Annotated in this window: 57 protein-coding genes (2 of these 57 cut by a window edge); 27 read left to right on the top strand and 30 right to left on the bottom strand. The window is 68.8% G+C overall.

Annotation, left to right across the window (positions count from 1 at the left end):
- The 3 genes from AB4070_RS13345 to AB4070_RS13335 all read left to right on the top strand — a co-directional run.
- Positions 1-2,005: the 3' portion of a hypothetical protein gene (locus tag AB4070_RS13345; protein ID WP_441980514.1), read on the top strand. Its footprint begins 131 nt before the window's first position; the window shows 2,005 of its 2,136 coding nt (coding positions 132-2,136); its start codon lies off the left edge, out of view; it ends in the stop codon at positions 2,003-2,005.
- 81 nt (positions 2,006-2,086) lie between these two features.
- The gene (locus AB4070_RS13340) at positions 2,087-3,265 is read left to right on the top strand and encodes a DUF4185 domain-containing protein (RefSeq protein WP_441980513.1); all 1,179 of its coding nucleotides are present in this window, start codon (positions 2,087-2,089) and stop codon (positions 3,263-3,265) included.
- On the top strand, positions 3,262-3,987 hold the full coding sequence (locus AB4070_RS13335) for an SGNH/GDSL hydrolase family protein (RefSeq protein ID WP_441980512.1): 726 nt from the start codon (positions 3,262-3,264) through the stop codon (positions 3,985-3,987). Before AB4070_RS13340 ends, AB4070_RS13335 begins: the two co-directional genes overlap by 4 nt.
- Before the next feature lie 209 nt (positions 3,988-4,196).
- Here AB4070_RS13335 and AB4070_RS13330 read toward each other — a convergent pair whose 3' ends face one another.
- Positions 4,197-4,655 (bottom strand): VOC family protein, encoded by a 459-nt coding sequence (locus AB4070_RS13330; protein ID WP_441980511.1) that lies wholly within the window; start codon positions 4,653-4,655, stop codon positions 4,197-4,199.
- Positions 4,656-4,832: 177 nt separating this feature from the next.
- Here AB4070_RS13330 and AB4070_RS13325 point away from each other — a divergent pair, with 177 nt between their 5' ends.
- The 7 genes from AB4070_RS13325 (at position 4,833) to AB4070_RS13295 (ending at position 11,396) form a co-directional block, all read left to right on the top strand.
- Positions 4,833-6,182, top strand: coding sequence for an AAA family ATPase (locus AB4070_RS13325; protein ID WP_441980510.1), 1,350 nt, complete (start codon positions 4,833-4,835; stop codon positions 6,180-6,182).
- 323 nt (positions 6,183-6,505) lie between these two features.
- Positions 6,506-6,997, top strand: coding sequence for a hypothetical protein (locus AB4070_RS13320; protein WP_441980509.1), 492 nt, complete (start codon positions 6,506-6,508; stop codon positions 6,995-6,997).
- A gap of 60 nt (positions 6,998-7,057) precedes the next feature.
- Positions 7,058-8,002: a helix-turn-helix transcriptional regulator gene (locus AB4070_RS13315; protein ID WP_441980508.1), complete on the top strand. Its 945-nt coding sequence runs from the start codon at positions 7,058-7,060 to the stop codon at positions 8,000-8,002.
- Positions 8,003-8,141: 139 nt separating this feature from the next.
- Entirely contained in the window at positions 8,142-8,384 is a 243-nt protein-coding gene (locus AB4070_RS13310) for a ribbon-helix-helix domain-containing protein (protein ID WP_441980507.1), read from the top strand.
- On the top strand, positions 8,381-8,842 hold the full coding sequence (locus AB4070_RS13305) for a type II toxin-antitoxin system RelE/ParE family toxin (protein ID WP_441980506.1): 462 nt from the start codon (positions 8,381-8,383) through the stop codon (positions 8,840-8,842). The genes AB4070_RS13310 and AB4070_RS13305 overlap by 4 nt, the downstream gene beginning before the upstream one ends.
- 80 nt (positions 8,843-8,922) lie before the next feature.
- Positions 8,923-11,256, top strand: coding sequence for a phosphoribosylformylglycinamidine synthase subunit PurL (purL, locus tag AB4070_RS13300; protein ID WP_441980505.1), 2,334 nt, complete (start codon positions 8,923-8,925; stop codon positions 11,254-11,256).
- A complete protein-coding gene (locus tag AB4070_RS13295) occupies positions 11,253-11,396 on the top strand; it encodes a hypothetical protein (protein ID WP_441980504.1) in 144 nt (47 codons plus the stop codon). The genes purL and AB4070_RS13295 overlap by 4 nt, the downstream gene beginning before the upstream one ends.
- A gap of 36 nt (positions 11,397-11,432) precedes the next feature.
- Here the strand turns inward: AB4070_RS13295 and AB4070_RS13290 are convergent, their stop codons facing one another.
- Positions 11,433-11,858 carry a DUF6389 family protein gene (locus AB4070_RS13290; RefSeq protein WP_441980503.1) on the bottom strand — a complete coding sequence of 142 codons (426 nt, stop codon included), beginning with the start codon at positions 11,856-11,858 and terminating at the stop codon, positions 11,433-11,435.
- A 66-nt stretch (positions 11,859-11,924) separates the two neighbouring features.
- Positions 11,925-12,497, bottom strand: a complete 573-nt coding sequence (locus AB4070_RS13285; RefSeq protein ID WP_046748162.1) for a TetR/AcrR family transcriptional regulator — start codon at positions 12,495-12,497, stop codon at positions 11,925-11,927.
- 69 nt (positions 12,498-12,566) lie between these two features.
- Between AB4070_RS13285 and AB4070_RS13280 the strand changes: the two genes are divergently transcribed.
- The 3 genes from AB4070_RS13280 to AB4070_RS13270 all read left to right on the top strand — a co-directional run bounded on the left by AB4070_RS13280 (position 12,567) and on the right by AB4070_RS13270 (position 16,049).
- Entirely contained in the window at positions 12,567-15,113 is a 2,547-nt protein-coding gene (locus AB4070_RS13280; RefSeq protein ID WP_441980502.1) for an MMPL family transporter, read from the top strand.
- A gap of 109 nt (positions 15,114-15,222) precedes the next feature.
- Positions 15,223-15,573, top strand: a complete 351-nt coding sequence (locus AB4070_RS13275; RefSeq protein ID WP_441980501.1) for a TraR/DksA family transcriptional regulator — start codon at positions 15,223-15,225, stop codon at positions 15,571-15,573.
- A gap of 38 nt (positions 15,574-15,611) precedes the next feature.
- Complete coding sequence (locus tag AB4070_RS13270; protein ID WP_378785366.1) at positions 15,612-16,049, top strand: VOC family protein; 438 nt, start codon at positions 15,612-15,614, stop codon at positions 16,047-16,049.
- Here the strand turns inward: AB4070_RS13270 and AB4070_RS13265 are convergent.
- Genes AB4070_RS13265 through phnD form a run of 5 tightly spaced genes read right to left on the bottom strand, consistent with a single transcriptional unit; the run spans position 16,036 to position 20,098 of the window.
- Positions 16,036-16,656, bottom strand: a complete 621-nt coding sequence (locus AB4070_RS13265) for a TetR/AcrR family transcriptional regulator C-terminal ligand-binding domain-containing protein (protein WP_441980500.1) — start codon at positions 16,654-16,656, stop codon at positions 16,036-16,038. The two genes, AB4070_RS13270 and AB4070_RS13265, sit on opposite strands and share 14 nt — an antisense overlap.
- A gap of 8 nt (positions 16,657-16,664) precedes the next feature.
- Entirely contained in the window at positions 16,665-17,432 is a 768-nt protein-coding gene (locus tag AB4070_RS13260) for a tyrosine-protein phosphatase (protein ID WP_441980499.1), read from the bottom strand.
- On the bottom strand, positions 17,429-18,271 hold the full coding sequence (gene phnE, locus AB4070_RS13255) for a phosphonate ABC transporter, permease protein PhnE (RefSeq protein ID WP_441980498.1): 843 nt from the start codon (positions 18,269-18,271) through the stop codon (positions 17,429-17,431). The genes AB4070_RS13260 and phnE overlap by 4 nt, the downstream gene beginning before the upstream one ends.
- Positions 18,255-19,199 carry a phosphonate ABC transporter ATP-binding protein gene (locus AB4070_RS13250; RefSeq protein ID WP_441980497.1) on the bottom strand — a complete coding sequence of 315 codons (945 nt, stop codon included), beginning with the start codon at positions 19,197-19,199 and terminating at the stop codon, positions 18,255-18,257. Before AB4070_RS13250 ends, phnE begins: the two co-directional genes overlap by 17 nt.
- On the bottom strand, positions 19,196-20,098 hold the full coding sequence (phnD, locus tag AB4070_RS13245) for a phosphate/phosphite/phosphonate ABC transporter substrate-binding protein (RefSeq protein ID WP_441980496.1): 903 nt from the start codon (positions 20,096-20,098) through the stop codon (positions 19,196-19,198). Before phnD ends, AB4070_RS13250 begins: the two co-directional genes overlap by 4 nt.
- Positions 20,099-20,326: 228 nt before the next feature.
- Between phnD and AB4070_RS13240 the strand changes: the two genes are divergently transcribed.
- Complete coding sequence (locus AB4070_RS13240) at positions 20,327-21,202, top strand: hypothetical protein (RefSeq protein WP_441980495.1); 876 nt, start codon at positions 20,327-20,329, stop codon at positions 21,200-21,202.
- Complete coding sequence (locus AB4070_RS13235) at positions 21,199-22,047, top strand: SMP-30/gluconolactonase/LRE family protein (RefSeq protein ID WP_441980494.1); 849 nt, start codon at positions 21,199-21,201, stop codon at positions 22,045-22,047. The genes AB4070_RS13240 and AB4070_RS13235 overlap by 4 nt, the downstream gene beginning before the upstream one ends.
- 131 nt (positions 22,048-22,178) lie before the next feature.
- Here the strand turns inward: AB4070_RS13235 and AB4070_RS13230 are convergent, their stop codons facing one another.
- Together AB4070_RS13230 and AB4070_RS13225 are read right to left on the bottom strand one after the other, a co-directional pair.
- Complete coding sequence (locus AB4070_RS13230) at positions 22,179-23,033, bottom strand: fumarylacetoacetate hydrolase family protein (RefSeq protein WP_441980493.1); 855 nt, start codon at positions 23,031-23,033, stop codon at positions 22,179-22,181.
- A 13-nt stretch (positions 23,034-23,046) separates the two neighbouring features.
- Positions 23,047-24,021 carry a C-terminal binding protein gene (locus tag AB4070_RS13225; RefSeq protein ID WP_441980492.1) on the bottom strand — a complete coding sequence of 325 codons (975 nt, stop codon included), beginning with the start codon at positions 24,019-24,021 and terminating at the stop codon, positions 23,047-23,049.
- Between the two features lie 360 nt (positions 24,022-24,381).
- Between AB4070_RS13225 and AB4070_RS13220 the strand changes: the two genes are divergently transcribed.
- The 3 genes from AB4070_RS13220 to AB4070_RS13210 are packed head-to-tail and all read left to right on the top strand — an operon-like array spanning position 24,382 to position 26,760.
- Positions 24,382-25,641: a sodium:proton exchanger gene (locus tag AB4070_RS13220; RefSeq protein ID WP_441980491.1), complete on the top strand. Its 1,260-nt coding sequence runs from the start codon at positions 24,382-24,384 to the stop codon at positions 25,639-25,641.
- A gap of 26 nt (positions 25,642-25,667) precedes the next feature.
- The gene (locus AB4070_RS13215; RefSeq protein ID WP_441980490.1) at positions 25,668-26,417 is read left to right on the top strand and encodes an SDR family NAD(P)-dependent oxidoreductase; all 750 of its coding nucleotides are present in this window, start codon (positions 25,668-25,670) and stop codon (positions 26,415-26,417) included.
- Entirely contained in the window at positions 26,410-26,760 is a 351-nt protein-coding gene (locus AB4070_RS13210; protein ID WP_441980489.1) for a nuclear transport factor 2 family protein, read from the top strand. Before AB4070_RS13215 ends, AB4070_RS13210 begins: the two co-directional genes overlap by 8 nt.
- A 31-nt stretch (positions 26,761-26,791) precedes the next feature.
- On the opposite strand, the gene AB4070_RS13205 is transcribed toward AB4070_RS13210, so the two are convergent.
- Entirely contained in the window at positions 26,792-27,100 is a 309-nt protein-coding gene (locus AB4070_RS13205; RefSeq protein WP_441980488.1) for a hypothetical protein, read from the bottom strand.
- Between the two features lie 81 nt (positions 27,101-27,181).
- Entirely contained in the window at positions 27,182-28,378 is a 1,197-nt protein-coding gene (gene dinB, locus AB4070_RS13200) for a DNA polymerase IV (protein WP_441980487.1), read from the bottom strand.
- 103 nt (positions 28,379-28,481) lie between these two features.
- Here dinB and AB4070_RS13195 point away from each other — a divergent pair, with 103 nt between their 5' ends.
- Positions 28,482-29,312 carry a zinc-ribbon domain-containing protein gene (locus AB4070_RS13195; protein ID WP_441980486.1) on the top strand — a complete coding sequence of 277 codons (831 nt, stop codon included), beginning with the start codon at positions 28,482-28,484 and terminating at the stop codon, positions 29,310-29,312.
- Here the strand turns inward: AB4070_RS13195 and AB4070_RS13190 are convergent.
- The 9 genes from AB4070_RS13190 to AB4070_RS13150 all read right to left on the bottom strand — a co-directional run bounded on the left by AB4070_RS13190 (position 29,304) and on the right by AB4070_RS13150 (position 38,734).
- Positions 29,304-29,648: a DUF427 domain-containing protein gene (locus AB4070_RS13190; RefSeq protein ID WP_441980485.1), complete on the bottom strand. Its 345-nt coding sequence runs from the start codon at positions 29,646-29,648 to the stop codon at positions 29,304-29,306. The genes AB4070_RS13195 and AB4070_RS13190 overlap by 9 nt on opposite strands.
- 5 nt (positions 29,649-29,653) lie before the next feature.
- The gene (locus AB4070_RS13185) at positions 29,654-30,442 is read right to left on the bottom strand and encodes a Crp/Fnr family transcriptional regulator (RefSeq protein WP_441980484.1); all 789 of its coding nucleotides are present in this window, start codon (positions 30,440-30,442) and stop codon (positions 29,654-29,656) included.
- Positions 30,439-30,897 (bottom strand): hypothetical protein, encoded by a 459-nt coding sequence (locus tag AB4070_RS13180; protein ID WP_441980483.1) that lies wholly within the window; start codon positions 30,895-30,897, stop codon positions 30,439-30,441. Before AB4070_RS13180 ends, AB4070_RS13185 begins: the two co-directional genes overlap by 4 nt.
- 139 nt (positions 30,898-31,036) lie before the next feature.
- The gene (locus AB4070_RS13175; protein WP_441980482.1) at positions 31,037-31,828 is read right to left on the bottom strand and encodes an SDR family NAD(P)-dependent oxidoreductase; all 792 of its coding nucleotides are present in this window, start codon (positions 31,826-31,828) and stop codon (positions 31,037-31,039) included.
- Between the two features lies 1 nt (position 31,829).
- Positions 31,830-32,906: a mandelate racemase/muconate lactonizing enzyme family protein gene (locus tag AB4070_RS13170; RefSeq protein WP_441980481.1), complete on the bottom strand. Its 1,077-nt coding sequence runs from the start codon at positions 32,904-32,906 to the stop codon at positions 31,830-31,832.
- A complete protein-coding gene (locus tag AB4070_RS13165) occupies positions 32,903-33,661 on the bottom strand; it encodes an SDR family NAD(P)-dependent oxidoreductase (protein WP_441980480.1) in 759 nt (252 codons plus the stop codon). The genes AB4070_RS13170 and AB4070_RS13165 overlap by 4 nt, the downstream gene beginning before the upstream one ends.
- A 105-nt stretch (positions 33,662-33,766) precedes the next feature.
- Positions 33,767-35,155: a hypothetical protein gene (locus AB4070_RS13160; RefSeq protein WP_441980479.1), complete on the bottom strand. Its 1,389-nt coding sequence runs from the start codon at positions 35,153-35,155 to the stop codon at positions 33,767-33,769.
- 34 nt (positions 35,156-35,189) lie between these two features.
- A complete protein-coding gene (locus AB4070_RS13155) occupies positions 35,190-37,382 on the bottom strand; it encodes a peptidase C14 (RefSeq protein ID WP_441980478.1) in 2,193 nt (730 codons plus the stop codon).
- Positions 37,379-38,734 carry an MFS transporter gene (locus AB4070_RS13150; protein WP_441980477.1) on the bottom strand — a complete coding sequence of 452 codons (1,356 nt, stop codon included), beginning with the start codon at positions 38,732-38,734 and terminating at the stop codon, positions 37,379-37,381. The genes AB4070_RS13155 and AB4070_RS13150 overlap by 4 nt, the downstream gene beginning before the upstream one ends.
- Before the next feature lie 150 nt (positions 38,735-38,884).
- Here AB4070_RS13150 and AB4070_RS13145 point away from each other — a divergent pair, with 150 nt between their 5' ends.
- Positions 38,885-39,541 (top strand): GntR family transcriptional regulator, encoded by a 657-nt coding sequence (locus AB4070_RS13145; protein ID WP_378876160.1) that lies wholly within the window; start codon positions 38,885-38,887, stop codon positions 39,539-39,541.
- Between the two features lie 8 nt (positions 39,542-39,549).
- Positions 39,550-40,392: an SDR family NAD(P)-dependent oxidoreductase gene (locus AB4070_RS13140; RefSeq protein WP_441980476.1), complete on the top strand. Its 843-nt coding sequence runs from the start codon at positions 39,550-39,552 to the stop codon at positions 40,390-40,392.
- 105 nt (positions 40,393-40,497) lie between these two features.
- Here the strand turns inward: AB4070_RS13140 and AB4070_RS13135 are convergent, their stop codons facing one another.
- The 9 genes from AB4070_RS13135 to AB4070_RS13095 form a co-directional block, all read right to left on the bottom strand.
- Positions 40,498-42,714: a peptidase C14 gene (locus AB4070_RS13135; protein WP_441980475.1), complete on the bottom strand. Its 2,217-nt coding sequence runs from the start codon at positions 42,712-42,714 to the stop codon at positions 40,498-40,500.
- A gap of 108 nt (positions 42,715-42,822) precedes the next feature.
- Positions 42,823-43,752 carry a GNAT family N-acetyltransferase gene (locus AB4070_RS13130; protein WP_441980474.1) on the bottom strand — a complete coding sequence of 310 codons (930 nt, stop codon included), beginning with the start codon at positions 43,750-43,752 and terminating at the stop codon, positions 42,823-42,825.
- Positions 43,749-44,720 carry a hypothetical protein gene (locus tag AB4070_RS13125; protein ID WP_441980473.1) on the bottom strand — a complete coding sequence of 324 codons (972 nt, stop codon included), beginning with the start codon at positions 44,718-44,720 and terminating at the stop codon, positions 43,749-43,751. Before AB4070_RS13125 ends, AB4070_RS13130 begins: the two co-directional genes overlap by 4 nt.
- Positions 44,717-45,730 (bottom strand): hydroxyacid dehydrogenase, encoded by a 1,014-nt coding sequence (locus AB4070_RS13120; RefSeq protein ID WP_441980472.1) that lies wholly within the window; start codon positions 45,728-45,730, stop codon positions 44,717-44,719. The genes AB4070_RS13125 and AB4070_RS13120 overlap by 4 nt, the downstream gene beginning before the upstream one ends.
- The gene (locus AB4070_RS13115; protein ID WP_441980471.1) at positions 45,727-46,812 is read right to left on the bottom strand and encodes a dihydrodipicolinate synthase family protein; all 1,086 of its coding nucleotides are present in this window, start codon (positions 46,810-46,812) and stop codon (positions 45,727-45,729) included. The genes AB4070_RS13120 and AB4070_RS13115 overlap by 4 nt, the downstream gene beginning before the upstream one ends.
- Positions 46,812-47,846 carry an NAD-dependent epimerase/dehydratase family protein gene (locus AB4070_RS13110; RefSeq protein WP_441980470.1) on the bottom strand — a complete coding sequence of 345 codons (1,035 nt, stop codon included), beginning with the start codon at positions 47,844-47,846 and terminating at the stop codon, positions 46,812-46,814. The genes AB4070_RS13115 and AB4070_RS13110 overlap by 1 nt, the downstream gene beginning before the upstream one ends.
- A gap of 19 nt (positions 47,847-47,865) precedes the next feature.
- Positions 47,866-48,783 (bottom strand): carbohydrate ABC transporter permease, encoded by a 918-nt coding sequence (locus AB4070_RS13105; RefSeq protein WP_441980469.1) that lies wholly within the window; start codon positions 48,781-48,783, stop codon positions 47,866-47,868.
- Positions 48,780-49,685, bottom strand: a complete 906-nt coding sequence (locus AB4070_RS13100; RefSeq protein ID WP_045263004.1) for a carbohydrate ABC transporter permease — start codon at positions 49,683-49,685, stop codon at positions 48,780-48,782. The genes AB4070_RS13105 and AB4070_RS13100 overlap by 4 nt, the downstream gene beginning before the upstream one ends.
- 90 nt (positions 49,686-49,775) lie before the next feature.
- Entirely contained in the window at positions 49,776-51,017 is a 1,242-nt protein-coding gene (locus tag AB4070_RS13095; protein ID WP_441980468.1) for an ABC transporter substrate-binding protein, read from the bottom strand.
- 201 nt (positions 51,018-51,218) lie between these two features.
- On the opposite strand from AB4070_RS13095, the gene AB4070_RS13090 reads away from it, so the two are divergent.
- The 6 genes from AB4070_RS13090 to AB4070_RS13065 form a co-directional block, all read left to right on the top strand.
- Positions 51,219-52,403, top strand: coding sequence for an ROK family protein (locus AB4070_RS13090; RefSeq protein ID WP_441980467.1), 1,185 nt, complete (start codon positions 51,219-51,221; stop codon positions 52,401-52,403).
- Entirely contained in the window at positions 52,400-53,425 is a 1,026-nt protein-coding gene (locus AB4070_RS13085; protein ID WP_441980466.1) for a Gfo/Idh/MocA family protein, read from the top strand. The genes AB4070_RS13090 and AB4070_RS13085 overlap by 4 nt, the downstream gene beginning before the upstream one ends.
- Entirely contained in the window at positions 53,422-54,447 is a 1,026-nt protein-coding gene (locus tag AB4070_RS13080) for a Gfo/Idh/MocA family protein (RefSeq protein WP_441980465.1), read from the top strand. The genes AB4070_RS13085 and AB4070_RS13080 overlap by 4 nt, the downstream gene beginning before the upstream one ends.
- A 78-nt stretch (positions 54,448-54,525) precedes the next feature.
- Positions 54,526-54,702 carry a DUF202 domain-containing protein gene (locus AB4070_RS13075; protein WP_441980464.1) on the top strand — a complete coding sequence of 59 codons (177 nt, stop codon included), beginning with the start codon at positions 54,526-54,528 and terminating at the stop codon, positions 54,700-54,702.
- 10 nt (positions 54,703-54,712) lie between these two features.
- A complete protein-coding gene (locus AB4070_RS13070) occupies positions 54,713-55,369 on the top strand; it encodes a response regulator (protein WP_441980463.1) in 657 nt (218 codons plus the stop codon).
- A gap of 29 nt (positions 55,370-55,398) precedes the next feature.
- Positions 55,399-55,572: the 5' end (the start) of a sensor histidine kinase gene (locus tag AB4070_RS13065; RefSeq protein ID WP_441980462.1), read on the top strand. Its footprint extends 909 nt past the window's final position; the window shows 174 of its 1,083 coding nt (coding positions 1-174); the start codon lies at positions 55,399-55,401; its stop codon lies beyond the right edge, outside the window.

Genomic DNA, 55,572 nt, shown 5'->3' with positions numbered 1-55,572 from the left:
GCTCAGCGCCGTGCAGTTCCCGCCCGTGTCGCAGGGACTCACGCAGACCGCCGTGCTGTTCGTCGACGGCCGCCTGTTCGCCTCGTACGGTGTGCCCGTCACACACGAGTGGCGGCCCGACCGGGTGGTGCGGCGCGCGAGCGTGGGGGAGCTCGAGATCGAGACCACGACCGTGTGCGTGCCGGGGAAGACAGCGGTGGCGATCGATATCGCGGTGCGTAGCTCCGGTGCCGAGGAGCGTGAGGTGCGGATCGGCCTCTCGTCCGCGGCCCGCGTGACCCGGTCGACCGAGGCCTGGCTCGACGCGGAGTCTCCGTCGGAACGCGACACCGCGACCGTCGACGGCGGGTGCCTCGTGTTCGGTTCGACCGATGCCGCGGCCTGGAGCGTACAGGGGCTGGTCGGCGGAACCGCGGCCCTCAGCGGTGTGGCCGACCTGCCCGATGCATTCGACACCGATGCATTCGACACCGGGATCGGCGGCAACGGTCGCGGCGGCGAGCTCGCGACCACGCTGACCCTGCCCGCCGGCGGAACCGCGCGCACCGGCTTCGTGCAGGCGATCGGCCTCGACGAATCCGACGCGAAGGCCACCTGGGCCGACGTCGCCGCCGACATCCCCGCCGTCGTGGCCGCAGCCGAAGAGTTCTGGGACCGACAGCTCCGCGCCGCGTTCGACCCGAGCGACACCGAGTTCTCCGGCGCACTGCCCGTGCTCGACACCGCCTCCGCACCCCTGCGTCGCCTGTACTGGTGGGCGGCGCTGGGCGTGATCTGGTTCCGCCGCGACTTCGCCGGCAACGTGCTCGGGCGTTCGTACGACACGCTCATGCCCAACTACTGGGGCACCACCACGTTCATCTGGGACTACAGCCTCAGCTCGGTGAGCCACGCCCTGCTCGACCCCGACGAGATGCGCACCCAGGTGCGGCACTGGATCTCCCTCGACATCCACTCGCACTTCGGCACGTCGTCCCTCACCGGAGGCCCGGTCGGCCGCTGGTACTCCGTGAACGACTACGCCATGACGCGGCTCGTGCACGACTACGTGCGCTTCACGGGTGACGTCGCGTTCCTCGACGAGCTCGTCGGCGACCACACCGTGGCCGCGTCGGTGCGGCAGTGGGCGACCGCCTGGAAGGAACTCCGCCGCGATACGCCCCTGGCCGACTACGGCGAGATCGACAACCTGCTGGAGTGCGTGAGCTCGTACACGCACGAGGTGGCGAGCCTCAACGCCGCGAACGTGTGGAGCATGCGCACCGCCGCCGACCTGGCCGACCTGCGAGGCGACGAGACCGCGGCGAGCGCGCTGCGCGCCGAGGCCGAGGCGCTGCTCCCGGCCGTGATCGAGCGCTATCTCCCCGGCACCGGTGTCTTCGCGGCAGGACAGCCCGACGGCACGCAGCTGCCCGTGCGGCACTGCTACGACTTCAGCGTGGTCGGCACCACGATCGCCGACGACCTCGCCCCGGGAATCCGCGACGAGATGGTCGGGTTCTTCCAGCGCGAGCTGCAGACCGACAACTGGATGCGCGCACTCTCACCCTGGGACCCCGACGCCAGCTACAGCCCGCGGCCCGACCACCAGTGGAACGGCGCCTACCCTGCCTGGCCCGCCGACGCCGGACGTGCGCTCGCCGCACTCGGCGCCCCCGAAGTACTGACCAGCTGGATCGAAGGTCTCTCCCGCACGGCGAATCAAGGGCCGATGGGTCAGGCGCACTTCGTCGAGGAGGCCGTGCCCGGCATCAACGGCGGAGCCCGCAAAGCCCCACCGCAGCTGCCGTACATCATCGACTGGTCGTGTTCCTCGTCCGGGGCCTGGATCGAGCTCGTGATCGAAGCCCTGTTCGGCGTATCGGTCGCCGCCGACGGCACCGTGCGGGCGGCCGGATGCGTCGCCGCCCTCGACCCCGGTGCAACCTTGCGCGGCCTTCGCGTCGGCACCCGTACCTACGACATCGACTCCTCCGGAGGAATCACCCCCACCCCGGGCCGCTGACCTGCACGACAGAGGATCAACCGAACACGAGAGCGTCACCCGAACACGAGAGCACCACCCGAACACGAAGGAGTGATCGACATGAGAAGACGCACCATCGCGGCGACCCTCGCCGCGGCATCCCTCTGCGCCGGCGCGCTGTTCGCCGCCCCGGCCACCGCAGCTGTCCCGACCGGAGGGAACCACGGCGGCGGAGGACACGGACCCGGCCAATGCTCGCTGGTCGACAAGACGCTCACCGCCACGGCGAACGTGGATCAGGGCCTCACCGACCAGTTCACCACCTACGGGAACACCGGCGGCGCGTGGACCGGCGGCGACAGCACGTACTCCCTGCCACTCGGAAAGGGGAAGACAGGATGGTTCTTCTCTGACACGTTCCTCGGCACCGTGAACCCCGACGGCTCACGGCCCTCCGACTCCCCGTTCGTGAACAACTCCGTGGTGGTGCAGGACCGCCGCGGCGGCATGACGACCGTCACGGGAGGTACCCCGGAGGAGCCGGCCGCCATCATCCCGCCCGAAGCCGACGGGAAGTGGTACTGGATCGGCGACCCCACACCCGGACGCGACGGTACCGTGCAGGTGCCGCTGCTGCAGTTCGGGCGCACCGGCAGCGGCCAGTGGGACTTCGCATGGACCGCGAACCGCCTTGCCACCCTCGACGGCCAGACCCTGCAACTGGAGTCCATCACCGACCTGCCGTCGGCGACCGGGATCAACTGGGGTTCGTGGACGCTGGAGGAACGCGGCACCACGTACATCTACGGCATCGCCGATCCGGGTGGAGTGCGCTCGGCGTACCTCGCCCGCGCGCAGAACCGCGACGGCGTGAAAGGCGCGTGGACGTACTGGAACGGCACCGGATGGTCGGCTGCCGAGACCGACGCCGTCCCTGTCGTGCCCTACGTGGCGAACGAGTTCAGCGTCGCCCCCTTCCGCGACGGCTACCTGCTCGTCACGCAGGACACGTCGGAGCTGTTCAGCACCCGCATCGTCGCCCGCACCTCGTGCTCGCCCACCGGCCCGTTCACCGATCCGGTCGAGCTGTACCGCACACCCGAGACCGGGGCGCTGGGCAGCTACGGCGACCCCGATGTGTTCACCTACAACGCGCACGAGCACCCACAGCTGCGCCAGGGCAACCGCATTCTCGTCTCCTACAACGTCAACACCTTCGACAACGTGGGCGACGTGTACGACGACGCCTCGATCTACCGTCCGCGGTTCATCGACGTGCAGCTCAAGGTCACCGGGTGACCGACGACCGCGCGGCGCTCCGCGGGCTTCTCGCCTCCGGAGCGCCGCTCACCTGGGTGCTCACGGGCGACTCCATCACGCACGGCCTCATCCACACCCGCGGAGCCCGCAACTATGTCGATCACCTGCACGAGCTGATCCGCGGTGACCTCGGTCGGGTGCACGACACGGTGATCAACACCGCGATCACGGGGTGGCGCGCGGATCTGATCCTGGGGGACTTCGAGGGGCGCGTGGCCCGCTGGCGTCCCGACGTCGTGACGCTCCTGATCGGCACGAACGACTGCACCGCCGAGTGGCTCGATCCCGTGATCGAGGTGTCCGCCTTCGCCGATTCGGTCGCGGAGTTCGTCCGTCGGTCGCGAGAGCTCGGCGCGGTGCCGGTGCTGCAGACGCCGCCACCCGCCGACCTGTCCCACGCCCCCGACCGCGCGCGTCTCGGAGAGTTCGCGCAGGCGATCCGCGACGTGGCCGCGCGCGACGGCGTGGTGATCGTGGATCAACACGCCGCGTTCGCGGAGTTCTCGGCGGGAACCGGGCCGGGCAACGAGGGCATGCCGTGGGGCCTGCTCGACGACGCGTTCCACCCGAACGCCGCGGGGCATGCCCTGCTCGCGCTCGGGTGGGCTGCGGCGGTCGGGTTCGCCTCCGACTCACGCGTGCAGACCGATCTCGCCGCGCGGGTGGCGGTGGCGCGGCATCCGCAGTGGCCGCCCGCGTGACGGGCGGCGGGCGCCGGCGTGCATAACTCCTCAAGAACGTGCGTGTTCCGAGCCGGATGGCCGTCTACGGGCCGAGACGGCCGCGTTTCTGAGGAGTTGTGCACGGCGACCGCTGCGCACAACTCAGGAAAACCGCCAACCGAGTTGCGCAGACCGACCCGAAGCGGCCGTGACGGCTCGGTTCTCCTGAACTGCGCGCGGGCCATCGGTCAGCCGGCCTGCACGTCGAGCACCCAGGTCACGCCGAAACGATCGGTGAGCATGCCGAAGCCGGCCGACCAGGCCGAGGCTGCCAGCGGCTCGACGACCGTCGCGCCCTCGGCCAGACCGTCCCAGTACCCCCGCAGCTCGTCGAGCGAATCCGCCCGCAGCGACTGGAAGAACGTGCGGTCGGTGATCGTCGCGCCGTTCTCTCGGTGCGTCGACCCCGCGGTGGCTGCCGGGTCCGGGTCGTCTTGCCCCGGGATGTCGTACGCCATCAGCCGGATCCCCGTCGCGGCTTCGAGCTGTCCGAACACGATCTTGTCGAAGCCCGGCACTCCCTCCGGCATGCCGAACTGCCCGTAGGTCGCGGCGGTGATACCCCCGCCGAACACGGAACGATAGAACTCGAGTGCCTGCCGGGCCATGCCGCGGAAGTTCAGATGGGTCGTGGTGGTGATGGTCATGGGGTGCCTCCTGGTCACGCGGTCCGCCGTCCGGAACCGCCTGAAGGCAACGATCACAGGGGTAGCGGTCGGTTTCTGTCCGCTACCTACGCCACACTGGATCGCATGACCGAAAGCTCGTTACCGCTGCTGTCGCTGCTGCACTGCGGATTCGTCCTGAACAGATAGTCTGGCGCCATGAGCCTCAGCGCCGACTCTTTCGCCACCAGCAGCATGATGAAGAACCTACCTCGCGGCGTTAAGCGCATATGGGGTCGCCGGGTGCTCGGTGAGTTTGACTACGATATCGAGTTTGGGACGTCTGGCAGGTCGGAGTCTCGCCTGCGAGTGATTTACGCAGAGAATGGCATGGGGAAGACTAACTTCCTGCGGGCGCTGTACTATCTGCTCGACGTTCGCATCGAGCACTTCCAAGCCCTTGCCGAAATTCCCATTCAGGCCGTCGGTGCGGAATTACGGTCTGGGTGGACGATTGAGATGACTAATAGCGCCGAGAACGCCGTTTTTGGCCTGCTGTTCAGAATCACCCCGCCCCCAGGATCGTCAAATCAGGCTGTCGAAATCACGCTGGGCGCTGAAGAACTTGACGGAAGGTATGCTCTTCGAGCCTGGCAACGCCGACCCGCATATGCGGCTTTCCAAGAGTTGGTCGCCCAACTTAATCTGGCCACCCTATTCGTTGGCGACGACCGTTCAGTCCTATCGAGCCTGCAAGATCCTAAGCTGAGCGCAGAACCACCGACATTGCGCGAGCAGCGCGAGATCGCAGCAAGGTTGCATCGCCGCATGAGCGTGCAGGAGTCGCTCGACAACCTAGAGAAGGCCTTCACCCGCCTCGCGATCGCCGGCATCTCACGGGATCAGAGCGATGCGTCCCCTCAGGGCGTCTACCTCGACATCACCAACCGGGTGCTGGCCGGAACATCAAACCCGCCGCTCGCTGCCGCTGCGCGTGTGGACCTGATAGCCCGCTGTCACGATGTAATCGAGCGCGGCACAGCCTACGAGAAGTATGGACTCCTCTCGCTCCGTCAAGTCCACGGAATCCTGGACGCTTTGACACCGACTCGAACAAATGACACTCGCCTGCGACAATTGCACACCGTAATTGACCCATATCTCACCAGCGTGGACGATGAGATAACTCGCCTCGCGGCTGCGCAGAAGCTGATCGATACGTTTGTCCAATCCGTCAATAGCTTTCTTACTCGCAAGGAGCTTCGCTTCAGCGCTTTGCGTGGCATATCCCTCGTGGACAGCAGGCACCAAACACTGGACCCGGAGAGTCTTTCAAGCGGAGAGAAGCACCTACTACTCTTGATGAGTAACGCAACATTGGCTCGCTTCTCGGGTGCGCTCGTCATCATTGATGAACCAGAACTGTCGCTCGGTCTGAAATGGCAGCGCGCGCTACTCCATGAACTTCTGCGATGCACAGACGGAAGTGAGGTTCAATTTTTGGTGGCATCGCATTCGGTTCAGATCCTCGGCGACATTGACGACATTGCAAGCCCGACTCAATCGTGAATACAGTTCCACGCGCGAAGCTTCGAGAGATCGCCAAGGAAAGCGAGTTAACCGGACAACGCTTCTTGTTCGTGGAGGGGCCAACCGACCGCAGCTTTTACTCGCAGTGGATCTTGTCCACTTTCCCCAACCGCATTGCGGAGACAAGTATCCTCACCGCAGATGGTGTCGATGTGAGCTGGCAAGATCTGGACTCGGTCGGTCTGACCGAGGGGGCACGGCAGCGCATTATTTGGATATCGCTCCAATACGCTGGAGATCGATCCAGGGCCTGCTGTATCGCTGACCTCGATTGCGGTGACTATCAAGGTACTGTAAACGACATGTTGAAGTGGACGGACTTTCCTGCCGTTGAAAGTTACGGATACTCGGCTCCTGTGCTCGACGTATTGAACGAGAGCTTCCTTCGCGGCCACCTCCCACCGGGGGCGGTCGTAGTGGAAGATCTGCGCGAGGCGGTCGTCGACTTGTATCGAATCAGGCTTCATAATCCGGGCATCGACCACCCCTCTGCGCAGGCAGGTTTCCGACGGGGGACGTGGGACCCTTCGCGAACGGTCACAGCCGGCGTCGCCACCAACCTTGCCGCATTCTCCGCCCCCGATTTCGACGACGTCAGGCAATACGCATACGGCCACGATCTCGCCCTCTTGCTTCTCGGCAGATACGGAAACGAGATAAAGAACGGCAGCCAGATCCGAGACCCACGTCTACTCGAGGACATGCTCCGCGCTTGCATTCTGTTGAGCGGCACGTTCACGGACTCAAGGCTGGCAGCCGATCTGACCGAATGGCTGGGGCTCGAAACGCTTTAGCTCGTCTCAATTGGAGGTAGCGGTCGGTTTCTGTCCGCTACCTACGACACACTGAATCGCATGACCGGGAGTTCGTCACGGATGCTCGCGCTGCTGTCGCTGCTGCAGACGCCGCGCGACTGGCCCGGCCACGTGCTCGCCGAGCGACTGGAGGTCAGCCCGCGCACGGTGCGCCGCGATGTCGATCGTCTGCGCGAGCTGGGCTACCGGATCGCTGCGGTCAAGGGTCCGTACGGCGGCTACCGCCTCGAAGCCGGATCCGAGCTGCCGCCGCTGCTGTTCGACGATGACCAGGCGGTTGCGATCGCCGTGGCGCTGCAGACCGTCCCCTCCAGCGGCATCGACATCGAGGAGGGCGCGGCGCGGGCGCTCGCCACCGTGCGGCAGGTGATGCCCTCACGACTGCGGCACCGCATCGACGGCATCCGCTTCACGGGCACCGCTGCCGATGTGCGCGTCGACCCGGCCGTGCTCGAGGCGGCGAGCGCGGCCGTGCGCGACCGGCAGGTGCTGCGCTTCGACTACGGCTCCGACCGCGACCGCCCCGCCCGACGCACCGAGCCGCACGCGGTGGTCGCCCGCGAGGGCCGCTGGTACCTGCTCGGGTGGGATCTGGAAGTGGAGGGCTGGCGCACCTTTCGGCTGGATCGGATGCTGCCGCGCACCCCTACCGGACCCACGTTCAGCCCGCGTCCGCTACCGGCGGCGGATGCTGCGACGTATCTGGCGGCTCGGGCGAAGGGGTCGGCGGCCGAGGATCGCTGGCCGTGCGTGGGCGAGGTCGTGATCGCACTCCCTGCCCGCGAGGTCGCACCCTGGGTCGACGATGGCGAGCTGGAGGAGCTCGCCGACGGCACATGCCGCATCACGGTCGGCTCCTGGTCGTGGGTCGGGGTGCTCGCCGCGGTCGCCCGGTTCGATGCGCCGTTCACGGTGGTCGGTCCGGCGGCGTTGCGGGAGGCGGTGAACGCCCTGGCGGAGCGCTTCGCCGCGGCGTGCGACTAGTCCTCCTGAATCGTCGAGTTTCGCGACCTTTCCCCTTTTCCGGAACTAGGCCACGACCGGGGGGGGGGGGGACATCAGTGGCGAGAATCGGGTTTGCTGACCGAATGACAAACTTTGCCATCGGTATTAGCGTGGAGGTATGGCCACGATGAACATCTCTCTTCCGGACGCGCTGAAGGACTTCGTCGAAACGCAGGTGGCCGAGCGCGGCTACAGCAACAGCAGCGAGTTCATGCGTGAGTTGATCCGCCATGAGCAGGCCCGCGAGCAGCTGCGATCCCTGCTTGTCGACGGGATGACATCGGGGCCGGGTTCCGAAGTGGACCAGGCGTACTTCGATCGCCTCCGAGACCGCGTCCACGCAGACGCCGCCGACGCGTGACTGCGGGGCGAGTCGTCACCACCCGGCGGGCGGATGAGGACATCGACGGCGCGGTCACCCGCTACCTCGGCGAAGCAGGGCCGCCGGTCGCGATCGCGTTCATCGACGACCTCCAACATGCGATGAGCCGGCTCGCTGCGTATCCCTCGCTGGGATCGGCGCGCTTCGAGCTGGTGACCGAGATTCCCGACATCCGCGCCTTCCCTCTTCGAAACCACCCGTACCTCGTCATCTACACCGATGATGCCGACGCCGTGCGAGTCCATCGCGTGCTTCACACGAGGAGGGACATCGCTGCCGCCCTCACCGAGAGCGATCGTGATACCGCGTGGTCGCGACTCGTGCGCACCGGAAGGGTCACCCTTCCCACGAAGAAGGGCGCCCTGTCGCACCCACCGCAGCAACAGGACGAGACGTCCGCGAAGGTCCTCGACGAAATCCGTGCCGACCGGATCTGACTCCGCAGCCCGCGGGAGAGCCGCCCCACCCGCGCCGGTAGACTGAAGCTGCCCCGCCGGCCCCTTCCTTTGGAGTGCGCGTGACCACCGCCCCTGCACCTTCCCCCCAGCACGTCCCCGACTCCGTCGAGAACGCGATCGCGACCCCCGAGAAGGAGCAGCCGTACGGCGCCCTCGGGCTCAAGGACGACGAGTACGCGCGCATCAAGGAGATCCTCGGCCGCCGCCCCACCTCGGGCGAACTGGCGATGTACTCGGTGATGTGGTCGGAGCACTGCTCCTACAAGTCGAGCAAGAACTACCTGCGCCGCTTCGGCCAGAAGGTCTCCGACGAGATGAAGGAACGGCTCATGGTGGGCATGGGCCAGAACGCGGGCGTCGTCGACGTCGGCGAGGGCTGGGCCGTCACCTTCAAGGCCGAGTCGCACAACCACCCCTCCTTCATCGAGCCGTTCCAGGGCGCGGCCACCGGTGTCGGCGGCATCGTCCGCGACATCATCTCGATGGGCGCACGCCCGGTCGCGGTCATGGACGCCCTGCGCTTCGGTGCGATCGACCACCCCGACACCGCCCGCGTCGTGCACGGCGTGACCAGCGGCATCAGCTTCTACGGCAACTGCCTGGGCCTTCCGAACATCGGTGGCGAGACGGTCTTCGACTCCGTCTACCAGGCCAACCCGCTCGTGAACGCACTCGCCGTGGGCGTGCTGCGCCACGAAGACCTCAAGCTCGCGAACGCCACCGGCGTCGGCAACAAGGTGGTCCTGTTCGGTGCCCGCACGGGTGGCGACGGCATCGGCGGCGCGAGCATCCTGGCCTCCGACACGTTCGCCGACGGCGGCCCCACCAAGCGCCCCGCGGTGCAGGTGGGCGACCCCTTTGCCGAGAAGGTGCTCATCGAGTGCTGCCTGGAGCTGTACCGCGGCGAGCTCGTCGAGGCGATCCAGGACCTGGGCGCCGCCGGCATCTCGTGCGCGACCAGCGAGCTCGCGGCCAACGGCAACAGCGGAATGAAGGTCTCGCTCGACAACGTGCTGCTGCGCGACCCCACGCTCACGGCAGAGGAGATCCTCATGTCGGAGTCGCAGGAGCGCATGATGGCGATCGTCGCCCCCGAGAAGCTCGACGCCTTCCTGGCCGTCGTGAACAAGTGGGAGGTCGAGACCTCCGTGCTCGGGGAGGTCACCGGCGACGGACGCCTCATCATCGACTGGCAGGGCGAGCGCATCGTCGACGTCGATCCCTCGACCGTCGCGGTCGACGGTCCCGTCTACGACCGCCCGGTCGCCTACCCGACGTGGATCGACGCCCTGCAGGCCGACGCCGCCGAGAACCTGCCGCGCGCGAACGACCCCGAGACGCTGCGCGAGCAGTTCCTCGACCTCGTCGCCTCGCCGAACCTCGCCGACACGAGCTGGATCACGAACCAGTACGACTACTACGTGCTCGGCAACACGGCCCTGAGCTTCCCCGACGATGCCGGCATGATCCGCGTCGACGAGGAATCCGGCCTCGGCTTCGCGGTCTCGACCGACGCCAACGGCCGCTACTGCCAGCTCGACCCGTACGCGGGCGCGCAGCTCGCGCTCGCCGAGGCGTACCGCAACGTCGCCGTCACCGGTGCCGTGCCGACCGCCATCACCGACTGCCTGAACTTCGGCTCCCCCGAGAACCCCGAGGTCATGTGGCAGTTCGGCCAGACCGTCGACGGCCTCGCGGACGGCTGCTACGAGCTGGGCACCCCGGTCACCGGCGGCAACGTCTCGTTCTACAACCAGACCGGCGACGTGCCGATCCACCCGACCCCGCTCGTCGGCGTGCTCGGCATCATCGACGACGTCTCCCGCCGCATCCCGTCCGGCTGGCAGGACGAGGGGCAGAACATCTACCTGCTCGGCACCACCTCGACCGAGCTCTCCGGCTCCGCGTGGGCCGACGTCGTGCACCAGCACCTCGGCGGTCTGCCCCCGAAGGTCGACCTCGCGGGCGAGAAGCGCCTCGCCGGCCTGCTCGCCGCGGCCCGTGACGAGTGGCTGATCTCCTCGGCGCATGACCTCTCCGAGGGCGGGCTCGCACAGGCTCTGGCCGAAGGCGTCATGCGTTTCGGCGTCGGCGCCCGTGTCTGGCTGAACGAGATCATCGAGCGCGACGGTGTGGATGCCGCGACCGCCCTGTTCTCCGAGTCGACCGGCCGCGTGATCGTGACCGTTCCCCGCGAGGACGACGTGAAGTTCCGCGGACTCTGCGAGGGACGCAACTACCCGGTGATGCGCATCGGCGTGACCGACAGCGAGGGCGCGAAGCTCGAGGTGCAGGGCGTCTTCACGGTGACGGCCGCCGAACTGCGCGAGCGCTCGCAGGCCACGCTGCCGTCGTACTTCGGCCCGACCGTCACCGAGGCGGTCAGCGCATGAGCGGCGACGGTCTCAGCGAGGACTACGGCGACCTCGGCGAGAAGCGCAACCGGCGCATGCGCATCGTCGCATGGACCGTCATCATCGCGCTGATCCTCGGCGGCGGTGGCGCGACAGTGCTGACGCTGCTCCTCGGCTGATTCGAGCTGCCGCTGAGCGGCACTGCGCAAGCGTGGTCACCCCTGGGTGTGAAGTGGTCGCGGCTCCGACGCCCCGTCCACGGACGTCAGCTCCCAGACCAGGTCACCCGCGGGGAGGAGCGGCTCGATCCACTCCGCGACGGTCTCGAACACGGCCTTCTCCAGCTCGTCCCAGGTCCATCCCTGCGGGCGCGGTGGAACGTCGGGCTCCCACCCCAGTTCACCCCAGACGACGCCGAAGAGCTGCCGCTCGTCGTCGAACCGACGGTCGAGCGCGAAGGCATCGGGTCCCTCGAACCGCGCCCACACATCGAACGGCCCCTCGCCGTCCTGCTCGACGAAGAGATCGATCACGACCGCATCCGTGGCCGCGTCGCGGAAACGCCGGAGCTTCCCGGCGACGTTGTCGGATGACGAGGCCAGAATGCGCGCCAGTCGCGCACGGTATTCGCTGGTCTGCATGCCACCAGCGTAGACATCGATTCGTCGCCATGAACGACCACAAGGCCACCCCGAGGGACCGCACACTCAGCGCGTGAAGAGGTACCGGGCCAGGTCGATGATGCCGTCCGGGCCATGCGTCTCCCGCCCGAGCGACTCCACGATGATCGCGCCGAGGATCGCGCGTCCGATCTGTGCGACCGGTGCATCCTCGGGCAGCTGACCGTCGCGGATCCCCCCTCGCAGCCGCTCGGACAGATGCTGCTCGACGCCGAGGCTGCTCCCGAGATGCGCGCCGACCGCCGCGTCTTCGGCCGCAGCGGCGACCAGCGACTGCAGCAGCGCCTGCCCCTGGGCGGAGGCGAGGATCGAGAACACCGACTGCAGCCAGGTCTCGACGTCGGCGAACAGGTCGCCCGTGTCGGGCACGACGAAGTCGACGGGGATGAGCCGCCCGTCCACGAGACAGTCGGCGATCAGGGCCCCGCGCGACGACCACCAGCGGTAGATGGTCTGCTTGCCCACCCCGGCTTCCTTGGCGATGCCCTCGATCGTGAGCCGGTCATAGCCCTGCGCATGGAACAACCGAGAGGTCGCATCGAGGATCGCCTCGCGTGCCGCCGTGCTGCGCACGGGGCCGCTTCGATGCTCGTTCGCCATCCGTTCAGGATAGCCACAGATCGCTAGACGAGACGTGCCGTATGATCTTCGAGTCTGAAGGAGATCACTGTGGCATCACTGCTCTACCGTCTGGGTTCGTTCGCTGCGCGCAAGGCGTGGACGGTGATCGTCTCGTGGGTGCTGATCCTCGGCATCGGCATCGGTGCCTTCCTCACTTTGGGCGGCACGCTGAGCAACAGCTTCGACATCCCCGGAACGGCGTCCGGCGCGGTGACCGACGAGCTCGCAGACAAGCTTCCGGACACCGCCGGCGGCACCGGCACGGTCGTCTACAGCACGGAGGACGGATCGCCGTTCACCGACGAGCAGAAGCAGGCGATCTCCGATCTCGCCGTCAGCGCCGAAGACCTCGACGGTGTCGCGCGGGTGATCGATCCGTTCGACGCGCAGAAGCAGCAGGACGAGCAGGCGCAGAAGCTCACCGACGGCCAGACGCAGGTGACGGACGGTCGCGCACAGCTGGATGCCGCCCAGACGCAGCTCGACGACGGACGCGCGCAGCTCGAAGCCGGGCTCACGCAGCTCACGGCCGCCCGCACGCAGGCGGAGCAGGCCGGTGCCGGATCCGCACAGCTCGCCGCCCTCGACGCCCAGATCGCTGACGTGAACGCGCAGCTGGCTCAGGTCGCGGCCCAGAACGCACAGCTCGACCAGTCCCGCATCGCCCTCGACGACAACGCCGACCAGGTGCAGCTGGGCTCGACCCTGCTCGACCTGGCCGACGGCATCGGCGTGGTCTCCGACGACGGCTCGACCGCCATCGTCAACATCTCGTTCGTCGACCCGCGCCTCGAGCTCTCCGAAGAGGTGAAGCAGGGCGCGATCGACCACTTCGAGTCCTCACCCGTCGACGGCGTCGAGGTCGACTTCGGCACCGACATCGCGCAGGGCGTGCCGGAGATCTTCGGTGTCGGCGAGGCGGTCGGCCTCGCGTTCGCCGCGATCGTCCTCATCGTGATGCTCGGCTCCCTCATCGCCGCCGCCCTCCCGATCGTCACTGCCATCGTCGGCGTCGGCGTCGGCGTCACGGCCTCTCTCGCCTTCTCGGGCGTGGTGGACATGGCGTCGGTCACTCCCGTGCTGGGTGTCATGCTCGGTCTCGCCGTCGGCATCGACTACTCGCTGTTCATCGTCAACCGGCACCGCAAGCAGCTGCTCGCCGGGGTACCGGTGCGGGAATCCATCGGTCTCGCGACGGGCACCTCCGGCACGGCCGTGGTGTTCGCCGGCACGACCGTGATCGTCGCCCTCCTCGCCCTCAACGTGACCGGCGTGCCCTTCCTCGGCCTCATGGGCACGGTCGGCGCGGTGTGCGTCGCCGTGGCCGTGCTCGTCGCCATCACCCTCGCGCCCGCCATCCTCGGCCTCGTCGGCACACGCCTGCTCAGCCGTCGCGCCCGCACCACGATCGGCGAGGAGCACGCCGCGGGCAAGCCGGTGAAGCGCATGTCGACGCTCCGCGCCGTCGTCACCGCGCTCGTGAGCGTCGTCGCCCTGCTGATCATCGCGATCCCCGCCATGTCGATGCGACTCGGACTGCCCGACGGATCGAGCGAGCCGAGCGACTCGACCAGCTACCGTGCCTTCCAGACCGTCGACGAGCAGTTCGGCGAAGGCGCCAACGGCCCGCTGCTCGTGACCGCGACCCTCGACGAAGCGGTCAGCGACGACGACCTGCTCTCCACCCAGGTGACGATCGCGCAGGCCATCGCCGACCAGGACGACGTGGCTGCCGTCGCCCCGATCGCCACCTCCGCCGACAACACGCTGCTCGCGTTCCAGGTCGTGCCGGAGGAAGGCCCGAACAGCGCGTCGACCGAGAGGCTCGTGCAGGACCTCCGGTCCATGTCGCCTGTCGCGGAGGGGATCACCCTCGGCGTCGCGGGTCAGGCCGCGATCAACATCGACATCTCCGAGGCGCTGGCCGGAGTCCTGCCGCTGTACCTCGTGGTCGTGGTCGGACTGTCGCTGCTCATCATGATCGTGGTGTTCCGCTCGCTGCTCGTGCCGATCATCGCGACCGGCGGTTTCGTGCTGTCGCTGTTCGCGACCTACGGGCTGATCGTGGCGGTGTTCCAGTTCGGCTGGGGCGCCGAGATCATCGGGTTGCACAGCACCGGACCCATCCTGAGCTTCCTGCCCGTGATCCTCGTCGGCATTCTGTTCGGGCTCGCGATGGACTACCAGCTGTTCCTCGCCTCCGGCATGAGGGAGGCGTTCGTGCACGGCGCCTCGGCCCGCGATGCCGTCGCCCAGGGCTTCCGCGCCGGACGCTCGGTCGTGATCGCCGCAGCCCTCATCATGGTGTCGGTGTTCGGCGGGTTCATCTTCTCGGAATCGACGATCATCCGCTCGATCGGATTCGGTCTCGCGTTCGGCGTGCTGCTCGACGCGTTCGTGGTGCGGATGTTGCTGATGCCCGCACTCATGCACCTGCTCGGACGCTCGGCCTGGTGGCTGCCGCGCTGGCTCGACCGCATCCTGCCGAACGTCGACATGGAAGGGGCAGCGCTCGAGCGCGACCACCCCGGCATGAAGGCCGTGGCCGTGCCGACGACGACCGACTCTGTGCCGACGGCCCGCACCTCCGACTGACGGGCACTTTCCTCGACGTTCGAATCGCGTGAGTGTTTCCCGCTGGCCCCCAGATGGAACCGAATGCGCGATTCGAACGCACACGGGGCGAGGTGCCTAGAGTGGGCAGATGACCTCCGACGCCCGGGAACGCCTGCTCGCACTGCGCGCCCAGTCAGAGGCGCGCGTGCAGGCGACCGCGGCGATGCTCGACGAGCTCACCCACGACCGCGCGGGCTCGAACGACGACGACGAGCACGACCCCGAGGGCGTCACCCTGTCGTCGGAGTGGTCTCGGCTGACGGGTCTCGCCGACGCCGCCGCATCCGAGCTGCAGCAGGTCGACGACGCACTCGCCCGAGTGGACGCCGGCACCTACGGCATCTGCGCGAACTGCGGCCGCCCGATCCCCACCGGACGCCTGGAGGCACGGCCGTTCGCCGAATACTGCGTCGCCTGCGCCGAGAAGCTCGGTAGATAGCCCCTGACGGCGACGACGGTCACGAGTAGCATTCCCCCATGCCCATCACGCTCGAGAACGTCGGCATCGCGGTGCGCGACCTGGAAGCGACCATCTCCTTCTTCACCGACCTCGGCCTCACCGTGCTCGGTCGAGACGAGGTCAGCGGGGAGTGGGCGTCGACTGCCGTCGGCCTCGACGGCAACCACGCGAAGATCGCCGTGCTGCAGACACCAGACGGGCACGGACAGATCGAGCTGTTCGAGTACATCCATCCGGACGCGATCGAGACCGAGCCGACCCTGCCCAACGAGATCGGCATGCACCGCATCGCGTTCTCCGTCGACGACATCGACGAGTCGCTGGCGATCGCGGCCCGACACGGATACCACCCGTTGCGCGGGGTCGCGAACTACCAGGACGTGTACAAGCTCACCTATCTGCGCGGCCCGAGCGGCATCCTCGTGATGTTCGCGCAAGACCTCACGAAGAGCTGACCATCCCGCGCCAGATCACCTCGATCGCCGCACGCAGCCGCGCCACGACGACGGGGTCGCTGATCCTGTCACCGCGCACGACGAGCTGGTAGTAAGCGACACCCGCGATGGCGTCGAAGCACGCCTCGACATCGAGGTCGGCCCGCAGCTCGCCCCGCGCGATCCCGATGCGGAGCGCATTCTGCAGGGGCACCCGTCGCCGGGACACGTGCGACTCCCAGTACGTCTTCTGCAGGGCGCGATCTGCCATGACGAGGCGGATGCGCTGCCGGAACCGCTCCTCGGAGTAACCGGGCGCCGAGGGTGCGACGCCGTCCGCGCCGAGGCCGAGCCCTGCGAGCAGCACCTCGTGCAGGTCGGCATCCGCGGGATAGTCCGGTGGCACCTCGCGCCCGACGTCGAGCGCGGCGGCGATCAGCAGCGTGAGCGACGGCCAGCGCCGATACAGAGCCGCGCGGCTCACTCCGCTGCGCGCGACGACGCGCGACACCGTGACCTCCTCGCCCGCATCGATGATCCCCAGCGTCGCATCGACGATCAGTCCGTCGATCTCCTCATCGCGCGGACGCCCGGGGCGGCGGCGAACCGCGGCCCCGGCATCCGTCATCGGCATCGTCACGCGGCCAGCGCCCGCTCGCGCAGTCGGGCGATCGTGGCGTTCGAGAGCCCCGCAGCGCGCAACGGCGTCAGCGGGTCCCCGTGCTCCGCGCGGAGCGTGTCGAGAAGGCTGCGCATGGACACATCCATCGAGCCCTCCAGAAGCGACGAGCCGTTCTCCAGAGCGGCGGCGTCGAAGCCCAGCGCTCTCCACATCGCTCCCATGACCGGAGCCGTGCGCGCCATGATCGCGACCATGTTGTCGCCGGTGCGGGCGTAGTCGGTGACGATGTCGTCGTCGGTGGCCCCCAATGCGAGCAGCAGCATGGCGGCGAGCACACCGGTGCGGTCGCGACCGGCGGCGCAGTGGAAGGCCGCCGTGCCGGGAGTGTGCGCGATCACGTTGAGCGCGATGACGAGCTGCGGCGCCGCGCCCTCGACCATGCGCCGGTACATCAGGCCCATGGCCTCATGGCTCAGCTCCGGGGCCTTGTCTCCCATCGATGCCCCCACATCCGCGATGAGCGGCAGGTGGTGGTAGCCGACCGGGTGCGCGCCGAGAGGCCCACGTCCCGTGACCGAGACCTCGAGCGGCGAGCGCAGATCGATGATCGCACTGAGTCCACCCGCGACGAGTTCGTCGGCCACCTCCGAGGTCACATAGGCCAGGTCGTCCGTGCGGATGGCGAGACCTTCACGCAACACACCGCCGTCGATCATGATGCCGCCGAGGTCGCGCAGGTTTACCGGCGCGCTGAGGACGAGTCCGGTGTCGATGATGCTCATGTGATTCTCCTTCGGATGAGGGCGCTGCCCTGGTCGATCACCGTGACCAGCACGATGATGCAGATGATGATGGCGCTGAGGTGGCCGTAGTCGTACATGCGCATGGCCGTGGTCAACTCGAGACCGATGCCGCCGGCGCCGACGAGACCGAGGATGGTCGCGCCGCGCACGTTGCCCTCGAACAGCAGCAGCGTGTACGAGGTGAGCAGCGGTGCGGCCTGCGGGAGGATCCCGTACTGGATGACCTGCCGCTTCGAGGCGCCGACCGCCTCCATCGCGACGACCGGCCCTCGGTCGACCTGCTCCATCGCCTCGGCGAAGATCTTGCCGATCGAGCCGATGGAGCCGAGCGTCATGGCCAAGATGCCGGCGAACGGGCCGAGCCCGACAGCCGAGACGAACATGAGCGCGAACACCAGGTCGGGAACGGAGCGGATGATGTTCATGACCCAGCGCGTCGGGTAGTACAGCCACTTCGGCGCGAGGGTGGAGGTGGCCCCGAACGCGACGATCAGGGAGAGGACGGCGCCGAGGACCGTACCGACCACTGCCATCTGGAACGTCTCCAGCAGCAGCGCCAGGATGGTGCCGATCTTCGAGAAGTCGGGCGGGAACAGGCGCGACAGGAACTCGCCCATGTTGATCGCACCCTCGCCGAGCTTCACGAAGTTGAACTGGGCGCCGTTGAACGACCAGATCAGCACCAGGACCGCGACCGGCAGTCCGATCAGGAAGCGGGCACGCGGCACGCGGAAGGCGCTCTCGAGCCGGGCGCGCTCCGCGGGGTCGAGCATCGGGCGGGCGGTCCTGTCTGCGCGCGGCTCAGTGGTCGTCGTCATCGCCGTGCTCCTCGTCGTCGTATAGGTTGTCCAGCGCGGCGGCATCCAACTGCGAAGTCACGCCGGAGACGAGCATCTCGCCGTGGCGCAGCCCGACGATGCGGTCGCTGTGCGCGAGAGCGAGCGGCAGCACATGCAGGCTCACCAGCACCGGGATGCCGTCCTGCGTGGCGATCTCGCGCAACAGGCCGAGCACGGATCCCGCGAGCTTCGGATCGAGTGACGCGACCGGCTCGTCGGCCAGGATCACCTTCGGCTGCTGCATGAGCGCCCGCGCGATCGCCACACGCTGCTGCTGTCCCCCCGAGAGGGAGCGTGCGGGAGCGGATGCCTTGTGCGCGATGCCGACCCGATCGAGCAGTTCGAGCGCCCGACGGCGGTGCGCGTTCGAGAAGCCTCCCGCGATGTTGATCGGCCCGGCGCCGTGCAGGGCACCGGTGAGGACATTGGTCATGACGCTGAGGCGTGGGATCAGGTTGAACTGCTGGAACACCTGTCCGACCTCGGAGCGGAGGGTTCGCAGCTCGCCGCGGCCGAGGTTCGTGACGTCGTGCCCGGCCACGCGGACCGTGCCGGAGCTGATCGGCGCGAACCCGGTCAGGCCGCGCATCAGCGTGGATTTGCCCGAGCCTGAGGCTCCCAGCAGGGCGACCATCTCGCCGGGGAACAGGTCGAGGTCGACCCCGTCGAGCACCGTGTTCGCCCCGTACGCGACCTGCAGTCCGCGGACCGTGACGAGGGGAAGCGCCTGGCGGAGCTCGGCCGTGGGGGTGCGCACTGCACGCTCGGCGGGGCCGAAACCCAGAGCATCGGTTGGCGCTCCGGCGTGTCGGTCTGCGACGCGCCCTGACGACGACGAATCATCTCCGTTTCGGCCGGGTGCGGGAACAGCGGCCGTCGGCGCGAGACGCGGAGCGGGAAGAGTCACTTGAGGTCCTCGAGCTTGACCCCGGCCACGGCTGCGATCTCGGCGAAGGACTGGAAGTCGGTGCTCTTCGGGTCGACCGTCTGCGGGGCCGCTGCGAAAGCACCGTAAGCGCCGAGACGCTCGGCGTTCGCGGGCGAGAACACCTCGGCGATGCCGTCCTGGATCACCTTGCGGGTCTCGGCGTCCAGCGACTGACGGCCGAGGACCGCGCCCTGGATGTCCATCGCCGGGCTCTCCCCCACCGCGCGCCACTCTCCATCCGCAAAGGGGAACATCGGGGCGCCGAGCTCCGTGAGCATGACGGCCGTGCAGGCAGCGTCCACCTGTCCCTGCTGCAGCGCGGCGAAGCTGCCCTCGTGTCCACCGGCGAAGATGGCCTCGTAGTCGGTCCCCTGCTCGAGACCGGCCTCATGCAGCATGTACACGGGCATGAAGTATCCGGAGCTGGAGGCCTGATCGGCGAACGCGACCGTCTTGCCCTCGAGGTCCTCGACCTTCTGGATGGGCGAATCGTCGAGCACGACGCAGGTCGAGACCGGCTTGCCGTCGCCCCGGAAGGCGACCAGCGCATCCACCTCGCCGGTGTTGACGGCGAGGGCCGACGGGAAGCCGCTCATGATGCCGATGTCGACGTGGTCGGCGCGGATGGCCTCGACGACACTGAGGTAGTCGGGCACATCAGTGATCTCGACGTCACGGCCCGTCGCCTTCTCCAGCAGTTCGGCGAACACCTCGATCGGGTTCTCGGCGGTGGGGTCGTCGCCGACGGGGATCGTGGCGATCGTGAGAGGAGCGTCCGGATCGGCCGGAGCAGCCTCGGCGGTCGGGCTCTGGCAAGCGGTGAGAGAGAGGGCGGCCACGCCCAGGAGGCCGACGACGGGCAGGGTGAAGCGGCGCATGATGACCTTTCGGGAGGAGACGTCTCGGCATTCCGAGAACATCGGTATTCCAACCCCTGAAGGTGACGCGCAATTACGAGACCGCCGTACTCCGAATGGAACGCTGCGTGAACGGACGGTGTCGACGCTGCGGGCGGAGCGGGCCAGCCGTGTTCCCGGAGGTTCCTGTCTTGCCGCCGCAACAGCACGGGGCGGCAAGAGCCCGCCGAGAAGTAGGCTGAACGCATCATGGACGAGTTCATCCAGGGCTTCTGGAACTTCGCGCAGCACTACTGGTGGCTCATCTTCCCGATCATGGGAATGGCCGGTGGTATCGCGAAGACCTGGGAGCGCAGCTCCAAGCGACGTCACGAGCGCCGCCTGGAGACCCTTCGCATGAAGGCGCAGCTGAAGACCGCCGAGATCGAGGCGCGCGCGCTCACCCAGCAGGCCAAGCGCCGCGGGCCCTCGGTCGTCGACACCACGGCGTCCGTGGCCCCGAGCGACCTGGTCGCGCGCCTGTTCGCCGAGCACGACGAGATCACAGCACGCTGGCTCGACTACGAGCTCGACGTCGCCAAGCTGATCGCCTTCCCCGCCATGAGCGATGGGCGCCAGCCGCTGACGGCCGCGTTCCTGCGGGCGAAGAAGACGGCGGATGCCCTGCGCCCGGCCTCCGCCGACGCCAAGGTGTCTGAGCAGCAGGTCACCGAGTACCTCCAGGCCGTCGGCGATTACGCGGTCGCGTTCGAGATCGCCGAGAAGGATGCCAGGCGCCTGCGCGATTCGACCTTCACCGAGCCCGAGCGCAAGCGCCTCGACCGCGCGCAGCAGTTGCTGAAGGTCGCGGTCGACGAGTCGGCGACGCAGGCCGAGCGCAACGTCGCCTACAAGCGCGTGCGCGAGGAGCTCGACGGTCTCATCCTGCTCTCCGACGACGCGGTCACCGTGCTGGAGAAGCAGGTGGCGAAGGAACTTCCCGCAGAGGCGAGTGCAGCCGGCACTCCCTCTCCCGCCGCACCCACGGCGGAGCGGGAAGCCGAACGTGTGCCAGAGCCCCTGCCGCTCTCCGACCCGACGCGCCCCATGACCCCGCCGCGGACGCTCCCGCGCGACGACGCATGACTCCGGAGAACGTCACCGGTCCGATCGCGCACCATGCCGAAGCGCCCGTCTGGTGGCCAGGTTGGGGCGGATTGCGCTGGGTCGACGGGGACGCCGGCGATCTTCTGTCGCTGCGCCCGGATGGCGTGTCCCGCCAGCACATCGACGACGAGTACCTGGCCTTCGCCCGCCCGCGCTCCGGTGGAGGCCTGGTGGCGATCGGCGCCCGCACGCTCTACCTCGCGGATGACGTCGACGGACAGATCCGGGCTGTCGCCTCGCTGGGCGACGACCCCGGTGTGCGCATGAACGACGGATGCTGCGACCCTCGGGGACGCCTGCTCGCGGGGTCGATGGCCTACGACGCGGCGCCCGATGCCGGAGCCGTGCTGCGCGTCGATGCCGACCTGACGACGAGCACCGTTCTTCCGCGGGCGACGATCTCGAACGGCATCGGCTTCTCGCCGGACGGCCGACGCGCCTACTACGTCGACACCGCGACGCACCGCATCGACGTGTTCGACGTCAGCGAGGGTGAGCTGCGGGGCCGTCGCGCCTTCGTGGCGATCCCCGAGGAGCAGGGTTCTCCCGACGGACTGAGCATCGCCGCGGACGGCAGTATCTGGGTGGCCCTCTGGGGTGGCAGCGCGGTGCACGGCTACGACGCCGCAGGGCAGCACATCGCGACGATCGAGCTCCCGGTGCCCCAGGTCAGCGCCTGCACCTTCGGCGACGATGACCTCGACACGCTGTACATCACGACCTCGGCGCAGGGCCTCGAACCCGGCCACGGCACCGAGGCGGGCTCGCTCTTCGCCGTGCGACCCGGTGCACGCGGCCTCGCCGTGACGCCGTTCGCGGGCTGATCCCATGCACCCCTGCGTCCGCCCCGTGCCCCGCGCCCCGCGCCCCGCGCCCCGACGACCTCTACCCGGAGCACGGTGCACTCAGCGAAAGGAACCGTGCCCCGGGCACAGGCCGCCGGGGAAGCGCCGAATCAGCCCCGGTGCGCCCGTTCGGTGCGCTGCCGCTGGCGGCCGAGACCCTCGATCTCGATCGTCATCTCATCGCCGTCCTGCAGATAGGGGAAGCGGCCGGAGAGAGCGACGCCCTGCGGGGTGCCGGTGTTGATCACATCGCCGGGCTCGAGCACCAGATACTGACTCAGCTCGTGCACGATCTGAAGCACGGAGAAGATCATGTCCGCGGTCGACGAGTCCTGTCGCGGCTCGCCGTTCACGAACGACCGCAGTCGCAGCACCTGGGGGTCGACCTCGTCGGCGGGGACGAGCGCGGGCCCGAGGGGGTTGAACGTCTCGGAGCACTTGCCCTTCGACCACTGCCCGCCCGACACGTCGAGCTGGTACGCGCGCTCGGAGACATCGTTGGAGACCGTGTAGCCGGCGATGACGTCACGCGCGGCATCAGGAGACGACAGGTAGCGGGCGGGCTTGCCGACCACGATCGCCAGCTCCACTTCCCAGTCGACCTTCTCGGCTCCGGGCGGCAGCAGCACGACGTCATCCGGTCCGACCACCGTGTTGGGGTGCTTGAAGAAGACGACCGGATGCTCGGGCGGCTCCGACCCGGATTCGGCGGCATGGGCCGCGTAGTTCTGGCCGATGCAGATCACCGCGGTCGGACGAGCGACCGGGGCGCCTACGCGCAGTCCGTCGACATGGGCGGCGACGAGCGCTCCGCGACTCAGTGCTTCACGCACGCGGGCGATGCCGTCTGCGGCGAGGAAAGGACCGTCGATCTCGGAGGTGACGGGGGAGAGGTCGTACACGACGCCCGCCTCCCGCACGTAGGGACGTTCGTGGCCGGACGGGCCGAGTCGCAGGAGTTCCATGGGGCCTTCCAGGTCAGTGCGCGGCGGCGAAGGTCGGGTTGACGATCGGCACGGACTCGCCGGCCAGGTAGCGGATGATGTTCTCGGCCGCGTGCACCGGCAGATCTGCCAGCGCCTCGGGTGAGTACCAGGCGGCGTGCGGGGTGAGCAGCACCTGGTCGAGCTCACGCAGCGGCGATTCGGCGGCGAGCGGCTCCCCCGCGAACACGTCGAGGGCCGCGGCACCGATGTGTCCCGCTCGCAGCGAGGCGGCGAGCGCCTCTTCGTCGATGAGCGGACCGCGGCAGGTGTTCACCACGACCGCCCCCGGCTTCATGGTCGCGAGGGCGGCTGCGTCGATCAGGTGCCGGGTGTCGTCGGTGAGCGGCACGTGCAGGGTCAGGATGTCAGCACGCGCGACGGCTTCCGCGATCTCCACGGGCTCGCACCCGGCCTCGCGCACGGCATCGGCAGGGGCGAAGGGGTCGGCGACGAGTACGCGGAAGCCCAGCGCGCGACACCCGCGAGCGACCATCGATCCGATGCGTCCGAAGCCGAGCACCGACACCGTGGTGGCGGAGGGGCGCACGGCGAGCGGGCGGGCGTCGACGGCCTTCCAGGTGCCGGCACGCACGGCGCGGTCGTAGGCGGACAGGCCGCGCGCCTGGGACATGATCATCGCGATGGTGTGCGCTGCCACCTCTTCGATGCAGTAGCTCGGGGTGTTCGCGACGGCGATGCCACGAGCGGTCGCGGCCTCGACATCGACCATGTCGTATCCGATGCCGACGCGGCTGATGATGCGGAGTTTCGGCATCCGATCCATCACGTCACCCGTGATCTGCGCCCACTGCACGACCAGCCCTTCGGCATCGGCGCCGAGAGCGGCGATGTCTTCGGAGCTTCCGGATGCGGCGCGCTCGGCACGCAGTCCTGCCTGTCGGAGCGTGTCTTCGATGACGGTTCCCGGCAGGTCGCAGTCGCTGACGAGGATGAATGGCTCGGTCATGGATGCGATGCTATAGCATCTAGCAGATTCGCGCATCGCGGCACCGATCTTCGCCCCTTTCGCTGATCCGAAATCCTGGGCCGTCCGCTCGGGCGCCCGCGAGTTCACGAGTGAGGGTTCCCGAAACCCTCTGAATTTCCGCCTGAGCAGGAGAACAGTCCGCAGTGTTCGCCAGACTGGGGAGATCGAAGGGGAGTAGTTCCGGGCTCGCGAGAGCCTGAGGCCGCATCGACATACTGACGTTCACGATGATCGTCCGGTGCCCCTGTCTCCCGGATGAACGAGACCTTCGGCCCACGCGCGGCCGGAGCTCTGTCTTGTCCTCCCTCGGTCGCGCCCGACCGAAAGGACCGTTCCCGCATGCCACGCGCACTGATCGGCCGTCTCGCCCTGTGCCTCCTGATCACCACCCCTGCCCTGGTGTTCCGGACACTGGGCTTCCATCCGAATCCCGTACTGGACCTCTTCGTCTTCGGGGCGGCGGTCGTGGCGGCCAGCTTCGTGCTCGCCTGGGCCGCGGAGGCCGCGCAGAAGGACATCTCCGGCGCCCTCGCGATCGCCATCCTCGCCCTCATCGCCGTGCTCCCCGAGTACGCCGTCGACCTGTACTACGCGTTCCGCTCCGGCTCGGACCCGGAGTACGCGCAGTACGCCGCCGCGAACATGACGGGATCGAACCGGCTGCTCCTGGGCTTCGGGTGGCCGCTCGTCGTGATCGTCGCCCTCGTCGTCGCGAACCGGACACGACGCGGCGAAGCCCGTCGTCTCGCCCTCGAGCTCCCCGTCACCGCACGCCTGGACGTCGGCTTCCTCGCGGTGCTGGCGATCCTCGCTTTCGCCATCCCGCTGCTCGGGAACATCCCGATCTGGTTCGGCCTGGTGCTCATCGGGGCGTTCGTCACCTACCTGTGGCGGGCCGGTCGCACGGAAGGCGCGGACCGCGAAGAGGAGTTCGTCGGAGCCGCCGCACACATCGCCGGCATGCCGACCCGCGCCCGACGGGTCACCGTGATCTCGATGTTCGTCGTCTCGGCGGGCATCATCCTCGCGTGCGCCGAGCCGTTCGCGACAGGTCTCGTCGACTCGGGAACCGCGCTCGGGATCGACAGCTTCTTCCTCGTGCAGTGGCTCGCGCCCCTCGCCTCGGAGGCGCCCGAATTCATCATCGCGGTGCTCTTCGCCGTCCGGGGAATGGGGGCCGCCGCGATCGCCACCCTCATCGCGTCGAAGGTCAACCAGTGGAGCCTTCTGGTCGGTTCACTCCCCCTCGCGCACTTCTTCGGCGGCGGAGGGTCCGACCTGCCGCTCGATGCGCGTCAGATCGAGGAGTTCGTGCTCACCGGCACCCAGACCGTGATGGGCGTCGCGATCCTCCTCGCCCTCCGATTCCACCTGGGCTCGGCCCTCGCCCTGGCAGCGATCTTCCTCGTGCAGTTCTTCGTGACCGACACCGGCGGCCGCTACGTGCTCTCCGCCGTGCAGCTGATCATCGCCGCCGGGTTCCTGATCGTCCACCGTCGGCACATCCTGCCGACGCTCGCGGCACCGTTCCGTCGGGCGCAGCCTTCGCCGGCGACGACCGCGGGTGGATCCGCTGGCGGAGCGGGCAGTCGCGGATGACACCGCTTTTGCTATAGCGTTTAGGGATGACTGTTCGTCGCGCTCTGATCACGGGGGCGAGTTCCGGCATCGGGACCGCCGCCGCCCTCGAACTCGCCCGCGAGGGTGCTGCCCTCTGGATCACGTATGCCGGACGCGAGGCCGAAGCGCTGCGCATCGCGGAGGAGTGCCGGGCGGCAGGGTCGCCCGAGGTGCACGTGTCGCGCCTCGACCTGCGCGAGCGCGAGTCGATCGACGCGCTCGTCGGTGAGATCACGAACGCATGGGGATCGCTCCATGTGCTCGTCAACAACGGCGGAGTCTGCCCCTACACCCCCTACGACGACATCGAGTTCGACGAGTGGGACATGGTGCTCGAGACCAACGCCCGCGGCACCTTCTTCCTGACCCGCGGCGCGCTCCCCCTGCTCCGGGCCGCGGAGGGCGACCGCTCGGTGATCAACATCGCCTCGATCGCCGGCCAGGTCGGCGCGCTGCAGACCGGCATCCACTACGCCGCGAGCAAGGGGGCGATCCTGGCGATCACGCGCAGCTTCGCCCGGCACCTCGCTTCGGAGGGCATCCGCGTCAACGCCGTGACCCCCGGCCCGGTCGCGAGCGCCATCACCGACCAGCTGCAGGGGGCGGGGCGCGAGAAGCTCGAATCGGGCATCCCCCTCGGCGCGTTCGGGCAGCCGGAGGACGTGGCCTGGATCATCGCATCACTCGCCTCAGAACGAGCACGCTTCATCACCGGCGCCACCTACGACGTCAACGGAGGAGTTCGCATTGACTGACCACGCACCCCTGGACCGCTCTGCCCTCGACACCGTGCAGGCGCAGCTCGAAGCGTTCAACGCGCACGACTTGGAGGCGTTCGTCGCGACCTATGCCGAGGACGCCGTGATCACCGGTGTCTCCCCCGAACCCGTGGTCGGTTCAGCCGCGATCCGAGCGTTCTACGAGCCTCGGCTGCAGAACCCCGAGCTGTCGTGCGTGATCGAGACCAGCGTGCTCTTCGGCACCCGATGGGTCGTCGCACAGGAACAGGTCATCAACGCCGGCGTCGCCACCGAGACCATCGCTACCTTCGACGTGGTGGACGGATTGATCGCCAGGGCGTCGATGCTCAAGGCCTGAGGCGGGGGGCATCTCGCCGAGCGCGCCGTCTTCACACCAGATCGAAGACCTCGATGGTGTCCATGCCGACGAGACTGGTCTTTCGGGGCTCCACCGTCGCCATCCTCGGAATCCGGTCGAAGCGCCGATTGTCGGGAGCGATCATCAGGCGGAACGGACCTCGCGCGAGCGCGACGGTCAGATGCGCGTCATACCAGCACAGCGCCTGTCGACGCGAGGCCTTCTGCGCCCACGAGTGGAGGAGAAGCCAGGAGAGGAAGGCGAAGGGGATCAGCACCCAAAGCAGAAGCCCGCGCACGAGCACGACCAGGACCCATCCCGTCCGGCTGAGTGCGTTCATCTGCGGCTGCGCCCTTCTTCGGCTCGGCGCCGTCGAGCTCAAGATACCGGACCGGCACGAGAAGCCTGAGCGTCGTGCGGCTCATTCGTGCTCGGGGAGGATCGGGGACGACCAACCCGGATCACGACCCAGCTGGGCCGCTCGAGAGACGGAGGCCGCGCCGTAGCGGTCGCGCAGGGTGTCGAGCACGGTGTCGAGGCGCGCTTCGTCGCCCCAGTCGATCGGCAGCTCGGGCGGCACGCGGTCGGCGTGGTCGAGCTGCGACAGTGAGATGCCGATCAGGGTGATGCCGCGCGCGGTGATCTCGGGCTGCGCGGCGCCCAGCAACGCACGGGCCAAGGTGAGCAGCACGGCGGTGCGGTCGGTCGGCGCGCGGAGCGAACGGGAGCGAGTCGCCTTCGCGTAGTCGCCGAAACGCAGACGCAGTACGACAGTGCGACACACGCGCTCGCCGTCGCGAAGACGGCGACCGAGTCGATCGATGATCTGCGTGAGGATGAGGTCGATCTCCTCAGCGGATCGGGGGCGGGCGCCGAGTGCGCGCTGGGAGCCGATCGACCCGCGGCGCCGGGTGGTGTCGACGGGCCGCGGATCCCGCAGGCGAGCGAGCGCGTGCACGTGGGCTCCCGTCGCCTTGCCCAGCATCCTCTCGGCGGTCGCGGTCTCCAGCTCGGCGAGCTGTCCGACGGTGCGGATGCCGTATCGGTGCAGCTTCTCGGCCGTCACCGCGCCCACGCCCCACAGCCGCTCCACGGGAAGGGGAAGCAGGAACTCCTCTTCGCGGTCGGGCTCGACGACCAGCAGACCGTCCGGCTTGCTCACGGCACTCGCGACCTTGGCGAGGAACTTGGTGCGCGCGACGCCCACCGAGATGGCGAGCCCCGCCTCCGCCCGCACGCGCTCACGCAGCCGAGTGGCTATCTGCTCAGGGCTCCCGGCGATCCGCCGCAGACCTCCGACCTCGAGGAAGGCCTCGTCGATCGAAAGCCCCTCGACGAGCGGAGTGGTATCGCGGAAGATCGCGAACACGTCCTTGCTCGCTGCGGAGTATGCGTCCATGCGCGGCGGGACGACGACGGCATCGGGGCAGAGCTCGCGCGCCTGCCGGCCTCCCATCGCCGTGCGCACCCCGCGCGCCTTCGCCTCGTAGCTCGCTGCCAGCACGACCCCGCCGCCCACGATCACGGGTCGCCCGCGCAATTCCGGGGCGTCGCGCTGCTCGACCGACGCGTAGAACGCATCGAGGTCGGCGTGCAGCACGGTCGCTTCCCCACGCATCCTGCTCTCCTGTCGACGAGCGGATCGTCGCACGGACCGGGGACATCCGAGCCGGTGTCGGCCGGCTGTGTGCGGTGTCGGTGCCGGCAGGTAGGTTCAGCGCGTGCCGGAACCGGTGATGCAGTGGTGGGCGCGACGGCAGTTCTCCCGCGGTCGCGCGATTCCGTATGAGGTGGGAACCTATCGCGCCGGGTGGGCCGCGTACCCCGAGCTGATCCGCCAGTACCACCCCGAGCTGAACCACGGCATCGCGCTGTCGCAGATCCCCCTCGCCGCCGACGTGCTCGTGTGCTGGGAGTGCCCGGTCGGCCATCGGTTCGCCGCCACACCGACCGAGCAGCGCGAACGCCCTGGACGCGTCCGGCGCCGTTCCGCGTGGTGTCCGGACTGCTCCGCGCGCGCCCGCCCGCAGCCGGTTGTACTCGGGGAAGCTCGCGCCATCCCCCGCAAGCCCCGCCAACCCGCGCCTGCGCTCTGCACCAAGACTCCCGACCTGCCCTCGGGCACCGCGTTCGCGAGTGAGTGCGCGCCCAAGCCCGCCTCTGCCGCAGAAGGCCGCCTGCGGGCGGGACTCGGTGCCGCGATCGAGTTCGACACCACCGTGAACGCCGTCAAGGTGTCGCGCCCGTTCTTCCGCCACACCGAGGTGTGGCCGGACATCGTACTGCCGGAGCTCCGGATCGCGATCGAGTACGACACGGTCGGCCGACACGGCCTGGAGCACGTCGGCAAGCGGCAGGACGCGGATCTGCGCAAGGACCGCGCCCTGCGTGCTGTGGGGTGGGAAGTGATCCGCATCCGCACCGGGAAGCTCGAGCCTCTCGGCCCGCACGACCTGGCGCTGTCCTCCGTCGGAGCGAAGAGCATCGCCAGGATCATCGATGAGCTGCGGGTGATTCGCGGGGCGCTGATGGTGGATGCATATCTACGCTGAATCGGATGAGTCGACCGCCGGCGGCGCGGGGGCCTCCTCTCTGCTGATGACGAGACCGCGGCCGGGCACGAACGCGATCATGCCGCGAATCGGCCACGCGAGCGGGGAGGGGAGCGGATAGGTCCATGCCGCGTCAGGAAGGGCCAGACCGTGCAGCTCGAGATGGCGATATCGCGCGACCCCCTTCCAGATACAGAGGGTGGTGAGCGCGCTGGGCCGCAGTGCCGCCGTCAAGTCCTCCTCAGGGACGTAGTAATTCCCCTCGAGGCTCAGAGCGCGTTCGGTGCGGGCGACTTCGAAGCCGCCGAGGCGGGCGATGACGGAGTGACGACGCATGAGCGTCAGATCGTCTCATGGCCGAGTCGGCGGAGACCGCTCGGATCGGTGATGAGAATGCGCCCCCGGCCCTGACGCACGAGGCCGCGCTCGCTGAAGTCGCCGAGCACGCGACTCGTAGCCTCGCGCGTCGCACCGATCACTCCCGCGATCTGCTCGTGTGTCAGCCGCACCTCGGGGGCTCGCGCGAACGGGCCGGAGCCTCGAGACGAGCGCGCCAGGTTCAGCAACGTCACCGCGACCCGGGAAACGAGCGGTCGCAGGGCGAGATCCGTGAGGCGGTCTTCGAGCTCCCCGACGCGTTCGCCGAGGATCCGTGCCACACGCACCGCGATCCGCACATCGGCCAGCAGGAGCCGTTCCACGTCACCGGTACCGAGCCGGCAGACCAGCACATCATCGATCGCCTCTGCGTAGCTGTCGTACATGCGCTGGCCGACGAGGACCATCTCCCCGAACACCGAACCCGGCTCGAGGATCGCCAGCGTGAGGGCCTTGCCGTCCTCTCCGAGACGGAAGATGCGCACCCGTCCGCTCTTGAGGATGAACAGCGAGCGGACCGTGTCGGTCTGGCTGTACAGCAGCTGCCCTCGGCGCACCAGGGTCGCAGGCGCCATCTGGTCCATCCTGTCCATCTCCGCCGGCGACAGATCGGCGAACAGATCCACCTCACGCAGACAGGAGAACGGGTCTGGGGGCACCTCTGAGAAGTCGGGGTCCTCGGAGCCGCGACGGATCGGGGCCCACGAGGCGGGTCCCCCGAAGCCCTCCACCGCAGGTTCCTCGCCGCTCACGAACGCCGCCGCAGCATCGGCACGGCGACCGCACCGAGTGCCAGAGCGTAGATCACGTGTCCCATGAGGGACATCATGCTCCCCGCAGTGACGGCGAACAACGGCGCGCCCATCATCATCGGCATCACGACGAGTGGGCCGAGCACCCAGAGCACGATTCCGTAGATCACCGATGCGACCAAGCCCATGCCCCAGCGACGCAGCCAGCGGGCGCCGACCGCGGTGAAGACGACCCCGAAGAACACGGAGATCATCATGTGGATCCCGAACCCCACCCAGGGCGAGGTCGAGCCGACCATCCCTGCGAGCATCGGCAGCATTCCCATCGTCGCCATCATCGCCCCGAAGACGAGGCCGCCGGCGATGCCCGCGAGGGCGCCGACGAGGATCCGCTGTCCGAAGCTCGCGACGTGGGTACCGGGGGTGGGGCTGGAGGCGGACGTGTGAGGGGTCATTGCAGTTCTCCTGTCTTCGAACGGACTATCCGAAGCTAGAAGACGAGCCAGACGCGGTCTGTGATCGACCGCACACAGGGATGAATCCGGTGCGCACCGCCGGAGATGACTTCGCCTCTCGCGCGTTGACGGCGCCCCGTCAGCCCTCGAACCGCTCCCGCAGACCCGGGTCGATGGTGATGTCGCCGAAGGATGCGGTCCATGCGCCGTCGACCGCGATCGACTGCCCCGACAGGTACGGCGCCTCATCGGAGAGCAGGAACGCCGTGAGCGCGGCCACCTCTTCCGCCCGGGCGATCCGGCCCATGGGAGGCCCCTCCGCGAGGGCACGTTCCTCGGCAGCGGGGTCAGCAGCGCGGGCGATCTGCGCCTCGAGATGCGGGGTGCGCACGCCACCGGGAGCGACGGTGTTGGCACGTATGCCCAGAGCGCCATACGACACGGCCACGCTGCGGGTGAGGGCGTCGATGCCGCCCTTGGTGAACTCGTACGCGGCGTGGTCGGTGAAGCTCGCTCGTCCGTGGATCGAGCCGATGTTGACGATCGCGCCGGCCACTTCCTGGTCGACGAATGCGGAGACGGCGGTCGCGCAGCCCCAGATGTAGCCGAAGCCGTTGATGTCGAGCACCTCGCGCACCACGGACTCGTCGAGCTCGTGCAGAGGCGTCCGTTTCGTGATGCCGGCGTTGTTGACCCAGCCGGCGAGCGGGGCTCTGGCGCGGGCAGCAGCAGCCGCGCGCTCGTGCGTCGCGCGATCCGATGCGTCACCGAGCACCACCTCGGCCACGATGCCGTCTTCGACTGTTCCCGAACCGGGGGACCGCTCGAGCCCGACGACGATCCATCCGTCGGCGGTGAGGCGTTCGGCGATCGCCCGGCCGATGCCCTTGCCACTCCCCGTCACAACGACGCTGCGTGCGGATTCCGTCATGTCATCCCCTCTCGAATCGGAAGACGGCGGGGTCGAGTGCGAACCCGAGGCCCGCCGCACCCGACGGACGCACCAGGCCTTCGAACGTCGGACCACCGAGGATGAACGACGGAGCCGGATCGTACGGATTGACTCCTCGCGCGAACGTCTCCACGCCGATGCCGAGGTGTGCGGTGACCTCGGGATACACATGCCCGGAGACGGGGACGCCGCGCTCGGCGGCCCATGCGATCATCTCGCGGGCGGGGGTCACGCCGCCGATCGCCACGACGTCGAGCCGCAGCGCCTCGACACCACCGACCTCGACCAGCGCCTTCAGCACCGCGGGATCGGTGACCTCATCGCCGACGGCGACCGCCAAGCCCGAGTCCCGGCGGATGCGTGCCACACCTGCTGCGTCCTCCGGCAGCAGGGGGTCTTCGAGCCACGCGAGTTGCGGATCGCCCCACTGTGCGATCTCCGCGAGCGCGGCGGGGGCATCCGGCCAGCCGAAGCCCACATCGACGACCAGCCCGGTGTCAGCGGGGAGCTCAGCGTTCAGAATCGCCAGGATTTCGCGCATGTATGCCGGATCCGGAATGCGGGAGATCTTCACGGTCGTCCACCCGGCAGCCTGGCCGAGAACCTCGTCGGCGACCTCCCGAGGCGCCCGATCCGCAGACGGGTACGCGGCGACCAGCATCGACTCCCGCGGAGCATCACCGGTGCCGAGCACCTTCCACAGCGGCACATCGGCGCGACGTGCGGCGATGTCCCACAGGGCGATGTCGACCAGGCCGATGGCGCGCCGCACCAAGCCCACCCGGCCGACGATGGCGCTCCCGCGCAGCATCCGCTCCCACGTCGCCGCGGGGTCGTCGGCATCCGCACCCACCGCATGCGGGGCGACGAGACGGTCGACGATCTCGGCCATCGGCGCCTCCCGCGAAAGGCAATACGCCACCCCGGTCGTGCCGTCGTCGGCCGTCGCCTGCACGGCGGAGTACTCGCGCCGCGCGACCGTCATCGCGCCGAGCTGCAGCGGTGCAGGGAGCGGCAGCACGGCGGTGGCCGTGTCGATGCGCGCGATCGTGCTCATTCGGGCTTCTTCGCCAGGGGCACGCCGTAGTCCACCATGAAGCCACCGTCGACATAGAGCGTCTGCCCGTTCATGTAGCGCGACTGGTCGGAGACGAGGAAGCTCACGGCCGCCGCGATCTCGCTGGCGTCGGCCAGGCGCTTCGCGGGGATGCGGGACAGGATCGTGTCCAGGCTCAGCGTCCCCTGCTCGACCCCCTGACGGAAGACGCCCGTGTCGACGTAACCCGGCGCGACCGCGTTGACGCGCACGCCCCGCGACGCCCACTCCGCTCCCGCCGTGGAGGTGAGTCCGATGACGGCGGCCTTGGTCGTGGCATACGGCGCCCGCCCCGCGGAGCCGCGCGAGGAGATGGAGGAGATGTTGACGATGCGGCCCTCACCACGGTCGAGCATCCGCTTCCCGGCAGCCTGGAGAGCGGAGAACACCCCGTGCAGGTTCACGTCGACGACCGCGGACCACTCATCCCATGTGAGGTCCTCGATCCCGCGGTGCCGCTGGATGCCGGCGTTGTTCACGAGCACCTCGATGGGCCCGAGCTCCGCCTCGATCTCACCGAAGACCCGGTCGACCCCGGCATGGTCGGTGACGTCCAGCTCGCGCCACAGGATCCCGGCGGGGTTCTCGCCCGCGGTCAGCCCGGGGACACGGTCGGTCGCGACGACGAGGTAGCCGTCCGCGGAGAGTCGCTGGCCGATCTCCCAGCCGATGCCGGCAGATCCTCCGGTGACGATGGCGACGGGTGCCTGACTCATGCTGTGCTTCTCCTCGGTCGTACGTTTGCTATAGCAGTCTACGGCCGCTCCCGTCGCGATATTCCAGCCGAAACCCTCGAAGTAGGTGGAATATCGCGACCGGAGCTAGGCCAACAACCCGGCCACCACCGACACCGCGTGGGACTCCAGGAGTTCCAGGGCGCCGGGAGCCAAGGGCGTCTGCCAGGACTGATACGCGCCGCGGTCGTAGGCCTCGCGGGTCGGGAGGTACACGAAACCCGGGCCGTTCGTGAGGTTCATCACCACGATCGGCGTCTCCGGGAACCGCTCCCGGAGGGTCGTCTGCAGCCGCGAGTAGGCCTCGCCCGGATGCCCCACGATCACGGCGTCTCCGAGCCGCCAGGCCCACACCGGATGCGACACGGTCGGGCCGTCGATGTAGCCGTCGCGGAGGTTCCGTGCCCGTCCGAGACGTTCCTCCCGGGACCGCGGATCGATGTCCTTCCACTCCTCGGCGAGCTCGTCCAGGGTGGGCAGGTCACGCAGCGGCAGCTCGACCGCCGAGACGACTCCCGCCGCCCCGCCGCCGCCGTCCGCCGGGGTCCCGGTCCAGATCGCGAGCGGAGCCCCCGACTCGACGACACGGTCCAGCGTCAGCTCCTCGCCCGGCACAGGCAAGCCGTCCAGCGCGGCGAGCACCGCGTGCCCGAGCGAGCGTCCGTGCCGGTCGGCCACCGCGACGTCGCCTGTGTACTGCTCCCGAGGGGCCAGCTCGCCCGAGGCCCCCTGCACGAACAGGCACGGTGCACCGGTGGCCGCCTCCACGATCTCGCGCATGGCGCCGACGTAGTCCGGGGACACCTCGCGGTGCTGCCAGGCCAGGGTGGTCGGATGGCAGGCGTAGTTCACCAGCGTCGCGCGCACTTCTCCGCCGATGCTGATCCGGCCGATGGTCACCGTGTCGTCGGCGGCTCCCCGGGGGTTGTAGCCCACGAGCGCGCGGCCGTCGAGGTCGAGCTCGCGCTCCGCCGCAAGGGTGCAGGTGCCCGTGGTCCACTCGATCAGTCCGGGTCGCGCGGTCTCCAGCGCCTCCCGCCCGGCGGCGATACCCGCCGCGGACAGCGCCTCCAGGTACCCGGGGATGAGCTCCCCGCCCGGCAGATGCGCGTCCGCGGCGCAGAGCACGGCCCCGGCATGGGTGTGCGAGAGGGAGAGCATCAGCTGATCGGACTCGAGGCCCAGACCGTCGAGGATGGCACCGCGCACGCCCTGCTCATCGGCGACCCGGCGCCACCACGTGCCGTCGACGGCGAGCAGCACCCGCGGCCGCCCGTCCGCGGCCACCACCGCGAGCGCGGTCAACTCGAACGGCCGGTGCGCCCCCTCGGAGCGCTCCCAGTCGGCCGGTCCCCAGTTCTTGGCGCGGATGCCGACGGGCGGCGTGATGTCGCGCCGGGCGACGCCGATGCGCGCCTGCGTGCGGGGGATGCGGATGCGGTCTCCGAGGTGCGTCGCCGCTGCCGTGTCGTTCACGCGTGGTCCTCCCTGATATCCATGATGCCGTCCGTCACGCGCTCGTCAGCACGTCGGCGATGACGACGCGCGGTCCGGCCTCCGGCAGTGCGGTCTCGACGCCGCGCTCGACGGTGTCGCTGTAGAGCAGCGTCGACGGCTCGGCGAATCCGTCCGCCAGTCGCAGTCGTCCGCCGGCGAACTGGCTGCCGGTGACGCGGGCGTGGTTGACGCCCGTCCCGATGTCGAGGTGGGCAGCGCCCTTGGGCACCGTCGAGGTCACCCCGCTCACTCGCCAGGTGACGACGCCGGCACCCGCGGCCCTGCTCAGCAGAGCGCCGTCCGCGCGCTCCGTGGAGAGCTCGACCCCGTCCACCGCCACGAGCTGGTCACGCACCGCGGTCGCGTTCAGGCGCACGTCCCGGACCGCCCCGCCGCGGATCGTCACCTTCGATGCGCCGACCTCGAACGGGCCCCCGGCCGCCGGGCCGCTGAGACGACAGTCCACGAACTCGACCGGCCCAGACCCTCGCGCCTTGACCCCGTCGATCCCGGTGATCGTGCAGTCCACGAAGCGGACGGGAGCCGTGACCGGGGTCTGGACGAGCACCTGATCCTTGGGCAGTGCGAAGGTGGAGTCCTGGATGACGGTCGGCCGCGATGAGCGTTGCGACCGCTGTCCGATCGCCAGAAGTCCAGCCGTGCAGCCGCGCACCTGCGCACCGTCGGCGTTGATGGTCATCGTCGCCTGCGGATCGAAGGTCGAGCGGCCGATGACGCGCACGTTCTCCAGCGTCAGATCGCTGATCTTCGTCCCGGCGACGAACCAGGAGCAGACGTGATCGCGCACCGTGATGCGCTTGGCGGCCGTACCCCACTGCGCACCGGAGTTGGCGATGTCCATCAGCCCTGAGTTGCCGATGAAGGTGAGGTCGTGCTCGTACTGGCCGTGCGTGGTGAAGGGATTGCCGCCCTGGTCGTCGCCGTCGCCATGACAGTTCTCGACGAGGCAGTAGGCGCTCGCGGTGAGGTCGTTCAGGTGCCGGGCGTTCGACGACGTGCAATCGCTCACCCGGCCGTAGAGGCTGTAGATCTGCTGCGTCAGGTACCCCGCACCGCCGTAGAACACCGTCGGCGGGTTCTCGACCGAGCAGCGTTCCGTCGTGAAATGCGTGTTCCAGCGCCGCATGATGACGGGCCACCAGGTCCGGCTCGCGTGCACGTCGGCGACGTCGCAGTGGATCGCGTACTCGAAGGCGATCGGGTGCGATCCGGTGAGCTCGCGCGAGTCGGGGAACGAGCCGTCGGTCGGGCCGTCGAACGGTCCGGCACCGAGGAACCGCATGTTCGCGATGCGTACGCCCGCCACAGGATCCATCTGCCGCCAGATCAGCTTCCGCCCCTTGTCGAGCGGCCATCCGTTGAGGTAGTCGATGCGGATGTGGGTGCCGTCGATCTGCTGCGTCACCTGCACGAACCGCTGCAGCTCGCGCTCATCCGCCCCTCCCCCGGCGACGGGGTCGCACTGCACCGCCCACCACGAGTCGACGGGGAACCGGGACGCATCCGGCACGGCGACCGCGTCGGTCAGCTCTGGCCAGGCCTCGGCCAGCGCATGCTCGACCATGATGTCCTTCGACACCCCCGTGAAGAACATCACGGCCCCGAACGGGTTGTCGTGACTGTTCGGCTCGATGCCGTCGGTCGTGATGACGTGTCCGCCGAAGTCGATCTCGAGGTAGGACCGGCTGAACCGATGCCGACGCTGGAACAGCAGGTCGGTGCTCGCCTCGATCCGGCGGATGCGGGGATCGTTCACCATCGCCGCGAGCGCATCGTCTGCCGGTTCCTCCGGTCCCGTGATGCCGAAGACCCGGAAGTCGACGGTGCCGTCGTGCTGCAGCAGCCAGCGGCTTCCCCGCTTGCCGGCGATGACCGTGCCGCCGTTCGCTTCGATGTTCGCGTTCTCGGCGCCGACGTAGACGAGCAGCCCGGCGTCGCCCGGCGTGCGGTACCCCGCGACGATCGCGACCTCACCGTCGCGAGCTCGGAGGCGGGACAGCTCGGCGACGGCGTCCGCGCGCGTGAGATCTTTCGCACCTGCCACGACGGGGGCCGCTTGCGCGGGCGCCGTCACGGCGAGGGAGCCCGCCGCCCCGAGTGCGACCGCACCGAGTCCTGCCATGAGGGCACGGCGACTCGAGGAGCGCACGCTCTCCTCCGGCACCAGGGGAGTCCGCGCGGTCATGACAGCTTCTTCTCGGCCAGCAGCACCTCGGCGGGAACCGTGAAGTCCGCGCGCCGGCTCAGCACGAACGCGATGGTCGCCCCGAGCAATGTGAGTCCGGAGATCAGCAACAGGCCCCAGATCGCGGAACCCGTGGTCTCGCTGATCCACCCGATCGCGTACGGCCCCGCGAAACCGGCGAGGTTGCCGACGGAGTTGATGAACGCGAGTCCGGCCGCGGCCGCCGTTCCCGTGAGCACCATGGGCGGCAGGCTCCAGAACAGCGGCGTCGTCGAGAACAGCGCCGACATGCCGACGCACAGGGCGGCGAGCGCGAGCACGGGCGTGCCCTGCGCCGCGACCGCTGCCATGAGCGACAGAGCGGTGATCGACAGCGTGATGCCGATCTGCAGCGGGATGTTGCCCTGCTTCCTGGCGGCACGCTCCCATGGCAGCATGACCAGCGCCGCGCACAGGTTCGGCAGCGCGACGAGCCAGCCCGTGGTGGTGTTGGAGAAGTCGCCCATGCTCTTCACGATCGTCGGCAGCCACATGCCCAGCCCGTACGCACCGAAGACGACGCCGAAGAACAGCACGATCAGGGTCCACAGACGCCCGTTGCTGAACACCTCGCGCAGGCGCAGACGCCCGTGCTTCTGCTCGGTCGCCGCGGTCTCGGCGGCCAGGGTGTCGGTGATCCAGCGCTGCTCCGTCCTGTCGAGCCAGCGCGCGTCCTGCGGACGATCGGGCAGCCAGAAGAAGACCACGAAGGCGAGGAGCACGGCGGGGATGCCCTGCAGCAGGAAGACCAGCTGCCAGCCGTCGAGCCCCCACATCCCGTGGAGTTCGAGCATCCAGCCCGACAGCGGTGCGGCGACCGCGTTCGCGATCGGGTTCGACAGCACGAACACGACCAGCACCTGGGTGCGGTACTGCCGGGGGAACCAGAGTGTGAGGTAGAGGAGCACGCCAGGGAAGAAGCCGGCTTCGGCGATGCCCAGGATGAACCGCGCGATCGCGAACTGCGTCGCATCCTGCACGAACGCGGTGAGGGCGGCGACGAGCCCCCAGGAGACCATGATGCGGGCGATCCACTTGCGGGCGCCGAATCGTTCGAGCAGGAGGTTGCTCGGCACCTCGAACAGCAGGTACCCGATGAAGAAGATCCCGGCGGCGAATCCGAAGGCCGCCTCGGTGATCTGCAGCGCGGCCGTCATCTCGAGCTTGGCGAACCCCGCGTTGTTGCGGTCCATGTAGGCCACGAGGTACAGCAGCCCGAGGAACGGGCCGAGGCGCCAGATGGCCTTCTTCATGGCGGAGGCTCCGACCTCATCGGGTGTGCGCGTATCGGGGGCGGTTCGGGTCCCGGACATGACAACTCCTTCGTCATCGGTGGATGGGCTTGCTATAGCATCTAGCAAATCAGGCGCCGTGTCCACCCATCGACGAAATGCCATAGCATCGATCGAACGATTGCGCGCCCGCTCGACGAGACGGCACCGCGCATCGAGGAGGGCAACCGAATGCGCAGCGTCTCGGATCAGAACATCGCCGAACAGGTGGCAGACGAACTCCGCACGGCCATCCATTCGGGAGAACTCGCCCCCGGCGAGCGCCTGGTCGAACGCAAGCTCGCCGATCGACTCGGGGTCAGCCACATCCCCGTGCGCGAGGCCCTGACCCGGCTGGCGGAAGAGCGCCTCATCACTCGGGAACCGCGCCGTGGGGCGCGCGTCGCTCAGCTCAGCGCACAGGACCTCGAGGAGATCTCCAGCCTGCGGATCGTGCTCGAGCAGTTCATGGCCATCCGCGTGCAGGAACGGTGGAACGAGGAATCCGCTGCTCGGCTCGGGGCCATCATCCAGTCCATGGCCGATGCCGCCCCGGGCGACATCGCCGAGGTGCTGCGCCAGGATCGCCTCTTTCACGAGACGCTCGCCGACCTCGCCGAGCACCGTTTCCTCGACGAGGTGAGCGGCCAGCTGCGCGGTCGCATCACGGGCTTCATCCAGGCAGCCAACTCCGCGCTCGATCCGGCGGAGCAGGAAGAGCACGTGCGCAGCCACCAGCAGATCGTCGATGCGATCGCGAGCGGCGACCCCGAACGGGCACGCACCGTGATCGCCGAGCATGTCACCAGGGCCGTGCAGCGCATCACGCCGTCCGTCTCGGACGAGTGAGCCGCACCATGACACCGAAGACCATCGTCCTCACCGGAGCCTCCGACGGGATCGGCGCCGCCGCCGCGCGACAGCTCGCCGGCCCCGCCCACCGCCTCATCCTGGTCGGCCGCTCCGCCGAGAAGACCCGCGCGGTCGCCGAGGAGACGGGAGCCGAGTGGTTCACCGCCGACTTCGCCCGGCTCGACGACGTGCGAGCACTGGCCGGGAAGATCGCCGACGCCGTGGGGGACACCGGCATCGACGTGCTGGCCAACAACGCGGGCGGCATCTTCGGCGATCGCACTCCGACCGTCGACGGCTTCGAGAAGACCATGCAGGTCAACCACCTGGCACCGTTCCTGCTCACGAACCTGCTGCTTCCGCGGCTGCTGCGGGCCGGAGCTGCGGTCATCAACACGTCGAGCATCGCCCATCGCCTGTTCGGGCACCTCGATGTCGACGACCTCGACAACACCCGCCGGTTCAGTCCGAACAAGGCCTACGGGGATGCGAAGCTCGCCAACGTCCTCTTCGCCAAGAGTCTGCACACGAAGTTCCACGCCGAGGGGCTGAGCGCCGTCGCCTTCCACCCCGGCACCGTGCAGACCAACTTCGCGGCGGACTCGTCGAGCGTGATGCGGCTGCTCTACCGCACGCCTCTGAGACATCTCGTGCTCATCGGCGCGGACAAGGGTGGCGCGACGCTGCGCTGGTTCATCGAGGGAACCCCCGACCAGACCTGGTTCTCGGGCGCCTACTACGACGAGCGCGTGCTCACCACGAAGGTGAACCCGCAGGTGGACGACGCCGCCCTCGCCGAGGCCCTCTGGCAGCGCAGCGCCGAGCTCGTCGGCCTCCCCACTCCCTAGCCCCCGTACCGCCGAGTGCACGGGTTCTCGCCGAGTGCACGGGTTCCTCACGTCGAGAAGCCGTGCACTCGTCAGGATCCCGTGCACTCGCGCAGCAGCAGGAGGTCAGACCGCGAGGTTGGCGGTGTCGACGACGCGAGCGCCCTCGGCGGGGAAGGCCGTGCGGGTCACACCGGACTCGACGTTGCCGGTGTGCAGCAGCGTGGAGGACGAGCCGAACGCGGCGTCCGTCAGCTCCAGCGCTCCGCCCTCGAAGCGGTTGCCGACCGCGCGGTAGTGGTTGGTGCCCTTGGTGACCAAGACGTGCGTGGCCGAACCCTCCGCGCGGAACGTGCTGTCGCTCAGCGTCAAGTGCAGCTCGCCGTCGCCGGTGCGTGCGACACCGGCGCCGCCCTTGTTCGCGACGTCCGATCCCGCGATCTCGACCGCCTGGCGCTCGCCCCTGGCTGCCGCGATACGCACGTTGCGGAGCGTGGAACCCTCGAAGCGCAGCCGCTCGGACGACGACACGACGGGTGCCGCATCGTCGGCGGCGGTGAGCGTCGAGCCGCGGAACGTGATCGCGCCGGCACCGGTGATCTTCATGCCGCCCACCCGATCGAGCACGGTGTCGACGAAGGTGACCGGCGTCTTCACCGTGGCATTGGTGAGCTCGCCAGGGGCCACGAATGTGAAGTGCGAATCCGTGATGGTCGTCGGCCGCGCCGAGTTGTCCGAGGCCTGCGTGATGATGAGCGTGTCCGACGCGGTGCACCCCCGCAGCTGCGCGCCGTCGGCGTTGATCCACAGCATCCCTGAGCCGGCGAGCGATGGCTTACCGATCACCTGCACGTCTTCGAGGGTGAGGTCGGTGATGCGCACGCGCGCCACGAACCACGAGCACACATGCTTGCGCACCGTGATGCGCTTGGCCGCCGAACCCCAGGCCGCTCCGGAGTTCGCAAAGGTCATGAGGCCCGAGTTGCCGGTGTAGGTGAGGTCGTGCTCGTACTGTCCGTGCGTGACGAACGGGCCCTGGTCGTCGCCGTCGCCGTGGCAGTTCTCGACCAGGCAGTACGCACTCGCGGTGAAGTCGTTCAGATGACGGGCGTTCGCGGTGTGGCAGTTGGCGACGTAGCCGTAGAGGCAGTAGATCTGCTGCGTCAGATAGCCCGCTCCACCCCAGGTGACCGAGGTCGGGTTCTTCAACGTGCAGCTCACGGTCGAGTAGTACGTGTTCCAGCGGCGCTGGATGAGCGGCCAGAACGTGCCGGTGCCGTCGATGTGGTCGACGTCGCAGCGCACCGCGTACTCGAATGCCAACGGGTGCGAGCCGGTGTACTCGTCGGTGCCCGTGCCGAGGAACTTCAGATTCGACACCGTCACGTCCTGCACCGGCACGACCCGTCGCCAGGTCATGGTGCGATCCTTGCCGAGCGGCCAGCCGTTCTTGTAGTTGATGCGGATGTGCGTGCCGTCGACGATCTGCGTCACCTGCACCATCCGCTGCAGCTCGCGCTCCCAGCGACCCGACAGCGCGTTCACCTCGGCGGCGTACCAGTCCCCGACTGCGAAGAACGAGGAGTCGGCGACCGGGAAGATGTCGCCGAGATCGGGCACAGCCTCGCCGAGCTTCGACTCCTGTACGGCGTCGGTCACCTCTCCGCGGAAGAACATGACCGCGGCGAACGGGTCGTCCTTCCCGGCGTTCTCGATGCCCACGGTCGTCATGAGGTGGCCGCCGAAGTCGAAGGCGATGTTCGACCGGGAGAAGGTGTGGCGGCGCACGAAGTTGAGGTCGGTGTGCGCCTCGATGCGGTGGATGCCCGCATCGTTCACCATGGCGTCGAGAGCGTCGTCGGCGTTCACGCTCGCATCCATGATCCCGAACAGGCGGAAGTCGACGACTCCCCCGTGCACGAGCACCCACGCTCCGCCCTTGGGGCCGGCGAGCACGGTGCCTCCGTTCGCGGCAGGAGCGTCCTTCTTCACGAAGCGGTACAACCCGGCACCTCCATCGCCCGGCGCCGCGTACCCGGCCGTGCGGGCGAGGTCGCCGTCCTTGCCCTTCCGGCTCGCGAGTGCGGTCGCGGTACCGCCGTTGGCGACGCTCTTCGACCCCGAGGAGTCCTGGGGCGCCACGGGTCCGGCCGCCTGCGCCGGTGTCTGCGTGGTGACAGCGGCCACGCCGCCGATCGCCGCCGCCCCGAATCCCGCGAGCAGCATGCGCCGGCTGCGCAGGGCCGCGGTCTCGTTCCTCTCGCGTGCAGACTGGTCCTGCAGCGTCATGTCCGTGTTCAGAGTCGTGCTCAACTTCTGGGTCGTGCTCAATTTCTGGGCCATGCTCATCCTCCTTGCGGCGTCGTCGCCGCGGTCAGGCGTCCGGCTGATTGCCGGGCCGCATCATCCGATCGATCCCCAGTCCCCCAGTGCCGTCTCCGAGCGGGTCGCTCAGAAGTAGTCGCCCGCCGTGAAGTGGCGGATGCCGTTCAGCCGCGCCGAGCGCCGCAGCGGACGGATCATGCCCGTGCGATCGTCCTGCCGCACGGCCTGCGGTGCGAACGCCTGAAGCGCGGGTTCCTCGTCGGGCAGTGCAGGGACGGCGAGCTCGCACGACGACACCCCGGCGAGCGCCCAGTCCGCGGCGACGGAGGAGAGCAGGTCGTCGCGCACGCGCGCGGAATCCGGGACCACAGCGCTCTCCAGGAGTACGCCGACGTCCCCTCGACGCTCGGCGATCACGTAGCCGAGCACGGTCGAACCCTCGACGCGGCGATACAGCGTCGCACCCCGCATCCGCACCTCCGCCATCGCCGCGTCGCGGTCGCTGCGCACCGGTGCGAGGACCACCCGCCCGGCACGCGAGCGCTCGTAGACATCGCGCAGCGAACGGAAGCTCCCGAGCCCGACCGTCTCGCGCTCGACGCGTCCGTCGGCACGCCCCTCGTCCTTGCGGGGCGTGGGAGCACTCCAGGGACCGGTCAGGGTCCGTGCCATGACGAACGTCTCGAAGCCGCTGGAGCGATACACCTCCGGGGTGCCCGTGAAGAGCAGCGCCCACTCGGCATCGCCCGCGGTATCCAGCGTCGCGGCGACGAGACGGCGCGCGAGCCCCTGCCCTCTGGCACGCCCGGCGACCGCGACGCTGCCGATCGCGTGCACGTTCGCCACACCACCCTCGTCCTCCCGCAGTCGCTTGGGCAGACCGTAGATCGATCCGCAGACCCCTCGGTCGTCTTCGGCCACGATGGTGTGCGCCAGCCGATCGTCATCGATCAGCCACTGGTCGGGAGCCAGCGGAGGAGTGAACGCGGTCGCCCACAGCGCCGTCAGTGCGGATTGATCTTCTGGGCGGGCGGCACGGATCTTCTGGGCGCTCATGCCTGACCTCTCGCGATGTCGGCGGCGCGGATGCTGTTCGCCACGACCACCCGCGCGTCGGACCACAGAGCGACGGTCGCCCCGTGAGCCGCCGCATCGAGCAAGGCGCGGATCAGACCGCGGAACCCGAGCCCGACATTGGCGTCGTCGACGTCGAGCGCGACTGTACGGATGCCGTCGGCGGTCACGACCTCCAGCGTGTAGGCGTCCGGTCCGGGAGTCCCGGTGACAAGCACCTGCACCGGCACCTCGCGCTGCGCGCCGGGAACCCGCAGCAGGCCTTCGATGCCTGCCGCATCCTCCGATGCCCCGACTTCCGACACCGCGTTCGATCCCCGCCGCACGCGCGTCCACCCGGATCCCGACACGAGGGTCGCTCCCGGCAGCAGCACGTCGACCAGTTCCCACGCATGCACGCCGACCGTCACCGCCGTACCCCCGCCCTGCTGCGGATCGTCCTGCCAGGAGCGGTCGGGCAACCGGAAGGCCGCGTTGTCGTGCTGGGTGTGCACGCGGAGCGCGAGCACACCGTCGAGCGTCTGCAGGAAGGGCGCGACCTCCGCGGCAAGGGCAGAGAGCGCGGGGGCGAAGCGCAGCACCGAACTGGTGCCGACCGGGACGGACGATGCCGCGAGCGCGCGGTCGACCTCGACGAGCTGAGCCTCCGTCGCCGCGATCACCTTGTTCACGAACACCGGTGCGCTCCCGCCGCCGAGCACCCGCAGGAACGGCACGACCTCACCGGGACGCGGCGTGGCGATGACGAGGTCGGGTCGCAACGCCCCCAATTCGGCGACGGAAGCCACTGCCACCCCACCGAACCGCGCGGCGAACTCTCCTGCCGCAGCAGTGTCCGCATCGTGCACCCCGACGACCTCGCCCCCGAGCGCTCGGACGTTGGCGGCGTCGGTGTACGGGTGCGAATGCGCGAGTCCGGCGAAGGCCACGCGCAGCGGCGTTCCGCTCATGCCATCGAAGACAGCTGGTCGTGGGTGACGGTGTGCGCGAGAGGGCGGTCAGCGGCGAAGGCCTCGACCTCGTCGACGACGATCCGCCCCTGACGCAGCCGCCCCTGGTGCGTGCCCGCCGCGCGATGCGGGGTGACCAGCACCCCTGGCAGCGTCCGGAACGGGCTGTCCGCGGGGAACGGCTCCTCGTCGAACACGTCGATCGCCGCACTGATCCGCCCACGTCGGAGCTCGTCGAGCAGCGCGGTCTCGTCGACCAGCCAGGAGCGCGCGGTATTGACCAGCCCTGCGCCGTCGCGCATCAGCGCCAGCTCGCGGCGACCGATCATGTGGTGGGTCTCCGGCAGCGTGGGGGCGTGCACGGCGACGATCTGCGCGCGGCGCAGGGCATCGTCGAGCGGCACGAGCTCTGCACCGAGGGCAGCGGCCTCCGAAGCGCCGAGCGTCGGGTCGACCAGCAGCGGTTCCGCCCCGAGCGCACGGATGAGCTCGAGATAGGCCCGTCCGGTGCGTGAAGCCCCGATCACCGCGATGGGCGTTCCGAGGATCTCGCGCTGCACCCCGACCGTCGCCGCGTCGTACCAGCCATCGCCGGCGCGGAGGGCGTTGTGCATCTCGGGCACCCGGTGCAGCAGCGCAAGCGTGAAGGCGAGCGACACCTCAGCCACGGGTCGCGCCATCCCCGCACCGGCCTGGGTCACCACGACACCGCGGTCGAACAGCTCATCGGTCGCGAAGGGCTTGATCGTGCCCCCCGTGTGCGCGACCAGTTCGAGCTTCGGCAGCGCCGAGAGCACCGCGGCATCGAAGGGCCCGACACCCCAGCTCGTGATGACGATGCGCACTTCGCCGAGTTCGGCATCGGTGAGACGGTCGACGCGCACGAGAGAACCACCGAGACGAGCGGCGGCCGCGCGCAGACGCTCGGCATCCGCCGACGAGAAGAACTCCGCGAAGAGCCCTTCCGAGACGACCGCGACCACGGCCGGTGCGCTCGCCGCGGCGTTCATCGCAGCCAGTCCTCGAGGTTCTCGGCGATGAAGGCGTCGTCGTTCAGGGCCGGGTATGCCCGACGCACGCGGGCGATCTCCTCGGCCTGCCCCGGCGAGAGCCCTTCGGCGGGGTCGAGGCACCAGATCCCCTCGAGCAGCCCCTGCTGGCGCAGCATCTCATGCACGCCCGCGATCACGCCCTGGAAGTCGTTGCCCGGATCGAACACCGCCTGATTCACGTCGACCATGTCGGATGCGACGAGCCCGAGTTCCCGGTAGGCATCCGCGTCGCCGGCCATGGCCCGCTGCGCACGGTCGAGCAGCGCGACCGCCGCGCGCGTGCCGACCGCCCACTGGCCCAGAAGGCCGCCGACGAACCGCAGGGTGCGGGGCCCGTCGGGCGAGTCCACGTGGAACTCGGAGAGCAGATCCGCCACGATGGCGTCGTCGTTGCCGGTGTAGAGCGCGATCTCGTCGGCCCGACCGGATGCGGCCACGCCACGTACGAGCTCGAGCGTGCGATAGCGATCGAACGGAGCGGCCTTGACCGCCACCACCGAGGGGATCGCGGCGAACTCGCACCAGAAATCGCGGTCGAGCACCGGGCCGCCGATCGCGGTCTGCAGGTAGAAGCCGACCAGCGGGAGCACCTCGCCGACAGCGCGGGCACGTTCGAGCAGTGCGCGTTCGTCAGCCCCGGCGACGCGCGGGCTGACCAGCACGGCGTCGTAGCCGAGCGATCGCGCCAGCTCCGCCTCGGCCACAGCCTGGGTGGTGTCGCCGGCCACCCCGGCGATGCGCACGAGACTCGCATCGTCGCGGGCGTCCATCTCCTCCGCAGCCAGCGCGAGCACCGGCTCGAAGAGCGCATGCTCCGGGTCGCGGATCTCGAACTGCGTCGTGTGCACGCCGACCGCGAGGCCACCGGCTCCCGCGTCGAGGTAGTAGCGCGAGAGCGCCCGCTGGCGACGCTCGTCGAGGGAGCGATCGGCCGTGAGGGCGAGCGGGTGCGCGGGGATCACAGCTCCGCGGGCGAGGGTCGCCGCGGCCTCGGCGCGCAGCGACGGCACGGTCGCAGTGCGTTCGGCAGAACCGGCCATCAGAACTTCCCGTCCCGCACGGCCCACTTGGTCGGCTTGGCGATCATCGGCAGACCCCTCTCGATCCAGTCGGCCTGCATCCCGATCAGCGTCTCGGCAGACACGGCCGGGTAGCCGAACAGGGCCATGCACCGGCGCGCATCGCTGAGCAGCGCGGTCGACTGGGGTTCATCGACGATCTCGACCTCGCGGTCGAACAGCGTGCCGAAGCGGCGGGCGATCGACTCGACGCTCAGCAGCTCGGGGCCGGTGAGGTTGATCGTGAACGGCGCCGTCGACGCGTGCACGAGACTGCGCAGCACGACCTCGTTCGCGTATCCCTGCCAGATCACATTGACGTTCGCGGTGGCCACCGAGACCGGCTGGCCGGCGTGCACGGCACTGCCGATGTCGGCGAGCACCCCGTAGCGCAGGTCGACCGCGTAGTTCAGGCGGATGATCGCGACCTTGGTGCCGCGCTCCTGAGCCCCGAACTCGAACACGCGCTCACGGCCGAGGCACGACTGCGCGTACTCGCCGATCGGTGCGGGCTGCACCTCTTCGGAGGCCCCTCCGGAGGATGCGGGAAGGAAGGGATAGACGTTGCCGGTGGAGAGCACCGAGATCGCGCTGTCGCGGTAGCGGCGGGCCACGCGGTCTGGCAGGGCGGCGTTGACCTCCCACGCCCAGGAGGCGTTGGTCGCTGCACCGAACTTCGCGCCGACCATGAACACCACGTTCGGGGCATCCGGCAGAGAGGAGAAGTCGTCGTTCTCGATCAGATCGAACGGGATGACCTTCACGCCGGCGGTCTCCAGGCGTTCGCGGATCGCAGCATCGCCGAAGCGCGAGACGGCGTAGACCGCGTCTCCTTCCCGCCCGGCTGCATCCATCCCGCGGCGAGCGAGCATGGCCAGGGTCGGGCCCATCTTGCCGCCAGCCCCCAGGATCACGAGGTCGCCCGCCCCGCGTGCGAGGTCGTCGATCAGGCCGGCGCTCGGTGTCGCGAGCGCCTCCTCGAGCTCCGCCTCGGATGAGAAAGTGTGCTGAGTCATGTGGTGCTTTCCCTTCTTCTCAGCCCTTGATGCCTGTACCGGCCACGCCCTCCTGCACGTACCGCTGAGCGATGAGGTACGCGAGGAAGATGGGCAGCAGCGCCACGACGGAACCGGCGAGCATGGTGCTCAGCGGAACGTTCTGCTGCTGCAGCGACGAGATGCCGACGGTGAGTGTGAACATCGCGTTGGACTTCGCGATGATGAGCGGCCACAGGAAGTCGTTCCAGTGCCACAGGAAGACGAAGATGCCGAGGGTCGCGAGGATCGGCTTGCACAACGGCAGCACGATCCGCAGGAAGATGCGGAACTCGCCGGCGCCGTCGATGCGGGCGGCCTCGAACAGCTCGTCCGGGAGCCCGGAGATGAACTGCCGCATCAGGAACACGGCCTGCGCGTTCGCGAGCGAGGGCAGGATGAGGCCCCAGTAGGTGTCGACGCCGCCGAGGTTCGCCATCAGGATGAACGTCGGGATGAGCGTCACGTGGAACGGCACCATCACCATGGCCAGGAACGACCAGAACATCACCTCTTTGCCGCGGAACCGCTTCTTGGCGAAGGCGTAGCCGGCGAGTGCGGACAGGAACAGCACCGCGACGACCGAGACGAGCGAGTAGATGAGGGTGTTGCCGAGCCAGCCGAGGATGTTCTGCCCCGCGAGCACCTGCTCGTAGGCGTCGAACGAGATGTCCTGGAAGGGCAGCAGCGAACCGGGGAGCTCGACCACCATGCCGGGCTTCAGGCTCAGCACGACCATGGCGTAGAACGGGAAGAAACTGAGGATCCCCGCCAGGCTCAGCCAGATCCACCGGCCGACGATCCCCCACCCCGTGGGCTGGAGTGCGCGATACGCACGGCGCTGCTTCGACGACGTCTTCGGGGGCTTCGGGGACGTGGACGTCTCGGTCGGCGTCGGCGGCTGCATCAGAGCGGTCATTTCTGCTTTCCGATCACCAGGCGCTGGATGAGCGCGACGACGAGGGTCATGACGAACAGGGCCACACCGATCGCGGCCGCGTAGCCGTAGTCGAAGTAGCGGAAGCCCTGGTCGTAGAGCATGTAGACGAGCGAGTAGCTGGCGTTCGCCGGCCCGCCCTGGGTCATCACATAGATGACGTCGAACACCTGGAACGCGGCGGTCGTCTCGATCACCGCGAGGAAGAAGAAGGTCGGCCGCAGCACGGGAAGGATGACGTAGCGGAAGCGCTGCCAGGCGTTCGCGCCGTCCATCAAGGCGGCTTCCTCGAGCTCGCGCGGCACGTCCTGCAGCGCGGCGATGAGGATCATCATCCCGTAGCCGAACCGCGACCAGACGCCGACGACGACGATCGCGGGGATCACGAGCACGGTGCTGCCGAGCCAGGAGCCGCCGAGCCCCAGCGGGGTCATCAGCGCGGACCAGGGTCCGTTGGCGGAGAAGATCCAGACGAAGATCGACCCGGCGAGCACGAGCGAGGTGATGACGGGGAGGAAGAAGATCGAGCGGAAGAAGCGTGCACCCCGGAAGGCCCGACGCACGCCGAGCGCCATGACGGTCGAGAGCACGAGCGCGATCGGCACGGCGAACACCGTGTAGATCAGCGTGGTGCCCATGGCCCGCCAGAACAGCGGGTCGGCGATCATGCGCTGGAAGTGGTCGAGACCCCGCCAGGAGATCTCGCCGGTGATGTCGTAGTCGAAGAAGCTCAGGGCCACGCCGGCGATGCTGGGGCCGAAGCGGAAGGCGATGAACAGGAGGAAGGCGGGGAGCACGAACAGGAACGCGATCCGCGCCTCGCGTCGTGCGATCAGCCTCGTCACCCGCCCTGCGGGCTTCTTCGCCGTGGTTGCCGTGGTCATCAGTGCTACCTCACGTGGGGAGAGGGACAGGGTGCGGGGGCATGCGGAGTCCGGGTTCCGCATGCCCCCGATCGACTACTTCTCGATCGACTACTTCTTGATCAGGGGTGCCGCGGCCGTCGCGGCATCCTTCAGTGCGTCCTCGGGAGTCTTGTCACCGAGGAGGGCGGCCTGGATCTCCGGCGCGAGCACGCCCATCAGCGCGCGGGACGAGGCGTTGAGCTCACCCACGGTGGTGTCGGGAACGTACTTCTCGACCTCGCCGAGCAGCGGGTCATCCGCGTACAGCGGCTCGGTGGTGCTCAGCGCCGAGAAGTAGCCGGCTGCCTTGAGGTAGGGCTCGACGACGTCCGCGCCGGTGGCGTACTCGACGAACTTCGCGGCGGCGTCCTGCGCCTTGGAGCCCTTGAGCACCGAGAGCGAGCCGACCGTGCCGTATGCCACGGACTCCTTCTCGGTCAGCGGCGCCATCACCTTGACGTTCTCCTCGCCCCAGAACGGCACGACCTCGTTGACCGCGTTGTTCCAGGTGCAGGCGACCTTGCCCTGAGCGACCGCGGTCTGCTCCAGCGGCACGTTCGTGGTGAGCGCCTCCGGGTCGAGGGCACCGGCCTCCGCCAGGTCGGTGAGGAAGGTGAGCGCCTGCACGCCCTCCTTGCTGTCGAAGCCGACGTCGCCGTCCTTCGTGTAGACCGCGCCACCGGCCTGCCACAGCAGCGGGTAGTACGTGAGGTTCAGGGTGTTCTCGGCGGAAGCCGGGTAGTTCAGCGCGTACATGCCCTTCTCGGTGAACTTCGGCGCCATCGCGGTGATGTCGTCCCAGGTCTCGGGGTACTCCGTGACACCGGCGGCCTCGAAGGCGGCGGCGTTGCAGATGAGGGGCTGGGCGCTGGTGAGGATGGGCGCGCCGAGGATGTCGCCGTCGAGCGTGACCGACTTCTTCACGTTCGGCAGTAGGTCGTCCTGACGCTCCTGGCTCAGCAGATCGTTGAGCGGGGCGATCGACTTCTGGTACGCCGCGAGCTGGTCGGGGATCAGGTAGACGACGTCGGGGCCCTTGCCTGCGGCGATCGCCGTCTGCAGCGCCTCGTCGCGGTTGGCCCACGGGAAGATCTCGTACTTCACGTTGACGTTCTCGTTCTGCTTCTCGAAATCGGCGATCGTCGAGTCCCAGAAGTCCTTGTGCACCGCCTCGTCGGCGATGACCGGGTAGAGCCAGACCGTGATGTCCTGCTCACCCTCTGCGGTGTTGCCTCCGCCGGCCGAACATCCGGCCAACAGGGTGGCGGCCGCGATTCCCGCGACGACGCCGGTGATCTTGCTGACGCGCATGGTGCTCCTTTGCTTATACCGTGCTGAGTACGGTTCATTATGACACTGCAATGGGATAATTCGTCAAGTACAAGTTCTCAGGCCCGTGTTTCAGCGGTGTTTCCGGTTCGAGAACAACAAAGCTTGATCTGAGAATTCGGTGTGCTAATTTGATCGCACCCGACGTTGATCGCAACGAAGCCGGAGAAGAGGGGGCAGCACATGGCCGTGACAGGTCCGCTTTCGATCGTGGCGCGATCCGCATTGCAGCTGCGTGATTCCGGCCCCGCCACCGTCAACGATCTGTCTCGTTCCCTCGAGATCTCACGTACCTCCGTCGAGAACGCCGTCACGGCCTTGACCGACTCCGGTCTGATCGTCGACGCCCCCGCGCAGAACGCCGGCGGCGCAGGTCGTCCGGCCCGCCGCTACTCGTTCCACGCCGCAGCCGGAACCGTCGTCGGCGTCGACATCGGCGTCGCGAGCGTGCGCGTCGTGCTGGCCGACCTGGCCGGACACGTCATCGCGCAGCGCAGCTTCCCCGGCGTGGCCGAGCGGCCCGATGGCGCGTCCAAGCTGGCTGCCGTGATCGAGGACGTGCGGGGTACGCTCTCCGCGGTCTCGATCCCGGGATCGAAGGTCCGCGCGGTCGGCGTCTCGCTTCCCGGCATCGTCGACGACACGGGGCGCGTCACCACCTCGGTCGTCATCCCCGAGTGGTCGGGCATCGACATCGGCTCCCAGCTGCGCCAGGCGTTCGGCTGCCCCGTCGCGGTGGACAACGGCGTTCGTCTCGCGGCCGTCGCCGAGCATCACCTCGGCGTCGCGCAGCTCGTCGACGACGTCATCTACCTGTCGGTCGGCAACCGCATCGCGATGGGGCTGATCCTCGGCGGACGCCCGCGCCGCGGAATCCACAACGCCGCGGGCGACATCGGCCGACTCGCCTTCCGGGGACTGAACACCGAGACGGGCCAGATCACGTGGCGCACCGCCCCGACCGCTGCCGAGGTCTTCGCGAAGGCGCGCGGCGGTGACGCGGCCGCACAGCAGGAGCTCGACGGATTCATCGGCGAGCTCGCCCACGGCATCGCGACCCTGATCATGACGGTCGACCCGGCCATGATCGTGATCGGCGGTGGACTCTCTGCCGCGCATGAGCACCTGCTCGACCCCCTGCGCGCGGCACTGCCCGGTCACCTCGGCCTGCCGTTCCAGGTGCCGATCGCGGAAGCGCGCCTGGGCGCCGAAGCCGCCGCCCACGGGGCGGTCGTGCACGCGTTCCAGCGGCTCGCCGCCGAGATCTACGGCATCGAGGACATGCCGGCTCCGCCGATCACCCCCCTGCGGGTCGCACCTTCGGAAGCCGCTGACCCGACCGACGAGACAACCGAGGAGAAGCAGTGAGCACGTTGAAGGTCGGACTCATCGGCGCGGGCGGGATCTCCCGCGTGCACGCCGACGCCTGGCGGGCGCTCGGGGCGGAAGGCTACGTCACCTCGCTCGCCGGCGCAGAGGAGATCGCCGCGGAGTACGGGTTCGAGCTCGTCGACGATGTCGACACCCTCATCGGCCTGGTCGACATCGTCGACATCGTGACCCCGAGCAGCACGCATGCCGACTTCGCCCTGCGCGCCATCGCCCGCGGGCTCGACGTGATCTGCGAGAAGCCGCTCGCGGAGACCGCCGAGATCGCAGCGACCGTCGCCCGCGCCGCCGAGGAAGCGGGCGTGCGCCTGTTCCCCGCCCATGTCGTTCGGTACATGGGTGAGTACGCCCAGATCAAGGCGGGCATCGACGCCGGTCGCATCGGCACGCTCGCTGTGCAGCGGTTCAGTCGGGCAGGCTCCGCCCCGCAGACCCCGTGGTTCTTCTCGGAGCGGGCGGGCGGCGGGGTCATCCGCGACCTGATGATCCACGACATCGACCAGGCGGTCTGGTTCGCCGGCCCCGTCGAGTCGGTCTACGCGGTGCAGAACCCGCCGACCATCGACGACCGCGTGCCCGCGCCGGTGACGGCGCACGTCGTGCTCACGCACCGCAGCGGCGTCATCAGTCACATCCACGGCAGCTGGGTCGCGCCGGGCATGCCGTTCCGCACGAGCGTCGAGGTCGCGGGGTCGGAGGGGCGCCTGCGCTACGACAGCGCCGAGGACGACGCGCTGCGCACCGACGCCGTGCTTGCTGACGTCGACACCGACTACCTGCCGCCGATGTCGCCGCAGGAGAGCCCGTACTTCGCTGAGATCGCCGACTTCGTGGCCGCCCTGCGCGAGGGGCGCGATGCCAGGGTCAGCCCGGCGGACGGCATCGAGGCCGTCGCCGTGGCCGAGGGCGCGTACGCCTCGATCGCCTCCGGCGCCCCGGTCGCACTGCCCGTCGCCACCCCCGCATCGTCTGCACGCACGGCCGAGGAGGCCACTCGATGACCGCCCCCACTCCGCTGCGGATCGCCGTCCTCTCGTTCGCCCACACGCACGCACTGAGCTACGTCCACGCGCTCAACGCGATGCCGGGCGTCGAGCTGATCGCCGCCGACCCCGACGGCGCCACGGCGCCCGACGATGCACCCCGAGGAGCAGCGCTGGCCGCGGAACTCGGTGTCCCCTACGTCGAGACCTACGACGAGGCCTTCGCCTGGAAGCCCGATGCGGTCGTGATCGCCGCCGAGAACTCCCGGCATCGCGCCCTCGTCGAGCGCGCGGCCGCAGCCGGGGTGCATGTGCTGTGCGAGAAGCCCCTGGCCACGACGGTCGAGGATGCGATCGCGATGCGCGAGGCGTGCGAGCGTGCCGGCGTGATCCTGATGGTCGCCTATCCGGTGCGATTCGCCCCGAGCGTGCGCGATGCGATCACCGAGCTGCGGAGCGGGCGCCTCGGCAACGTGATGGGCGTCACCGGGATCAACAACGGCAAGCTGCCGCAGGACCGGGCCTGGTTCACGGATCCGGAGCTGGCGGGGGGCGGCGCCCTCGTCGACCATGTCGTGCACTGCGCCGACATCCTCGACGAGCTGCTCGGCGAGCGTGCCCAGTCCGTCCGCGCCGTGTCCAATCGCATCCTGCATGCGGAGCGCGACCTCGAGGTCGAGACCGGCGGCCTGGTGACGATCCAGTATCCGAGTGGGGTCATCGCCACGATCGACTGCTCCTGGAGCTGGCCGATGAGCTCGGCCAGCTGGGGTGGACTCACCCTGCAGGTGATCGCCGAGCGCGGCACCGTGACCGTCAGCCCCTTCGCCAAGGGCGTTGCCGGGCACGATGCTCACGGCGAGACGTGGAGCCCTGTGGGCGCCGACCTCGATGCGCTCCTGCTCGACGAGTTCGTGCATGCCGTCCGCGAGGGACGCCAGCCCCAACCCGACGCCGGCGTGGGCATCCGTACCGTCGAGATCGCCAAGGCCGCCCAGGCTTCGGCGGCTCGAGGCGGCGAGGTCGTCACGCTCTCCTAGGCGCCCTGGACGAGATCTCGATTCGAGCACCGGCGTCTCCATACGCTCTCGAAACATCCGTTTTCATAGCCTGCTGTCATGAAATGGATCAACTACCTCCTGGGGGCCGTCGTCACCGCGCTCCTCGCGAGAACTCCGGATGAGGGCGAACCTCTGAACGTGCCGCTCATCCTCGGCGGCACGCTATTCGGCCTCGGCATCGCGGCACTCGTATGGGCGCTCATCTCGCACCGTCGACGGACGCACCGCAGGTGAGGTGTTCTCGGTGATTCGCGTGGTGCTCGTCGACGATGAGGCGCTCTTGCGCTCCGGGTTCCAGCTGATCCTCAGTGCGGCCCGCGACATCGAAGTGGTGGACGCCGTCGACGGTCTGGAGGCCGCCGAGTCCATCCGTCGCCACAAGCCCGATGTGGTGCTGCTGGACATCCGGATGCCAGGCCGGAGCGGCCTCGACGTGATCAAGGAGATTCGGGCGATGCCGGCGCCTCCGGTGGTGGCAGTTCTCACCACCTTCGACTCGGACGACTACATCGCTCGCGTGCTCCGCGAGGGTGCGAGCGGGTTCCTGGTCAAGGACACCGATCCGGAGCAGTTGCCGACACTGATCCGCTCGCTCGCGGCTGGCGGGATCGTGCTGTCTCCACATGTGTCGCGCACCGTGATCGAGGGATATCTCGGTGCCGAGGACCGGGCGTCGGCAGCCTTGATCGACACCCTCACGGCACGCGAGCAACAGGTGCTGGCTCGGCTGGCGAACGGCGATTCCAACAGTGAGATCGGTGCGGGCCTGCACCTCAGCGTCGGCACCGTCAAGGACCACGTGAGTGCCATCCTCAGCAAGCTCGGCGTGACCAGCCGCCTGCAGGCCGCCCTCATCGCTGATCGCAGCAGGTTCACCGACGGCGTCCTCGGCAGCCCGTGAGAACGCCTCCACGGTGGGTTGCCCCGCGCTTGACCGACACTCTGCTGGTCGCCGCCGCCCTCACCGACACGCTGTTCTACCTCGACTCCGCCCTCGGGGACGACACGTCATACGTCGTCCCCGATCCGCGGATCAGCCTCGTGCTCGGGGTGGTCGGTGCGCTCGGCCTGATCTTCCGACGACGCTGGCCGTGGGCCTCACTG

This window comes from Microbacterium sp. 2RAF4, assembly GCF_052115285.1.
Taxonomy (GTDB): domain Bacteria; phylum Actinomycetota; class Actinomycetes; order Actinomycetales; family Microbacteriaceae; genus Microbacterium; species Microbacterium oxydans.
This window is presented reverse-complemented; position numbering and strand designations above follow the sequence as displayed.

What these genes read in the sequence shown, in the direction of transcription:
- AB4070_RS13215 (WP_441980490.1), top strand. Translation starts at nt 25,668, where the DNA reads ATGACTGTTCGTCGCGCTCTGATCACGGGGGCGAGTTCCGGCATCGGG.
- AB4070_RS13260 (WP_441980499.1), bottom strand. Translation starts at nt 17,432, where the DNA reads ATGAGCATCATCGACACCGGACTCGTCCTCAGCGCGCCGGTAAACCTG.
- AB4070_RS13330 (WP_441980511.1), bottom strand. Translation starts at nt 4,655, where the DNA reads ATGACCATCACCACCACGACCCATCTGAACTTCCGCGGCATGGCCCGG.
- AB4070_RS13135 (WP_441980475.1), bottom strand. Translation starts at nt 42,714, where the DNA reads ATGGCCCAGAAATTGAGCACGACCCAGAAGTTGAGCACGACTCTGAAC.
- AB4070_RS13325 (WP_441980510.1), top strand. Translation starts at nt 4,833, where the DNA reads ATGAGCCTCAGCGCCGACTCTTTCGCCACCAGCAGCATGATGAAGAAC.
- AB4070_RS13145 (WP_378876160.1), top strand. Translation starts at nt 38,885, where the DNA reads ATGCGCAGCGTCTCGGATCAGAACATCGCCGAACAGGTGGCAGACGAA.
- dinB (WP_441980487.1), bottom strand. Translation starts at nt 28,378, where the DNA reads ATGCGTGGGGAAGCGACCGTGCTGCACGCCGACCTCGATGCGTTCTAC.
- AB4070_RS13110 (WP_441980470.1), bottom strand. Translation starts at nt 47,846, where the DNA reads ATGACTCAGCACACTTTCTCATCCGAGGCGGAGCTCGAGGAGGCGCTC.
- AB4070_RS13155 (WP_441980478.1), bottom strand. Translation starts at nt 37,382, where the DNA reads ATGACCGCGCGGACTCCCCTGGTGCCGGAGGAGAGCGTGCGCTCCTCG.
- AB4070_RS13100 (WP_045263004.1), bottom strand. Translation starts at nt 49,685, where the DNA reads ATGACCACGGCAACCACGGCGAAGAAGCCCGCAGGGCGGGTGACGAGG.
- AB4070_RS13125 (WP_441980473.1), bottom strand. Translation starts at nt 44,720, where the DNA reads ATGAGCGGAACGCCGCTGCGCGTGGCCTTCGCCGGACTCGCGCATTCG.
- AB4070_RS13105 (WP_441980469.1), bottom strand. Translation starts at nt 48,783, where the DNA reads ATGACCGCTCTGATGCAGCCGCCGACGCCGACCGAGACGTCCACGTCC.
- AB4070_RS13290 (WP_441980503.1), bottom strand. Translation starts at nt 11,858, where the DNA reads ATGCAGACCAGCGAATACCGTGCGCGACTGGCGCGCATTCTGGCCTCG.
- AB4070_RS13190 (WP_441980485.1), bottom strand. Translation starts at nt 29,648, where the DNA reads ATGCGTCGTCACTCCGTCATCGCCCGCCTCGGCGGCTTCGAAGTCGCC.
- AB4070_RS13295 (WP_441980504.1), top strand. Translation starts at nt 11,253, where the DNA reads ATGAGCGGCGACGGTCTCAGCGAGGACTACGGCGACCTCGGCGAGAAG.
- AB4070_RS13150 (WP_441980477.1), bottom strand. Translation starts at nt 38,734, where the DNA reads ATGTCCGGGACCCGAACCGCCCCCGATACGCGCACACCCGATGAGGTC.
- AB4070_RS13130 (WP_441980474.1), bottom strand. Translation starts at nt 43,752, where the DNA reads ATGAGCGCCCAGAAGATCCGTGCCGCCCGCCCAGAAGATCAATCCGCA.
- AB4070_RS13180 (WP_441980483.1), bottom strand. Translation starts at nt 30,897, where the DNA reads ATGACCCCTCACACGTCCGCCTCCAGCCCCACCCCCGGTACCCACGTC.
- AB4070_RS13095 (WP_441980468.1), bottom strand. Translation starts at nt 51,017, where the DNA reads ATGCGCGTCAGCAAGATCACCGGCGTCGTCGCGGGAATCGCGGCCGCC.
- AB4070_RS13080 (WP_441980465.1), top strand. Translation starts at nt 53,422, where the DNA reads ATGACCGCCCCCACTCCGCTGCGGATCGCCGTCCTCTCGTTCGCCCAC.
- AB4070_RS13140 (WP_441980476.1), top strand. Translation starts at nt 39,550, where the DNA reads ATGACACCGAAGACCATCGTCCTCACCGGAGCCTCCGACGGGATCGGC.
- AB4070_RS13075 (WP_441980464.1), top strand. Translation starts at nt 54,526, where the DNA reads ATGAAATGGATCAACTACCTCCTGGGGGCCGTCGTCACCGCGCTCCTC.
- AB4070_RS13310 (WP_441980507.1), top strand. Translation starts at nt 8,142, where the DNA reads ATGGCCACGATGAACATCTCTCTTCCGGACGCGCTGAAGGACTTCGTC.
- AB4070_RS13320 (WP_441980509.1), top strand. Translation starts at nt 6,506, where the DNA reads ATGTTGAAGTGGACGGACTTTCCTGCCGTTGAAAGTTACGGATACTCG.
- phnE (WP_441980498.1), bottom strand. Translation starts at nt 18,271, where the DNA reads ATGACGACGACCACTGAGCCGCGCGCAGACAGGACCGCCCGCCCGATG.
- AB4070_RS13175 (WP_441980482.1), bottom strand. Translation starts at nt 31,828, where the DNA reads ATGACGGAATCCGCACGCAGCGTCGTTGTGACGGGGAGTGGCAAGGGC.
- AB4070_RS13115 (WP_441980471.1), bottom strand. Translation starts at nt 46,812, where the DNA reads ATGGCCGGTTCTGCCGAACGCACTGCGACCGTGCCGTCGCTGCGCGCC.
- AB4070_RS13285 (WP_046748162.1), bottom strand. Translation starts at nt 12,497, where the DNA reads ATGGCGAACGAGCATCGAAGCGGCCCCGTGCGCAGCACGGCGGCACGC.
- AB4070_RS13315 (WP_441980508.1), top strand. Translation starts at nt 7,058, where the DNA reads ATGACCGGGAGTTCGTCACGGATGCTCGCGCTGCTGTCGCTGCTGCAG.
- AB4070_RS13090 (WP_441980467.1), top strand. Translation starts at nt 51,219, where the DNA reads ATGGCCGTGACAGGTCCGCTTTCGATCGTGGCGCGATCCGCATTGCAG.
- AB4070_RS13235 (WP_441980494.1), top strand. Translation starts at nt 21,199, where the DNA reads ATGACTCCGGAGAACGTCACCGGTCCGATCGCGCACCATGCCGAAGCG.
- AB4070_RS13170 (WP_441980481.1), bottom strand. Translation starts at nt 32,906, where the DNA reads ATGAGCACGATCGCGCGCATCGACACGGCCACCGCCGTGCTGCCGCTC.
- AB4070_RS13230 (WP_441980493.1), bottom strand. Translation starts at nt 23,033, where the DNA reads ATGGAACTCCTGCGACTCGGCCCGTCCGGCCACGAACGTCCCTACGTG.
- AB4070_RS13225 (WP_441980492.1), bottom strand. Translation starts at nt 24,021, where the DNA reads ATGACCGAGCCATTCATCCTCGTCAGCGACTGCGACCTGCCGGGAACC.
- AB4070_RS13340 (WP_441980513.1), top strand. Translation starts at nt 2,087, where the DNA reads ATGAGAAGACGCACCATCGCGGCGACCCTCGCCGCGGCATCCCTCTGC.
- AB4070_RS13270 (WP_378785366.1), top strand. Translation starts at nt 15,612, where the DNA reads ATGCCCATCACGCTCGAGAACGTCGGCATCGCGGTGCGCGACCTGGAA.
- phnD (WP_441980496.1), bottom strand. Translation starts at nt 20,098, where the DNA reads ATGCGCCGCTTCACCCTGCCCGTCGTCGGCCTCCTGGGCGTGGCCGCC.
- AB4070_RS13205 (WP_441980488.1), bottom strand. Translation starts at nt 27,100, where the DNA reads ATGAACGCACTCAGCCGGACGGGATGGGTCCTGGTCGTGCTCGTGCGC.
- AB4070_RS13275 (WP_441980501.1), top strand. Translation starts at nt 15,223, where the DNA reads ATGACCTCCGACGCCCGGGAACGCCTGCTCGCACTGCGCGCCCAGTCA.
- AB4070_RS13240 (WP_441980495.1), top strand. Translation starts at nt 20,327, where the DNA reads ATGGACGAGTTCATCCAGGGCTTCTGGAACTTCGCGCAGCACTACTGG.
- AB4070_RS13265 (WP_441980500.1), bottom strand. Translation starts at nt 16,656, where the DNA reads ATGACGGATGCCGGGGCCGCGGTTCGCCGCCGCCCCGGGCGTCCGCGC.
- AB4070_RS13165 (WP_441980480.1), bottom strand. Translation starts at nt 33,661, where the DNA reads ATGAGTCAGGCACCCGTCGCCATCGTCACCGGAGGATCTGCCGGCATC.
- AB4070_RS13120 (WP_441980472.1), bottom strand. Translation starts at nt 45,730, where the DNA reads ATGAACGCCGCGGCGAGCGCACCGGCCGTGGTCGCGGTCGTCTCGGAA.
- AB4070_RS13220 (WP_441980491.1), top strand. Translation starts at nt 24,382, where the DNA reads ATGCCACGCGCACTGATCGGCCGTCTCGCCCTGTGCCTCCTGATCACC.